Raw genomic sequence first — 54,650 nt, forward strand, 5'->3', positions numbered from 1 at the left:
GCCGAATCCGGCGTCTAGCCAATGAGAGATATTGTGCTTCACCGCCGGCGCATCGGGAAAAATTGTAGTGCAAGCGAAACCAACGTTCTTCATGACGGATCCCGAGTGATATTTAGGCGAGCAATACTAGCAAATTTCGCTTTCGGATGTTTCTAGCCTTGGCACTACCGCGTTATAAACAACGGCTACTTCCCTGCCTTTCTAATTGCTAGTACATCGTGTCCTTCTTTGAATAGCTGATAGCTGGCTTCAAGATGGTTCCGCAGGGATGACCACCGTCGATTGCCGAGAAGCTTCTGCTCAAAATAGATCAGCGAGGGTCTGGTAGCATCTAGATTGCTTGAATAAATAACTTCGTCGTCAAAGCCTTCGGCATCGACCTGAAGGACATCGATACCTCCTTTCCAATTGGCCTGCTGGAGTACCTCACTAAGTGTCTGAGACTTGACCTCAATGCATTCGACCATTGGCTCTATGTCAGCATTCGTATCTGAGCAGTTCTCCTTTGCCCAGGCGGTGACGTTTTCTCGATAAATGCTCGTGACGCCCAAAGGCGCTCTATAGATAGGCCAGCCCTTTGAATAGGCCGGGGTGAACTGGTCCCAGTAATCTGGTTGAATAGCATGTAGCGTTAGCGTTTCGCCTTCACCGATCGCGCAGTTGAGTATCTGTGCATCTGGGTGAAACTTGTAGTTCTCTTCGAGTATGGGTAGTAGGTAAGGCTGAGGTTCGACCAAGACCAATTGCGAATTGTCGCGAAGATGGTTTCTGATTGTGTTGAATATTGGATCGTTGTTGACTCCATCGTTAGCACCGACGATGCAGATCCTTAATTGACCTTTTTGTGACGCCAGTGCCAGCACGGCAGAAAGGTATTTTGAGATACTTTTTCCAGATGCTGCGCTTATGCTTATGCCGTTTGTCGCATTGGTTTTCTCTCTAGGCAGGATATTTTTCCAAACGGAGTGGAGTTTTCTTTTCAGGCCGGCATCTTTCCTCGTCGTGGTCTCGATGTTCTTCACTCGGTTTCTTAGATTGACTATAGGTGGATTCGGCTTCAGTTGTTTTTCAGGTTCAAGTTCCGATGCAAGAAGGTTCTCGACATGAGCTCTTCTTGAGCCACCCAGTACCTCGTCGAGTGTAATCGGTTCTTCGGGATTCCCTGCCGGACGTGTATGCAGTTCCCTGACATGCAGAATTCTTGGTGCCCCTCGCTCGAAACGCCAGACATCCAGAGACTCCATCAAGATAACGTTGTACTCCATCCCGAGTGGGTAGTACTTAAGATCGCTTCTGTACAAAAGCTCACGGAAGGCGATCTGATCAATATTCGCGTTGCTGTTTCTTACTTCTTTCTCCCAGTCGAGACAGAATTGGTTGAGTCTCCCTGACTGCCTGGCCGCTATCACGCCGCTGTTTACGGGAGGCAGGCTACGCGGTAGGGAGCTGCCCTCCAGTATCTTCCTTCGTCCGATTGCCTCTACAGCTGCTATGTCGCAGTAATCTAAAACGTCAAAGAGTTCGTAGAGGGGAGCCAGTACAACGATGTCCGCATCGAGAACCACAGTACGATCAAAGCGGCTATTGCCAAGAGCATGCATTTTTGGTCGAAACCAGTCGTTGTCTAGTCGATGGATGCGCTCGAATACGGGGTCGCTGACTTCTTCGCTGGTAAACAAATCGATGCTGGCGTCTGGCATGTGGCTAAGCAGTGTGCGCGCAGCTCTCCGCGCTAGAGTCGTGTATTCCATCCCGCTGGTTGCGAAAACGAACCCTTCAGAAGGTAGCTGATTTTCGTGTCGATTCTCGGTCATTGATTTCCCGGTTTTCTTGAGTTTAACGAATCCATTTTTTTGGCTCATGTTCGGGTTTTGCATGCGATGGCCTTGATTCTATCCAGGAATCGATGACTCGCCGGCCGAGTAGTAATGGGTTCTGGTTGCCGTGCTGATTGATTGAAATGAAATCTTCGTAGTTCTACGAGAGCGCTAGCGACCTCTTTCGCCATTTCCTCAATATTCTCTTCTTGGTGCTTGATCGGAGCTTGTAGCATATCGTCGTACTGGTAAAGTTTGCGACTGTCACCTCCCATATAGCGTTTGACGATCTCTTGATGCTCCGCATAGAAAGCGGAATGAACTGATTCAATTTGATTGCGGTTCAGCTGGGCTGGTTCTCCGGGAAATTTCTGCGAGGCTATGCGTCGAAAAACTTCGGGCCGGCCACCTTCTTCGTAGGCGCAGTTGATGTTGCGTAGAATCTCGCATCCAAAAGCAGACAGGCTAGTGTTGCGCAATTCTGACGTGGCGGTTCCGAGAGTACAAGCCGCTGCTTCAGCGAAATCGGCAACGATATCATGCCCAGAGCGCCCTGCAGGGATATAGGGGCGGACACTTAAACTTTCTTTGCTGAAGGCAGTGGCAATGGTGTCCAGTTTCACTAAGCGCTGGTTCCCTTCGTCGCACGCTTGCGTCGTGAAATCGCCAAGAGGCATCTTCTCGCCCATCTTTACACATTGTGAATACCATGACGTGATATATTCGTCAGGTCTTCGAAGATAGACGATGACCAGTATTTCATCGAAGCGAGATTCGAAAAATTCACGGATGCTTTTCCAGAGCTGAGGTTCCGAGAATCTGAATAGGGCCTCGTCTGACACAATGACTATTTCCGGATTGGTGAGCGCTATCTCTGAATCAAATTCTCTGATGAATTCTTCTCGATAATTTTTCCTCGCTACTGGGCCGTCAATTCCTACATCTGTTTCGAGTCCATCTGGATCCGCTTCTGGGTCGCGGAAAGCAAAGCGCAAGCCGACGTGCCTGTCGAATGATTCGTTGGCGAAATTTCTCCCTGCATTTGGATAGAGTGTTCGATTCGATTCCAGAAGTTCAGTTCGCGTCTCCGAGAGGTGCTGTTGAAGTTTACTGGTGCCTGTTTTAGGTGACCCGGCGTGAATGATCAGGCGCATGTATTTCCTCGTTGCTCTAGATATGAGAAGAGCGTTGTTCTTATGGAACTATTGAAATGACTTATGTACAAAAATCGACGTATCGTAGCAATGAGACACGCGCGAATAGCCCTGGAGTCCAGGAATAGAAATATCTTGCTTTCCGAGTTTTCTCGGAAGCCGAAGTCCTCTATACATATGACGTTGAATTGCCTCTTCGACCAGTCGAGCGATCGGAGTACTTTGAAGTCAAATCCTTCTATATCTATATCTATATCCAGATCCAGGAGATTTATTTCCTTGTCTCCACAATGTTCTTCAATGAGCTCGTCCAGGGTCAGACTCTTAAGCTTTTCTTTGCGAAGAATTCTTCCTCGCCAGGAGGGACTGATTCTTGACTCGTTGATCCCTGTTGATCCTAATCCGCCCTGGAAATGTTTGAATTCGATTTCCTCTCCCGCATGTTCGCTGAGAAACACAGCTATGTTGATGTCTCTAGGCCTTTGCTGATTGAAAATTTCAATATTCTCTGGGCTTGCGTCGATGTTTAGTCCCTGCCATCCAAAGTCTCTATCGAGAATGCTCGTATTTGAGAACTTGTTTGGGTGATGAGCTCCAGCATCGATATAGAAGCCGTTTCTTTTCCCTTTGAATATTCGTTGGAGAATGATGTCTTCGCCATTCTGGCTGTAGTGGTGTCGTTGATAGGGTGTAATAGGGTATACAACACGGCTGACCTTGCGTCTCAGTCTGTTAACTAATCCATTCACGCAACTGAACTCTCCGGTACTGATAAGGTATTTTCGGTCACTGCACGTTGCCTGATCAAATGGTAAATCTGCTGCGATCAAGCTCACCTTCGAGATGGAAAGCAAGTACACAAAATGCATGAAAGCACTCGAAAATACTCTGGCGATAGTACATAACAGCTTAGTGTTCCTTTGCTTGTTCAGGCAATTTTTATTGGGGATCTATTCAAATATTCCAGTCAGATTGTAGATTCTGAATGAACGTTCTCAGCTCTTTGGATTTATAGCTGTGTTTCATCTGCCCCAGTAGCGCGGTCTTCGCTGTTTGATCAGCTAGCTGCTCCGGTGTCTCCTGGATTTCAAGTGCTTCATCAATATCAGCAAAAAATGAATCTTTTCCGGTGATCTCGCAAAGGTAGTCGTGTATGTGCTGAAATCTGGAAAAGAGCATTCCCCGGTTTTTCGGGCCGAGCAGTTCGACATTTGACGGTAAAGAAATACTCGCTTTCTCTAGCTGTAGAATCGCTCTTTTGAGCTTTATCCTGTTTGGTTCGGAAAGATCGTGATTGCCCCTGCGTAGTATTTCGTAACAGGAGTGCGGGATGCTTATATTGGCTTGGTAGTTGCGTTCCTTAGGTGCGGCTATGCCCAGATCATTCTGTTTGATGAAGTGGGATATAGCGCCGCCACTGTTCAATACACTCTTGTAGCTGTTGATCTGAAAGTTTGCGTCGGGTAGTTCCGAGAGCCAGCTGCTTAGGAGTAGTTTGTAATTGAAATGAATTGTGCGGAAAAAGTGCGACTGCAGCGCTCTCTTTCGCAAAGGTTTAAGCCGGTGGCCAAACTTGAGCCGCTGACCATACCAGGAAACGATATATTCATCTGGCCTGCGCAGCGTGCAGTTTATAGTGACTTCATGGTCTGGAAAGTGGTTTGAAAGGCGCTGAATGAGGTCGCTTCTATTTGGAGAGAAATTGCTGAAAACCTCTCCGCATAAGATGGTGGTTTTGGGGGAATGTTCTTCTTGCTGCTGTTTTATGAATCTGAAAATGCCTTCACTGCCTACCGCTTTTCCGTGATACGGGATGCGTCCGAGCGGCACATCTCTCGCTTCGTCTAGCATTTCATAGGCGAGAGCATTGTGCGGTTCTCTCATCCAGATTGGCAGAAGGCCGTGAATTGTGCTGGTGCCGGTACTCGTTGCTCCACTATCAATCGCTGCGCGGCAATTATCCAATATCGTGGGCTCGTAGGCGAGTGGATATAAAATCCCGCGCTTAACCAAGCTTTTCCTGTGGCGTGCCAGGAAGAGCTGTAGCGAGCTGCTACCGGTTTTGTGGTGCCCGATGAAAACTATAAGCCTAGGTTTCATTGGTCTTTGGGCTTGGCTTGCCGAGAATAAGTCCGACTATAAAGACCATGGGAATCGTCGCATAAATCAATGCCCGATTCACCTGAGTGTAGTCCAGTGCAAACTCGTATCTGTTCGTGAAATAGTACACAGATACTATGAATCCGAGGGTGGCCAAAAGCGTTAAGGCTAGATAGAACAGTGGAATGTCCGAGCGGTTCTTATATGCGCCTACAACTATGATCGGAATGGCAAGATACCAAAGTAGATGCCAATTGATCATTTCAAACAGTGTTTCCATTAGTGCTGGAGTCACATTGTGGAACAACAGTTCGTGACGGCCTATGTAGGGGAGTATGATTTCCCCATTGGCTAAAGCGAGCCGCCCAATTCCAGGTATGTTGACGTCTGGTCTGATTGCGGCGAGCAGTACCATCAACGCGGCGCTCGCCCCTAACATCCAGATAAGGGCTTTTGGGCTCAACTTGACGGAGCTAATAGCTAGCATGCTGATGGTGATGGTGGCCAGTATCAGTCCGGGCATCTTTAGTTGAATACAAAAAATGGAGTATATGAGGGTCAGGATTGCCCATTGCACGTGGCCGCTACGTGCAAATTGGTACAAAGAAAGAACAGCGGCACCGTATACCAGGGTCACCCACAAATCAGCATAGCCAGCCAGAGCCGCGTGGACATTGACGAAAGGCAAACTCAGGAAAGCGTAGCAGGCGACTAAGCAGGCGACGATGTGGACAAGCGCAAGTCTTAGATGCCCAAAAATAAGTAGCCCCGAGGCGAGAGCTGCCAGCCCCCATGAGAGATAGATTAGAGTGGAGTCTGCGGTACCCTGAGCCAGCATATGCCACAATTGTATCAGTGGAACTCCGACCGGGTACCGCCACGCATTCTTGGCACCCTCGATATAGGTAGTCGCGTCGGCCGGCGCTGCCAGCCATGTGGCTTGGTCGGCAAACGGGACCATTTCTCTATAGTGATCCCAAACGATTGCTTTCGGTGCCCAGTTCATCCATGCATCCCATGGGAACAGCGGGCGTAACAGAATCTCTTCAAAAATCGTTGCGTATCTGCAACAAAGCAAAGCGACAAAAAGAGCGATGACAGCGTACTGCCACCTGGCAAGTGATGGATACTGCAGCTTTTCTGTGTTGCGATAGTCTCGATAGTAGAGCGATGCACCAAGGGTAGCCAGAAGGACAAGCGGAAGCGCAATTTTCCAGAGTGCCAGTGGCGTCCCTAGCAAGTCGGTAAGCCTGAGCAGGATAGTGGTCAAGAATGTGCCCAGAACGAAACCGTGTCCCAAAACTAGCGATATCGGTAGTGTAGAGCTTCGCGCAAAAGCGAAGCGAATCCAGAGACAGCCCACTAGCCACGGCAATAGGGTGGCACCTAGGAGTGCAGCGGCCCCCATTTCTATTCTCCCACCTGGTAGAGCTGCCCCAGCTCTTGTTTATCGATGAGGCTGGCAGGAACTTTGCTATTACCCCATGAAAGGATGCCTGTTGGCTGATAGCCAATTTCTGGTATTGAATCAAGTACTAGAATGTAATCGCCAGACCTGAGAGAACGAATCGGTGGGGTCTTGCCAAAGTTGTAGACGTTGTGCGGTAACAGGTATTGCTGTGCGCGTAAACGACGGTAGCCCCTGCGTTCCGAATCATGCATGAGGTAGATCTTGACGCCCGGCGCAGGGAGTACGCTCCCTTTCAAGTATTGGATATAGCGATATAGCTCACTCTCTCGATCAGATAGATGTTTCTCGTGCTGGTCTTTCCCTGCGAACAGGTAGCGAGTCTCTTTGATCTGGGTATTCAGGTTTCCCTGCCAGAGCAGGTCGAGAGAAATCCATGGAATTGCTACGACTATTGTCAGCGCGATCCGGCTTTGTCTGCCTCGGATGACGCCGAGCAGCAATATCAGTAGTAGCGACACACCCACCCAGGCGGCTGTAGCGACCGTAGGTGACAAAATGGGGATGGAGGGCGTTCCGCGCAGGTGGTGCGCTGATTTTTGGGTCCAGTTTCTGAAGGCGGTCCACTCAGTCACAATCGCTGAAAGAAAATTCGTGCGAGAGGATGGATTTAGAATCAATTCTCGCACTAGAGGTCCTTGCTCGCGCAAGTCACCGTAGACATCGATACCTATCTCGGTGATGGTGCCTCTCCACTCTTTATGACTTGCGAGTAGGCTTAGCTGGGGGCCATCGTTTGCCCACTGGATAGGAACATAGAACACCTCCTCCGGCGCTCGTTCGGTGCGCCAGATAAAATAGATGTGGGCGCCTGGGTGGCGGTCTTCAATAGTGCTTTCCAGAAAAGGATAGTCTGCCGCTTTGAGTCGGGTGCGGCGGCTGAAAATGGCGCGCTCATCCTGGCCGCTCTGCAGGCCAGTAATGCGTAACGAGCCGTTCTCTGTTTTCCCTGTTCCTATTCGCGCGGTTAGATCTGAGCCGTCAAATTTCCATGCACGGGCGTCCTTAAGGGTAGAGGCGGATTCAAGCCTGGTGAGCATTGGAGAAAAACTGACGTACAGGCCGATGACTATTAATGCGCCCATTGCCAAGGCTATCAAGGACCAGGCGAGAGCGACCACAAACTGTCGATTGGACACTGCTGGCGGCGGTGACGCGTCGAGAGCTGCCTCGGTGGCGCTATCAGTTGTCATTCGCGAAGGCCTAATCTGCGTTCAACGAGATGTCGCCAATCTCGGCAGCGGCCTCTCGAATCGCCTGCCACCCGTGGAGTGCCAGTGCAAAGCCAGCGCAGTATTCGCGCAAGCGATTCAGTAGTTGGTCGGTCGAAATGTTCTCACTGAAGTCAGCCAGCGAAGCCGGTGTCTGCATCGCAGTGGCAATGTTGTTTGCACTTTGCTGAAGCCAGTCCTGCCATGCCGGATCCCGGATCGTGCCATCCTGAAGAATGCCCGCTAGCCGGGCGAGTTCGCTCCCCTGGCCTTCAGCGACTTCCTTGCGATAAAGAGTGAGCAGGCTGCGATCGTCGGTGCTGGCCAGTTCATCCGCGAGTGCGGCGAGGGTGGCGAGTCGCGTTTCGGCGGAGATACCCGACTCATAGTGGGTTCTGTCGGTGATGTACTTGTTGATGTTGACCTTGCCTTTGCCACTGAGGGCCGGGGGCGCGGTATTTCCAGTGCGGGCCTCGAGTGGTAGGTGGGGAACGCTCCAGTCGTAGTCGAGAACGGCAGCGCCAGGGTGCAGGTATTCGGTCATGGCGCCGAAGAGATAGTCCTCACCACGGTGAACAGGAAAATAAGGCGGCAGTAGTTGTGTATTGTCCAGACCTGTCATCTGCGAGATCACCGACATCTTGGTAAAGAGCGGCCTGGGCTGTCCCATCCAATAGTGGCGCGAAGCATGCGCTCCTTCAGTGCCTCCGGCGTAATTCTGTAGGCGTTTGGTTGACACCGGATCGAGGGTATATATCCAGTTCGTATCGCTGGTGCCGGGGTCCCCCATGCTGCCGGTCTGGGTTACCAGGACTGGCGATTCGGAAGACCAGAGGCTGAGATAAGCTGAATTTGCGCCCGCCAGGTCGGAGGGGGTGACCGGTTTGCCGTTGAGTTTTTGGATCGCCTGGCCAATGTTCAGGCCTAGACACTGAGCGTGGCCGCTGAGTGGGTCAAAATCAGCCCGGCTGGTCCGGCCGAGCATCTCCTGCTGATTGGCGTAGAAGTCGACTTGCCGAGGGGTGTGACCGAATTGGATGCCATCAGTCTTGTATGGCGCCTGGACCGCGGCACAGATTACATCATCGTCCATGATGATGGCTCTGCGCCCGCTGGAGAGCAGCAGGCATAGATTGCGAGCCAGGCCATAGGACTTTTCGGTGGCCCATTTATCCCGGCCGATCAGAAACCGAATAGCTTCCTCATGCTGGGGCTGGGCATTGATGAGAGTAGTCATCAGTTGCCGGGCCTCATCTTGGCCGACATAGTGCATGTCTCGAGGGCAGGTGAAATTGAAATTTTCTACCGCTTCGCGGTTTTGTCTTGCGTTCTCCGGGTCGCGGGAGTCGTCAATCAGGTAGAGGGCTTCGTGGCGCGCCAGATTGCCCGCGTGAAGCATGGACTCCAGCAGCCTCTTTACCGCGGCGGGACGATCGCATGTGATCACGAACGCACGAACGGGTGGCAAATCTACCGCTGGTGCGGCAGGAGCGTTGAGGCGTTCGCATACTGCTTCAGCACTAATCAGGAGTCCGGCATTTTGCAGCATGCTGAATACGTTCATTACGTCGGCTTGCTGGCCCTGCAATTCGGGTATTGCCTGAGTCATTATTTCAGCATGCTGCTCAAGGGTGCGAAATTCACGGCACATCAGCATGGACTGGGCGACCGGCGGCGCCACCATCAATTGGCCATCCCCGTGTCGGTCTATCAGCAGTACGGCGCCGTTTTGCATGTCCACAGCTTCACATTCAGCGAAAGCATATAGGCCGGAGGCGGACGGTGATTGGTCGGTCATGAGGGGCTCATTACTGGGTGCTGGAAAAGCACAATTTTAGGGGGGCTGACCGGGGGTGTAAACCGCGGGTCTAGCTCTGATGGGTTGTGGCTGCAAGCATATTCGCGGCCATATGTATGGCTGCCTGCAGGCTGCCTGGGTCTGCTTTGCCGGTGCCTGCGAGGTCGAGTGCCGTGCCGTGGTCTACCGAAGTGCGGGTGACTGGCAATCCCAGGGTGATATTTACTGCCTGGCCGAATCCGGCATACTTGAGCGTGGGTAGGCCCTGATCGTGGTACATCGCCAGCACAGCGTCGCAATTCTCCAGTACTTTGGGATTGAAGGCGGTATCCGCCGGCAGGGGGCCGAGCAGCTGCATACCGCCGCTGCGCAACTTTTCCAGCTCTGGAATGATCACATCGATCTCCTCTCGGCCCATATGCCCGCCTTCGCCAGCGTGTGGATTCAGTCCGAGCACCGCTATTCTTGGCTCGGCAATAGAGAATTTCTGTTTCAGGTCTGTATCTAGAATCCTGAGCGTTTCCTCCAGCAGAGGCCCTGTAATCGCTTCCGGCACATCCCGCAGCGGCAAATGAGTTGTCGCCAGCGCCACCCGCAGCTCTCGACTGGCCAGCATCATCACAACTCGATCCGTACCCGTGGTTTCAGCTAGTAGTTCTGTATGGCCGGAGAAAGCGACCCCGGCATCATTAATTACAGACTTCTGTACCGGCGCGGTCACCATGGCGTTGCAGTCGCCCGCGAGGCAGGCATCCACCGCTTGATGCAGTGTTTCCAGTACATAGTGTGCGTTGGCAGGGTTGAGTTCGCCCGCAACCGCGGGGCAGGCCATGGCGATGGGGTGTACCATGAGCGAGCCCGGGGTCGAGGCCCGGGCAGGGCGATCGGGGTCGAAGTTCTCAAGCTGGATATCCAGCCCTAGCACTGCGGCGCGCGCGATCAGTAACTCAGGGTCACAAAACGCCACCAATTCCGCGTCCCAGGCCTGCTGAGCAATGGCCAGGGTAATGTCCGGGCCAATGCCGGCAGGTTCGCCGGGGGTGATGGCAATCCGCGGAATCGTCACTTGATATCGACAAAAGCCTCGTCGCGAATCTGGCGCAACCAGGCATCCAGTTCTTCCTGGTACTTGCGGTTGTGCAGGAAATTCGTCGCGCGATTGCGAACGGCCTTGCTGGTCATGTCTTCATCTCGGCGATCTTCAACCTCGATGATGTGCCAGCCAAACTGGCTGCGCACGGGGCTGGAGATGTCGCCGATGGCGGTGATATTCATTTCATTCTCGAATTCCGCCACCATCTGGCCGGGGCTGGTCCAGCCGAGTTCGCCGCCTTCCTGTGCTGAACCGATGTCCTCGGAGTATTCTTTTGCCAACTCGGCGAAATCTTCGCCGGATTCGGCGCGTGATTTGAGGTCGCTGACGAGTTCGCGGGCCTCGTCGTCGGTCATGATTTCAGAAGGTTTAACCAGAATATGGCGGGCTTTGGTCTGGGCTACCATCATCTGATCGGCGCCGCGATTGTCGGCCATGTAGATCAGGTGGAAACCGCTGTCAGAGCGAATGGGCTCCGATGTCTCGCCTTTCGCCAGACCGGGCGCGGTATCGGCAAAGAGCGAGGGCAAGTCTTCCAGCGATCGCCAACCGAGGTTGCCGCCGCTGAACTTATAGGGCCCCGGGGCGCTGACAGCCTTATCAAAGGCAGTACCGGCGCGGATGCTCGCCAGGACCTTTTCGACATAGGCTTCCACTTTGGCCGTTTCTTCAGCAGAAGCGTCGGGGGATATCGCTAATAGTGCGTGCAGAATCTGGTACTCGGGCTGGGTCAGTTTCTGACCTTCCTCCGTCTCCAGGAAATTATCGACCTCCTGGTCCGTGATCTCGATGCGCTGATTCACATTGCCCTGTTGGACCCGGGAAATAATCATCTCTTTGCGCACTTGTTCGCGCAGGGCGGCATAGGACTGGCCCTGTGACTCCAGCACTCCCAGGAATTGCTCGATGGAAAGGCCGTTCTGGGAGGCGATCCGCTGCACTGCGGCATTGAGCTGGGCGTCAGAAATACGCACACCTACGCGTGCGCCCTTCTGCACCTGAATGCTCTCGAGAATCAATCGGTCCAGGGTATCACGGACGAGAACATCCTCAGGTGGTGCTTCGATGCCCTGGGCTGCCATACCGTTCTTCGTATCGGCGATACGCTCGCGCAACTCGCTGGCCATGATGACATCGTCATCGACAATGGCGACCACTTGATCCAGCATCTGTGTCTCTGCCTGTAGGGACGCCGCGCCCAGGGTAAGGGCGGCAAAAATTGTGCCCCGCAGGATGTTTCTAATATTCACTGTCGGTAAAACCTCGAATCATATCTTTCATGATGCTACTAGCTCGGCTGCCGAAGCCGCCCATACCCTTGAGTACGATCTGAAATTGGGTGGAATGTTCCCGAGTGAGGGTCGGGTCGTCGAAATCGGTAGTACTCTGGCCGCCGTCTGTGTCGTAGTAGCGCAGATGCAACAAGCGCATCGTCCAGCAGCAGCTATCATATTCCACTCCGAACATATCTTCCACGCTGGTATTGGCCTCCACCGAGTAGTTCACCGCAGCGAAAACCCGCCAGTTGCGGCCGGCGGGCATATAGACGGAGAAGTGCGCCTGCTCGGTAGGGGTTGTATTGGAGGTGGTGGTTAGTGGGCGGCGATAAGAATAGCCGATGTTATAGAGGCCCGCTGCACCGCGATCATAGCTGGTCTGGAAGCTGCCGGAGTTCATTTTGTCGGTGTAGGGGTCCCAGATCAGGCTGGTGCGCAGGCTGAGCCGCTCATTGGGATAGAACGTCAGCTCGCCGGCTAGCTCTGAACCGCCGGTTTCCAGTGGCTCTTCAGTCGGGTCCAGCCGCACCTCGCGATCGCGGAAGTAGAATATCTGGCCAATGCTGGCGCTGAACTCCTCGCGGCCGTCGTTTTCATCAATGAAGCGGGTGGTCAGGCCCATGGAGAGCTGGTTGGCGTCGTCGATACGGTCGCGGCCCGAGAAGCGTGTGCCGCGGAATAGTTGGTTGTAGCTGAAGGTCAGCTCGGCGCTGTCAAAGTCGGGCTGGTCGGTCTGATCGTCGTAGCCGCTATAGAGGTAGTAGAGCCTGGGTTCCAGGGTTTGCAGCAGGCCGCGGCCGGCGAACGAGGTACTGCGGTCGAAATACAGGCCACCGTCAATCGTGGTGGTCGCCGCACCGGCGGTCGGGTTGTTGTCCTCGTACTCAAAGTGCTCGTTAAGATCGTAGTGCAGATAGCGATATTTGGCGCTGGTGTTGAGAAAACCGTACTGCCATTGCATGGGGTAGCTCGCACCCGCTTCGGTATACAGGCGATTGCCGGTAACCCGGTCGTCGTCAGTATCGAAGGTTGAGTACTGGGCCAGCAGGATAGGGTCGAATTTGAATGGCTCGCCGCTGGGGCGGTAGCGGCCGGTAATCTGGGGCAGCTTTTTGTAGTCGTTGTTCAGGTCGTCCGCCAGGCTCTGGAACTGCTGCAATTCGAGGTTCGCCATCCATTTGTCACCCAGGTAGTCCAGGGTGCCAAGTTGTAACAGGGCGGTGCGGCGCTTGGAGTCCAGGCTGGATGTCTCCAGGTCCTTCATGTAGTTGACGTCGCTGGCGCGGCTGTAGTCCACCCGCGAGCGCCAGCGCTGGTCGAACAGGCCGTTGTGTTTGACCACGCCCAGCCAGCGGTCGTGATTGCGCTCTTCCGGGTATTCGTCTTCATAGCGCTTGTCGTCGTTCATCCACGCGCCGCCCACGGTCCAGGCACCGATCAAGGGGTTCAGATAGCGCGCCTTTGCCTCGTGATTGATACCGCGCTCCTGGATAAAACGCGGGGAGTACAGCAGGTCGTAGTCTGGTGCGAGATTGAAGTAGACGGGTACCGACACGTCGAGGCCGCCCTTGGTGTCGCTGCCAATATCGGGCCACATAAAACCGGTCCTGCGGCGATCATCCAGCGGGAACTGCATCCATGGACTGTAGAAGATGGGTACCCCGGCAACGTCTATACGCGCTCCGTGAGCCACGCCCAGTCCTTCCTCGGTATCGAGTTCGAGATTCTCGGCGCGGATTTTCCAGTCTTCTTCCCCCGGGGGGCAAAATGACAGTTGGCCGTTGTGGACGTGAAGGATGCCGTCCGCATCGCGTTCGATTTCTTCTGCCTGTCCTTGCAGCCGCTGCTGGTGCAGGACGTAGTCGCTGTACTGGAGTTTGGCTTCGCCCGTATCTGAATCTACCCACGCTTGCTGTGCGCGTAGCAGGAGCCCCGGTTCGCGCAGTGTGATGCCGCCCTGCAATTCGGCGGTGTTCTCTCCACGGTTCAGAATAGCGCTCTCCGCGCTCAAGTGGCGATACCCCTGCTTCACATTGACCCCGTCTGACAGGGTGATCGTGTTGCCTTGCAGTTGGGTACTTCCGGCGGTGGCGTGAATATCTTCGAGGTCGGGCGATTTGCTGCGGTCCAGGTGTCCCAATGGGTCGACGTAACTGCCGTCACAGCGAAGACACTGGTCGTCGACCTGTTCCTTGGGTACCTGGCGGCGGTGCAGCCAGTCGAGTCGGGCGGGGCTCGCTTCGGGATCGAGCTTGCACTCGGCCAGTTCACCCTCGGTATTGGCCTCACAGACCCAGCCGCTGTTATCCTGTGCACTGGAAGACGCGCTGTGGCCGAGAGCAAATAGCAGCACAGCCAGGCTGATCGGTCGTTTTCGTGTGTTGGGCCGGGCGGGGCTGTTGGTCATTTGTTATCGGTCTGGGTCGGACGTTGAATCAAGGGCGAATTCTAAAGCATCCCCTGCCGCTTGTCCGGCAAAAATATATGTGTGGAGACATCCTTAATATGCGGCCAACGCCGACCGATCTGGAACCCTGGGCCCGCAATGTCCTCACTCAGCGTGAAACTGGCAGCACCCTGTCGCCACTGACCGGCGATGCGAGTTCGCGCCGGTATTTTCGGCTGAGTATAGCGGGCGACACCTACATTCTTGTGGACGCACCGCCAGCCACCGAGAAAAACCGGGAATTTGTCCAGGTGCAGCGGTTGTTGGCCGAGGCTGGCATCCGCGTCCCTGCCATCCTGGGGGTGGATTTTGAGCGCGGGTATATGCTGCTCGATGACCTCGGGGATCGTCTGCTGCTGCCGGAGCTCGACGACGCGAGCGTCGAAGTTTGCTATGCGAGGGCGTTTGGTTTGCTGCACAAGCTGGCGGCTATCTCGCCCCTGGATGCCGCCTGGCCGCGCTATGACCTTGCCTTGTTGACGGAGGAGCTGAGCCGCTTCCCTGCATGGTTTGTCGACAAACTGCTCGGTATCGCGGAGCCGCCTGCGAGTTGGCGCGCACTGGAATCCCTGTTGTTGGAAAGTGCTCTGGAGCAGCCTGAGGTGTTGGTCCATCGCGATTTTCACAGCCGAAACCTCATGCCCCAGACCGATGGCGAACTGGCTTTGATCGATTTCCAGGATGCCGTGACAGGGCCGGTCAGTTACGACCTGGTCTCCCTGCTGCGCGATTGTTACATACGCTGGCCCAGCGAGAGGGTGGAGGCCTGGGCGCTGCGCTACCTCGGCGAGGCGCAGGCGCTCGGCAGCCTCACAGACGTCAGCGATGCGCAGTTCATGCGCTGGTTTGACCTGATGGGCCTCGAGCGCCATATCAAGGTTCTGGGCACCTTTGCCCGCCTCTACCTGCGTGATGGCAAGCAGGCCTATCTGGCTGACATGCCTCTGGTGCTCAACTATGTGACGGAGATGTTGGCGAAATACAGCGCAGAGTCCACAGCGGTCGCCGCGGCAGCCGAGTGGTTTGAGAGTGAGCTGATGACGGCTGTTCGGCGTCAGCCCTGGGGGGGCTCGGTATGAAGGCGATGATTCTGGCTGCAGGGTTTGGCGAGCGCATGAGGCCTCTTACCGAGCACACGCCCAAGCCCCTGTTACAGGTCGCGGGGGTGCCGTTGATGGAGTATCACCTGCGGCGGCTGGCGGCGGCCGGATGTAACGAAATAGTGGTGAACGTCTCGCACCTCGCTGATCAGATCGAAACGTATTTTGGCGATGGTGACCGTTGGGGCGTCAACATAGCTTACTCCCATGAAGACGAGCCGCTGGAAACCGCAGGCGGAATTCAGCGCGCACTGCCCCTGCTGGGGGATGAAGCCTTCCTCGTGGTCAATGGCGATGTCTGGATCGACTATCCATTTGAGCAGCTTATCGACTACCAGCTCAAACCCTGGGAGCAGGCTCACCTGGTGATGGTGGACAACCCGCCGCAACATCCCCTGGGTGACTTTTGTCTCGATGTCGAGGGCCGTGTCAGCGAGCGCCCAGAGCCGCTCGCCGGATATACCTACGCGGGCCTGGCGATGTTTTCACCGGTATTTTTCGCCCACCTTCGCCCCGGCAAACTGGCGCTGCGACCGCTGCTGGACCAGGCCATTGCCGACGGCAGCCTTGGCGCACAATACTACGGCGGCGAGTGGGCGGATGTTGGCACACCGGAGCGCCTGAAAGAGCTCGATAAACAGGTGTCGAGCGGGGTGCGTTCCGTGCAGGAACAGGTAGAATAGCGCCACCAAAACGAGGACCCATTGCCATGGCCGACTACCTGATCGCACCCTCCATTCTCTCTGCCGACTTTGCCCGCCTGGGCGAAGAGGTCGACAATGTGCTCGCCGCCGGCGCGGATGTCGTGCACTTCGACGTGATGGACAATCATTATGTGCCTAATCTCACGATCGGCCCGATGGTGTGCAAGGCCCTGCGCAACCACGGTGTCACGGCGCCTGTCGACGTCCACCTGATGGTGCAGCCTGTGGATCGCCTGATCGGCGATTTCGCCGAGGCTGGCGCCAGCTACATCACATTCCATCCGGATGCCTCCACCCACGTCGATCGCTCGCTGCAAATGATCCGCGACGCGGGCTGCAAATCCGGCCTGGTGTTCAATCCTGCTATGGGCCTGGACGCACTGAAGTACGTGATGGATAAGGTGGACATGATCCTGTTGATGTCAGTCAATCCGGGGTTTGGGGGCCAGTCTTTCATTCCTGGCACCCTCGACAAGCTGCGTGAGGCACGCGCCATGATCGACGCCTCAGGTTACGACATTCGGCTGGAGATCGACGGCGGTGTGTCGGCGAAGAATATTCGAGAGATCGCGGCCGCGGGTGCGGATACCTTTGTGGCAGGATCTGCCATTTTTAACCAGCCTGATTACGCTGCGGTGATTGCCGAAATGCGAGCCGAACTGGCCAAGGCTTGATACTGGGGCTTGTCGGCCGGGCGGTTGCGATCAATAAACGGCCATGTACAATAGCCTCACCACTTATCCGGAGATAGCTGTGCAAACAGCAATGCGTAAAAGCATCGACCTGCTGTCGATGCGCGAGGTCACCTGCTGGCGATGGTAGCCAGGGCCTCCGTTCGACCCCTTTACGCACACTAATTCTCCGAGGAATCCCCATGAATCCGCAGGACTTTGCCGCGCTAGCGGCACAAGACTACAACCGAATCCCGGTCAGTATCGAAGTACTGGCCGATCTCGAAACCCCTATCAGCGCCTATCGCAAACTGGCGGAAGGGCCGTATTCCTTTCTCTTTGAATCGGTACAGGGCGGTGAAAAGTGGGGGCGTTACTCCATTATTGGCCTGCCTTGTCGCACGATACTGAAAGTGTTCGGCTATCGCGCTGAGACCTGGATCGATGGCGAGCTGACCGAAAGTCAGGAAGTTGAAGATCCGTTGGCCTATGCGGAGGCCTTTCAGGCGCGGTATCGCACAGCGCCCCGCGATGATCTGCCCGTTTTCCACGGTGGTCTTGTAGGCTATTTCGGCTATGACACTGTCCGCTATGTCGAGCCGCGCCTGCGCGCGGGTATGCCGGAGGACGACCTTGGCAACCCGGACATCCTGTTGATGGTGGCTGAGGAAGTTCTGGTTTTTGACAACCTGGCCGGCACCATTCGCCTGATAGTGAACGCCGATCCAGCCGCTCCTGATGCCCTGGAAACAGCCCAGCAGCGTCTGCGCGAGTTGGTGCAGCGCCTGCCTCAGCAGACACCAGCATTGCCGCCCGTTGTGCTCGGTGCTGCAGATAGTGCTGACCTGGAACAACAGGCCGAATCGCATTTTACCGAGGAGGCCTATTACGAGGCTGTCGACAAGGTAAAGGAATACGTTCTCGCCGGTGATGTCATGCAGGTCGTTCCCTCGCAGCGCATGAGTGTGCCTTTTGACGCTCCGCCATTGAATCTTTACCGCGCCTTGCGCAATCTCAATCCCTCTCCCTATATGTATTACCTGGATCTGGAGGACTTCCACATCGTGGGTTCCTCGCCTGAGATTCTGGCGCGTCTGGAGAAAGGCCTGGTCACAGTGCGCCCGATTGCCGGCACCCGCCGCCGCGGTTACACCGAGGATGAGGACCAGGCACTCGAAGACGAGTTGCTGGCCGATCCCAAGGAAATAGCAGAGCATTTGATGCTCATCGACCTGGGCCGCAATGATGTGGGCCGGATCGCTGAGACAGGTTCGGTTGAGCTGACCGACAAAATGGTGGTTGAGCGCTATTCCCACGTGATGCATATCGTCTCGAACGTAACCGGCGAATTGAAGGGGGAGAAATCGGCGATCGATGTGCTTCGCGCGACCCTGCCGGCAGGTACGCTCAGTGGTGCACCGAAAATTCGCGCCATGGAAATCATTGACGAGCTGGAACCGGTGAAACGCGGTGTCTACGGGGGTGCAGTGGGATATATCTCCTGGGCCGGCGATATGGACACAGCGATTGCGATCCGTACCGCAGTCATTAAGGATGGCTCACTGCATGTGCAGGCGGGCGGCGGCGTGGTGGCTGATTCTGTGCCACGGCTGGAATGGAAGGAAACTCACAACAAGGCTCGCGCAATGTTCCGCGCAGCCTCCATGGTGCTGGCGGGAGAGGAGAACTGATATGTTGCTGATGATCGACAATTACGACTCCTTCACCTACAACGTGGTGCAGTATCTGGGAGAACTGGGTGCCGATGTGCATGTCGTGCGCAACGACGAAATCGCGGTGATGGATATCGCGGCTCTGGCTCCTGAGAAAATCGTTATATCGCCCGGGCCCTGTACACCGAACGAAGCCGGTATTTCCATGGATGTCATACGTGAGTACGCCGGCAAGCTCCCGATACTCGGCATTTGTCTCGGGCACCAGAGCATTGGTCAGGTGTTCGGCGGCGACGTGGTGCGCGCGCGACAGGTTATGCACGGCAAGACCTCGCCGGTGCATCACCGCGGTGAGGGTGTGTTTCGTGGCCTGAGTCAGCCTTTCGAGGCCACGCGTTATCACAGCCTCGTTGTGGCCAGAAATACGCTCCCCGATTGTCTGGAGGTGACAGCCTGGACCGAGACCGAATCGGGAGAGATCGATGAGATTATGGGCCTGCGTCACCGCGAACTCGCGGTTGAAGGCGTGCAGTTTCATCCAGAATCAATACTGACAGCGCACGGGCACGACCTGCTGCGCAACTTCCTGGAGCAATAATATGGATATTCAACAGGCAGTGGGCGCCCTGGTGGGCGGAGAGAGCTTGAGTCGCGATGAGATGGCCGGCGTAATGCGCCAGGTGATGTCGGGCGATGCCACCGACGCCCAGATCGGAGGCCTGCTGGTGGCGCTGCGAATCAAAGGTGAAACCATCGATGAGATCGCCGGTGCTGCCCAGGTCATGCGTGAGTTGGCAACGCCCGTGAAGGTCGCGTGTGAGCATCTGGTGGATCTCGTAGGTACCGGCGGTGACGGCGCCAACCTGTTCAATGTTTCCACGGCGTCCACCTTCGTGGTCGCAGCGGCCGGCGCCCACGTCGCCAAGCACGGCAATCGGGGCGTATCGAGCAGCAGTGGCAGTTCCGATGTGTTACAAACCCTGGGCATGCCGCTCGATCTCAGCCCCGACCAGACAGCGCGAGCTGTCGAGGAAGTCGGTGTTGGCTTTATGTTCGCCCCCGCCCACCACAGCGCGATGCGCTATGCGGTGGGCCCGCGTCGCGAATTGGGCATGCGTACCATTTTTAACGTGCTCGGTCCCCTGACAAACCCCGCTGGTGTCAAACACCTGGTGATAGGCGTCTTCTCTGAAGAGCTGTGCTCCACGATGGCGGAGGTGTCCCGGACCCTGGGTTCGGAAGGCGTGATGATAGTGCACTCTGATGACGGCCTGGATGAAATTTCTATCGCTGCGCCCACCACGGTTTCCGAACTTCGCGCCGGCAGTGTAGAAACCTACAAAATCCAACCGGAAGATTTCGGCATTGAGCGTCGTGATCTCGAGGGCCTGTCCGTGGTTGATTCGCGCGCATCTGCCGAGTTGATCCGAGCGGCGCTGAACGGCGACCAGAGCGAGGCTGCTGACAAGGCGCGCGATATTATCGCCCTGAATGCAGGTGCTACCATCTATGTTGCTGGCGTTGCTGCCACCCTCGCCGATGGCGTGGCTATGGCGCAGGACCTGCTGGCCTCCGGCCAGGCCGGTGAAAAACTGAAGTCGTTCATCGATTTCACCCAGCTGATGCGGGGGGCAGGGTAACTGATATGGCGGTAAAAACTCCCACTATTTTGCGCAAGATCCTCGAGCGCAAGGCGGAAGAAGTTGCGCATCGTCGCGCCCGGCGTTCTCTCTCTGACCTCGAAAGCCAGATCAGTGACCAGGAAGCACCACGCGGGTTTGCCGGCTCACTGGCGGCAAAAGTTGCCCAGAGCCAGCCTGCAGTGATCGCCGAGGTGAAAAAGGCATCGCCGAGCAAGGGTGTCATTCGCGAGAATTTCCAGCCGGCTCAAATCGCCGCGAGCTACCAGGCCGGTGGTGCTACTTGCCTGTCGGTGCTGACGGATATCGATTTTTTCCAGGGCGCTGACGAGTACCTCCAACAAGCCCGCGCTGCCTGTGACCTGCCGGTGATTCGCAAGGACTTTACGGTCGACCCCTATCAGGTGGTTGAAGCGCGCGCGATCGGCGCCGATGCAGTGCTGTTGATTGTGGCTGCACTGGAGGACGCCCAGATGGAAGAGCTGGCTGCGACGGCAGTGGAAGTAGGTCTCGATGTGCTGGTGGAGGTGCATGACCGCGCAGAACTCGATCGTGCGCTGGAGCTTGGTATGCCGCTGGTGGGTATCAACAATCGCGATCTGCACACCTTCGATATGCGCCTGGAGACAACGTTGGAGCTATTGCCCCATATTCCCGACGACCGGGTGGTGGTGACAGAAAGCGGTATTCACGGGCCGGCAGACGTTGCCCTGATGCGCGAGCAGAATGTCCACGCGTTCCTCGTCGGTGAAGCATTTATGCGGGCCGAGGAGCCCGGAGAGAAGTTACGCGAGCTGTTTTTCTAACGGGCGCCGAAAACCACCATGGTCTTGCCGGAAACGGAAACAAGACCATCCTGTTCCAGAGCCTTGAGCACGCGCCCGGCCATTTCGCGGGAGCATCCCACAATCTTGCCGAGTTCCTGCCGGGTAACCTTGATCTGCATCCCGTCCGGGTGGGTCATGGCGTCCGGCTCCTGGCACAGATCCATCAGGGTGTGTGCGATGCGGCCGGATACGTCGACAAAGGCAAGATCTGAAAGCTTGCGGGTGGTCTGACGCAGGCGCCTGCCGAGCTGACGTGAGATGGCGTACAGCACTTCAGGGTGCTGAGCACTCACCTGGTGAAACTTTTCATAGGAAATTTCAGCGACTTCACAGGCAGTCTTGGCCGCGACCATTGCACTGCGCGGCTGGACGTCACCCTCGAACAAACCCATCTCGCCGACGAAATCGCCGGTGTTGAGATAGCTGACCACCATCATATGGCCAGGCTGGGACTCATCCTCGACCATGACGGATACAGATCCGTCGAGGATCAAGTAAAGCGTATCCCCGGCTTCTCCCTGCTTCATGACCGTTGCTTTGGCCTTATAGGTCGTGCGCTGGCAGTGACGAAGAAAACCTTCGATATTGTCTATTGAATTCACGAGCTGAGGTTTAAGCACGCTATCCCTCTTTATTTCCTACATATAGACGTGGATTCTAGCCCACTCCGGGGCCAAGTAAAACGGTACTTGTTGTGCTAAGCTGCGGCGCGTTTTGGACTACTGCGAGTAAAAATGCCATGAAAGCGACAGTAAAGTGGACCGACGGTGCGATGTTTGTCGGTGAATCCGGCAGCGGTCATGCGGTTATTATGGATGGCTCCGAGGACCTCGGCGGCCGCAATATGGGCCCACGCCCCATGGAAATGTTGCTCATTGGTACTGGTGGCTGCTCCACCTACGACGTAATGAGTATGCTCAAAAAGTCCCGTCAGCAGGTGATTGACTGCCGGGTAGAGATAGAGGCCGAGCGCGCCGACGCCGTGCCCGCCGTATTTACCCGGATCAACATGCATTTTATTGTGACGGGAGTAGGCCTGAAAGAGAATCACGTCAAACGTGCGGTGGAACTTTCAGCTGAGAAGTATTGCAGTGCGTCCATCATGCTGGGCGCAGCCGGTGTCGAAGTTGGTCACAGCTACGAGATGGTCGAATTTGATCCGGCCGCCTGAGGCCTGTCCTCGCGCCAGAATAGTACCGCTCCCAGAGCGGTTCCCAGCAGCCCGGCGGCGCTGTTAAAGGCGACGTCGCGCCAGTCACCCACACGGTTTGGCAGCCACCATTGAATCAATTCATCCAGCGCGCCGACGGCGGCGACAAAAACCAGCATCGCCAGCCATAGGCCCCACGTTCTAGCGCGTCCTGTGGCGACGACCAGTACCCCCAGTAAACCGTACTGCAGGAAATGCATACGCTCTTCGGCAATGCTGAGCTGGCTTGCGATCGCCGCAATAGTCAGCAGCGGCAGGAGAGCCAGTACCGTTGTTGTCACGCCTTTGCGCAGCGCCAGTAACACCAGGCCCAAGGCTGCCAGCAGCAACGAGGCGTTCACCAGGATCGCCAGTGATTCCAGGCCGACATTCGTCTTGAGCGCGCGCAAGAGGGGGCGCATGACGGGAAGGGTGGCATAGGTCAGGAAAATGTAGGACCAGATCAAGGCCCAGAGACGAGAGCGATAGAACAGCAGGAAACCCGAGTGAGGGGCAGGGTCCGGCACGGTGTCAGACCCGGTAAGCAGTCTCGGTCATAACCTTGGCAACGCGGGTCATGCCGTCTTTCACCGGGGTGGAAAATTCCTTGCCGCCCGCTTCCATGGCCTTGTGGCCGTGGCGTTCCTCGTCTTCCAGCATCTGCTGCAGAATAAGGGCCGACTTGCGGTCTTCTTCCGGCAACTGTTTGAGGTGGTCTCGCAGGTGGTTGCAAACCCGTTCTTCAGTGGCTGCGACAAAACCTAGGCTCACATCGTCGCCAATGGCGCCGGCGATGGCGCCCAGAGCAAAAGAACTGCCATACCAGAGTGGGTTGAGTATGCTGGGACGGCTGTCGAGGTCGCGCAAGCGTTCCTCGCACCATACCAGGTGATCGATTTCCTCGTCGGCCGCTTCCTGCATTTCCTTGCGAACCGTGGGCATGCGTGCGGTGAGTGCCTGTCCCTGATACAGCGCCTGGGCGCAGACTTCACCGGTGTGGTTTACCCGCATGAGCCCGGCCACATGTTTGCGTTCTTTGGCGGACATCTCGCCGTCACTGTGGCCTTCGGCCGGCGAGGTGCGTGCCGCTGAATGGCCCCTGTTGGTGATGGTGCGCATCACTGAATCCACTTCAGAAATGGCGCGGTCCAGCAGTGAAAAACGACGATTGCGCATAGGGCTTACTCCCCTGAAAGAGCTCTGGTTCAGCCCTGACTATAGCGTGCGATGGCGCGCCAGCCAATGTCGCGGCGCAGGGTCACACCGTCCCAGTTGATGAGGTCGGCCCCCTTGTAACAGGCCTTCTGCGCAGCGGCGATATCGTCGCCCAGCGCGGTAACACACAACACTCGGCCGCCGCTGGTGACGATGTTGTCGCCATCCTGTGCAGTACCGGCGTGGAATACCTTGGTGTCGCTGCCGAAATCTGCATCCAGGCCATTGATGACGGCCCCCTTGGCATAGCTGGCGGGGTAGCCGCCGGCGGCGAGCACCACACCCATGGCGGGGCGTTCGTCCCAGTCGGCACTGGCGCTGTCCAGAGTCTTGTCCAGGGCTTGTTCACACAGGGCGACCAGATCGGACTTCAGTCGCACCATGATGGGCTGTGTTTCGGGGTCGCCGAAACGACAGTTGTATTCAATGACCTTGGGCTCGCCCTCGGGGGAAATCATCAGGCCAGCGTAGAGAAAGCCGGTGTAGTCGTTGCCCTCGTCGGCCATGCCGCGCACCGTAGGCATGATCACCTCATCCATCACGCGCTGATAGACAGCATCGTCGACGACGGGCGCCGGTGAGTACGCACCCATGCCGCCAGTGTTGGGGCCAGTGTCGCCCTCGCCAATGCGCTTGTGGTCCTGGCTGGTTGCCATCGGCAGCACATTTGCGCCGTCGACCATGACGATGAAGCTTGCCTCTTCGCCGCCGAGGAATTCTTCGATCACCACGCGGCATCCGGCGTCACCAAAGGCATTTCCAGAGAGCATATCGGTGACGGCGTCCTCGGCCTGGGCCAGGGTCTCAGCAACGATAACGCCCTTGCCGGCTGCAAGGCCATCGGCCTTGACCACAATAGGTGCGCCTTGCTCGCGCAGGTAGGCAAGGGCAGGTTCGACCTCAGTGAAATTCGCGTAGGCTGCGGTGGGTATGTCGTGTCGAGCGAGGAAGTCCTTGGTGAAGGCTTTGGAACCCTCCAGCTGGGCTGCGCCTTTGCTCGGGCCAAAACAACGCAGGTCGCGGCCTGCAAAGTAGTCGACGACACCGTCGACCAGTGGCTGTTCCGGGCCAACGATGGTCAGCCCAACGCCGTTGTTCTGGGCAAAATTTGCCAGCGCTTCGAAATCTTCCACAGCGATGGCGACATTTTCAAGACTCGCCTCGGTGGCGGTGCCCGCATTGCCGGGAGCGACGTAGACCGTCTCCACGTTTGCCGATTGAGCGGCTTTCCATGCCAGGGCGTGTTCGCGGCCGCCCGAGCCGATGACCAGTACGTTCATTAGTGTCTGAAGTGCCTCATACCAGTGAATACCATCGCCATGCCGTGTTCATCGGCGGCGGCGATCACTTCCTCGTCGCGGATCGAGCCGCCGGGCTGGATCACCGCGGCAATGCCGCGCTCGCCAGCGGCGTCTATGCCGTCACGGAACGGGAAGAAGGCATCCGATGCCATGACAGAACCAGTCACTTCGAGGCCGGCGTGCTCCGCCTTGATCGCAGCGATGCGGGCCGAGTTAACGCGGCTCATCTGGCCGGCGCCAACGCCGACAGTCTGGCCGTTGTTGGCATAGATAATGGCATTGGACTTGACGTATTTGGCAACCTTCCACGCAAACAACAAGTCGGCCATCTGGGTGGGCGTCGGTTGTACTTTGGATACGATGGTCAGGTCGCCCTCGGTCACCATGCCCAGGTCGCGGTCCTGAACCAATAAGCCACCGTTAACGCGCTTGTAGTCGAGAGCGGGCAATGGAGCACCCCATTCGCCGCACTCCAGCAGGCGGACGTTTTTCTTTGCGGCGACAGCCGCCGCCGCTTCCTGGCTGATGCTGGGGGCGATGATCACTTCTACAAACTGGCGCTCGCAGATGGCAGCGGCTGTCGCGCCGTCCAGCTCGCGGTTGAATGCGATGATGCCGCCGAAGGCAGATTCAGTGTCTGTAGCAAAAGCCAGGTCATAGGCCTTGCCGATAGTGTCTGCAACGGCCACGCCGCAGGGGTTGGCGTGTTTGACGATTACGCAGGCCGGCTCGCTGAAGTTTTTCACGCACTCCAGGGCGGCATCAGTATCGGCGACATTGTTGTAGGAGAGCTCCTTGCCCTGAATCTGCTTCGCGGTGGCGATGCCGGCCTCAGCGGGATTTTGCTCAACATAAAACGCCGCGTTCTGGTGCGGGTTCTCGCCGTAGCGCATCTCCTGCACCTTGTGGAACTGGCTGTTGAAGGTGCGTGCGAATGTCTCGGAGCCGCCGGGAACCATTTTGCCAAAGTGATTGGCAATGGCGCCGTCGTAGGCAGCGGTGTGCTCGTAGGCCTTGATCGCGAGATTGAATCGGGTGGCCATGCTGGTCGCACCGCCGTTCGCCTTCATCTCTTCGATAATGGTCGCGTAGTCGGCCGCATTGACCACAATGTTGACGAAACGGTGGTTTTTGGCTGCAGCCCGCACCATGGTAGGGCCGCCGATGTCGATGTTCTCAACCGCGTCCTCGAGCGAACAGTGAGGTTTGGCAACGGTGGCTTCAAAGGGGTACAGGTTCACGATTACCATGTCGATGGCGTCGATGCCGTGCTCGGCCATAACCGAGTCGTCCTGACCGCGGCGGGCCAGAATGCCACCGTGTACTTTTGGATGCAGGGTCTTTACCCGGCCGTCCATCATCTCCGGGAAGCCGGTGTATTCGGACACCTCGGTGACGTCCAGGCCGTTTTCCTGCAGCAGGCGATAGGTGCCGCCGGTGGAGAGCAGTTCCACCCCCTGCTCGCGCAGGGCAGCGGCAAACTCAACGATGCCGGTTTTATCGGAGACGCTGATCAGAGCGCGTTTGACGCTGACGAGTTCACTCATGGATTCAATCCTTGCTGCCGATCAGGTTGTACTGTTTCAATTTTTTGCGCAGGGTGCCGCGGTTCAGGCCCAGCATCACCGATGCCTTGGTCTGGTTGTTGCGGGTGTAAGCCATGATCTCTTCCAGCAGAGGTGCTTCCATTTCCGCCAGCACCATCTGGTACACGTCGGTGGAAAGCTGACCGTCCAGCTCGGAAAGATATTGGCGTACGCTGGCGGTCACTGCATCGCGCAGATTCTGCTCATTAGTACCCTGGGATTGGTTGTCGTTGGCCGCGATATCCTCGGCGGGGGCGTGGAGTGGTTCAGCCCTTGTCATGCTGCGAGTTCCTCATTAGATAAATTGGATGTTCTGGATAGAAAGTGAAAATAGGTCTGGAGTTGGTCCCGCTGCGCTTCAGCGGAATCCAGGGCATTGAACGCCTGGCGCTGGCTGCGGTAACCGGCTTGGTGCTCCAGGTACCAACTCACGTGTTTGCGTGCGATGCGTACCCCCATGAATTCGCCGTAAAAGTCATGGAGATCGGCGAGATGGGTCAGCAGGATGTCCCGCTGTTGCTCAAGTGTCGGGTCAGCGGGTGTTTCGCCGTTGGCCAGATGGTGGGCGATCTGGCCGCAGAGCCAGGGCCGGCCCTGTGCGGCGCGACCGATCATGACCCCGGCGGCGCCAGTGTGTTCGAGCACCTTGGCGGCCTTCGCTGCCGACGTGATATCGCCATTGGCAAAAATCGGGATCTCGGTAGCGGCTACAATCTGGGCGATTGTGTCGTATTCTGCCGCGCCTCCGAATTTGCAGGCGCGGGTGCGGCCATGCACAGCGAGGGCGGCAATACCTGCATCCTCGGCGATGCGGGCAATGCTTACGCCATTGCGCGCCTCCGGGTTGGCGCCGGTGCGAATCTTCAGGGTCACGGGGACATCTACGGCGGCGACGACGGCCTGCAGGATGGCCTGCACCAGCGCTTCATCGGCCAGCAGTGCTGAGCCAGCAGCCTTCTTGCACACTTTCTTGGCGGGGCACCCCATATTGATATCGATGATCTGGGCGCCGAGGCCGACATTGTATTGCGCCGCCTGGGCCAGCTGCTCCGGGTCGCTTCCGGCGATCTGAACAGAGCGTGGTTCGACTTCGGTGTCGTGCACCGTGCGCAGCGTGGTTTTGCGTGAATCCCTCAGCGTGGGATCACTGGTGACCATTTCCGAAACGACAAGGCCGGCACCCATGCGGGCGCAAAGACGCCTGAATGGCAGGTCGGTCACGCCGGCCATAGGGGCCAATGCGACGGGGTTTGCCAGCTTGTAGGGTCCGATCTGGGGCATTGTGTTTGCTGTTCAGGAAAGGCTGCGAAAAAGAGGCGGTATCATACTCCTCAGGCCCGGTGCGGGGAAGAATTTCTGCACAAAAAACACCCAACAATTTTGCTGGGGCCGGTTGACAGGGTGGTCAGCCCGGTCGCTGCCCGCGCAGGCAAACCCAGCCCTCGTGCTCCGAGGCGACTGCTAGCTGGATGTGGTCCGAGTAGTGAGCAATAACACCCTCGGCCTGTGTATTGAGCAGGCCCGACAGCATCAGGGTGCCACCGGGTTTCAGCAGGTGCAGCAGGGTGGGTGACAGTTCCATGAGCGGGCCGGCCAGGATGTTGGCAATCACCGTCTCTGCGCGCTCCTGCCAGTCGGCAGCGTTGTAACCCCCAGGGAGGGTGACCGGAAAGCGCTCGGCGGCCAGACCGTTGCGATTCGCGTTATCGCGGCTCGCGGTTAGGGCTTGGGGGTCGTTATCTACCCCAAGCGCTTCGCGGGCGCCGAGCTTGAGCGCCGCGACTGCCAGGATGCCGGTACCGCAGCCATAGTCGACGACGACCTGACCGTCGAGATCCAGGGAGTCCAGTTCTGCCAGGCACAGGGCGGTGGTGGAGTGCGTGCCTGTGCCAAAGGCCAGGCCAGGGTCCAGTAACAGGTTGACGGCGTCGGGTTCTGGCGGCTCCAGCCAACTGGGGCAGACCCACAGGCGGCGGCCGAACTGCATCGGTTGGTAGTGCTGCATCCACTCCCGCTCCCAGTCCTTGTCCTCGAGAATTTCGGTGCGCGAACTGCACTGGCTCAGGAGCTCGGTGGGGAATTGAGCTAATACGGCGTCCATGTCGGTATCGGCGGGATAGAGCCCGGTGAGGCGGGTCTGGCGCCACAGGGGCGTTTCGCCGACGGCCGGTTCAAGCACGGGTTGGTCGGCGTTGTCTTCCAGGGTTACCGCAACAGAACCGCTGGCGAGCATCAGGTTTTCCAGTTGCTCCACCTGCTCCGGGTCTGTGTCGAGGCGCAGTTGTATCCAGGTCATTGCATGAGGCCTTGCCCCGAGCGGGGCGCGCTGCGGTCTCGAATGGAGACCACAGATGGGTGCTAGCAGAGGTTGAGCAGCCGAAAAGTATCAGTCTTCCAGCTTGCTCTCGAGGTAGTGAATGCTCACACCACCCGCTTCGAAGGCCGCATCGCGACACAGCTCACGGTGTAAAGGTGTATTGGTGCGAATGCCCTCAACTACCAACTCATCCAGCGCCTGACGCATTCTGGCCAGCGCTACCTCGCGGCTCTCGCCAAAGGTAATGATCTTGGCAATCAGCGAGTCGTAGAAGGGCGGCACTGTATAGCCGTCATACAGATGTGAATCGCAGCGCACACCCAGACCACCGGGTGCGTGGAAGGTGTTCACCTTGCCCGGAGACGGCAGGAAGTTCTGCGGATCCTCGGCATTGATGCGGCACTCGAAGGAGTGCCCATGGAAGCGAACTTCGTCCTGGGTGGCAGACAGCGGCAGGCCGGCGGCGATCCGCAACTGCTCCTTGACGATGTCGAAACTGGTGATCATCTCAGTGACAGGGTGCTCGACCTGTACCCGGGTGTTCATCTCGATGAAATAGAAACCGCCGTCTTCAAACAGAAACTCGAAAGTGCCCGCTCCGCGGTAGTCAATTTCGAGACAGGCGTTCACACAGGCCTCGTAAACCTGGTTGCGCAGATCTTCGGGGATGTCCGGCGCCGGTGCTTCTTCAATGACTTTCTGGTGCCGCCGTTGCAGTGAACAGTCGCGGTCGCCCAGGTGAATAGCGTTGCCCTGACCGTCGGCCAGTACCTGAACTTCCACGTGACGCGGCTTCTGTAGAAATTTCTCCAGATACACCACGTCGGAGCCAAAGGCCGCGGCGGCCTCAGACTTGGTCACTTCTATGGAGGAAATCAGTACTTCTTCATTATGCACCACTCGCATGCCGCGGCCACCGCCGCCGGCAGCAGCCTTGATAATCACCGGATAGCCCACCCGCTGGGCGATTTGCCGGGTGCGATCGTGATCGTCGGTGAGAGGGCCGTCAGAGCCGGGCACGGTGGGTACGCCAGCGCGCTTCATCGCTTCAATCGCTGATACCTTGTCGCCCATCAGGCGGATGGTGTCAGCGCGGGGGCCGACAAAGGTGAAGCCGCTTTTTTCGACCTGGTCGGCGAAGTCTGCATTCTCCGCCAGAAAGCCATATCCCGGGTGAATGGCTGTTGCATCAGTGACTTCTGCGGCACTGATCAGTGCAGGGACGTTCAGATAACTCTCGGTGGAGGGAGCCGGGCCGATACAAACGGATTCGTCTGCGAGGCGAACATGCATGAGTTCTGCATCTGCCTTGGAGTGAACCGCGACCGTGCGGATTCCGAGTTCCTTGCAGGCGCGCAGCACGCGCAGGGCAATCTCTCCCCGGTTGGCGATAAGAACCTTGTCCAGAATGGGCATTTCGATTATTCCTCAGGTGCGCGCGGGCACTTACACGATCGAGAACAGGGGCTGGTCGAATTCCACCGGCTCACCGTTCTCTACCAGGATGGCCTCAATGGTGCCGGCGCGATCCGCTTCAATCTGGTTCATCATTTTCATGGCTTCAACAATGCAGATCACATCGCCGACCTTCACCGTTTGGCCGACTTCGGCGAATGATGGCGAAGAGGGCGAGGGTGCGCGGTAGAAAGTGCCCACCATCGGGGATTTCACCACGTGGCCATTGGTGGCCGGCGCAGCGGGTTCGGAAGCAGCGGGCGCCGCTTCTGGCGCCACCGGCGCGGCTGCAGGAGCAGGGGCCGGAACCGGCGCAGGAGCGGCATACATGGGCGCGGCGGCGGCCATGTACGGCTGTGCGCTATTGCGGCTGATGCGAACCGATTCCTCGCCCTCCTTGATTTCGATTTCGTCGATATTCGACTCTTCCAGCAACTCGATCAGCTTTTTTACTTTGCGAATGTCCATGGTGTGTTTCTCTTCAGCAAGTTGAAGTTCAGGATTGTTCTATGTGTTTGATAGCTGCCTGCAGGCCCAGTTCATAGCCCTGGGGCCCCAGTCCGCAGATCACGCCTTTGGCCAGGTCGGAAAAATAAGAGTGCTGGCGGAACTCCTCCCGGGCGTGAACGTTCGAGAGATGAATCTCGATAAAGGGTATCTGTACCGCTGCCAGCGCATCGCGCAGCGCCACGCTGGTGTGGGTGAAGGCTGCGGGGTTGATCAGGATAAAGTTGACGCCTTCATGGCGAGCATCCTGCACGCGTTCGACCAGTTCATATTCGGCATTGCTCTGAACGTAGAGCAGGTGGTGACCTTTGTCGCGTGCCTGTTGTTGCAGGGTCTGGTTGATGTCAGACAGGGTGGTGCTGCCATAGATTTCAGGCTCGCGCTCTCCCAGCAGGTTCAGGTTGGGGCCGTGGAGAACGAGTATTGTGGCCATGTGCTGGTCTCACGCGCGAATTGAATTATTCGCCCAAGTTTGGCGCAATATCGTGAGTCTGTCCACGGCTTTGGTAAAAATTAGCATTTTGTCTGCATTTAGCAGCGCGATTGCGGAAGTTAGCAATATTTTCGAAGTTGTGGACTTCTACGGGGTCAATACAGGGTGCTTCGCCGAAGAAGTGCGATAAGCCGCAAAATTGGTGCTAACTAACGCCAAGGTGCGGCTAACTTCCGGTTATTTTCCTGAAACGACCTCCAGAGCCTCCATAACGATGTCTGCAGTGACGATCTGCGGCAGGAGAAAAGGCTGGCCGGCGCCAGCAGGGGGGTACATCACGTACAGTGGGATCCCGGTGCGGCCGTGGCTGGCGATAAATTCGGCGATATCGGCATCGTAGTTGGTCCAGTCCGCGACCATATAGGTGACGCCGTGGTCGGCAAACGCGGCGGTGATGTCCTCGGTAAACAGAACGGCTGTCTCATTGGCAAGGCATGTGATGCACCAGTCGGCGGTCACATCGACAAACACCGGGGTGCCGGACGTTCGAAGTTGTTCTATGGCCTCATTGGACCAGGCCACCCTGCCATCAGTGAGTTGCTTTTCTGCGCCACCGGCAGGGTCCAGATTGTCCATGCTGGCCAGGCCCAATGCACCTGCCGCGCAGATCGCGGCGAGCCAGCGGCGAGCGCCGCCTTTTTCCCATAGCCACAGGCCCAGGGTCAGCAACAGCGCGCCACAGAGCACTGCGGCCATGGTGTTCACTCCAGTCTGCCGGCCCGCCACCCACAGCAGCCAGATCGCCGCCGCGTAGAGCGGAAATGCCAATAGCTCTTTCAGGGTTTCCATCCAGGGGCCGGGTCGCGGCATGAGTTTTCTGGCCGCACCGCTGTAACTGAACAGCAGCAGTGGCGCCGCCATGCCCAGCCCGAGGGCGGCGAACACTGTCAGTCCGGTGAGCGGTGGCTGGGTGACAGCAAATCCGAGCGCAGTGCCCATAAATGGAGCGGTGCAGGGGCTGGCGACGACAACGGCCAGTACCCCGGTGAAGAAACTGCCACTCAGGCCGCCGCGGTCAGCCAGTGCACTGCCGGTATTCATCAGATTACCGCCCAGATGGACCAGCCCCGAGAGTGACAGCCCCATCACCAGAAACAGGTAGGCGAGGGCGATCACGAACCCGGGCGACTGTAATTGGAAGCCCCAGCCTACGGCGCTGCCAGCCTGTTGTAGCGCGATCAGCACAGCGGCCACGGCGACAAAGCTCACGACAACGCCCGCCGTGTAAATCCAGCTGTGCAGGTGGCGGTCGTGGTCACTGCTCTGGGCAAAGCTCAGTACTTTAAGTGACAGTATGGGGAAAACGCAGGGCATCAGGTTGAGAATGGCACCGCCCAGGAAGGCCAGTAAAAGCATGTAGGCCAGTGAGCTTCCATTGCCTTCTGTTGCTGTAGCCGGCGCGGCCGTCACCTGCGGTTTGCGCTTTGGCGGGGTAGTTTCGGTGACCTCGGCCGCCCCGGGTGCCCAGCTGAAATACTGCTTGCGTGGGGGGTAGCAGAGCCCGGCATCAGCGCAACCCTGCGACGTGACAGTCAGTTGCAGCGAACCGTCGCGCTGGCGCTCGGTGTCCACCGTGATGTCCGCGCTGTTGTAATAGACCGATACGTCGCCGAAAAATTCGTCAGTGCGGTCGAGGCCCTCGGGCAGATTTTCGCGCAGTGGCAGCGCGCCGCGGTGATCTTCTCCCTGGAACTTGAATGCGTGCTGATACAGATAGTAGCCATCTGCTATCTGCCAATAGAGCCGCAAGCCCTCTCCGGCTGGCTCCACCTCCAGTTTGTAGGCCTCCTCTACTGGCAGAAAGTCTGGCTGCTCGATGCCGAAAGGGTTGCTTCCGCTAGAGCCGGGCATCTGGGCATAGGCCTGGGCCTGCAGCAGAACGGCGCTAAGAGTGAGTAGTGTGGCCAGTATCAGGCGCATAGTGTGTCCATGGTTGGTTGCCCCGCCTGCTCCGTGGTAGGAGCGGTTTAAGCGGGTTGATTCAGCGGCAGATTCTATCAGCCCTTGGCTCTGGGCCCAATTTGCTGGCTGATTGCGGTCGCGGTGGTGTAGTCTAGGACGTCATAGAACGCGATTAGTTTCCCCCTGGAGTGCGAGTGTTTTCCCGAATCCTGACTTTCGCCGGTGCAATGATGCTGGCGCCCGCATTGGTGGCCGAATCAAGCGGTGTAAGCATCGAAAACGCCTGGGTGAGGGCGCTCCCGCCTGTGCAGCAGACGACGGCTGCGTACCTAACCCTGAGAAACTCCGGGGACGCCCCTGCGAAGGTGGTCGGAGCCACTGTTGCCGGTGCTGGCAAGGTGGAAATCCATACCAGTCGCGAGGTCGATGGGCTGGTGAGGATGGAGCAATTGACTACACTGGAGGTGGCGCCTCAGGGCACCTATGCGTTGGCCCCCGGTGGCACTCATTTGATGCTGTTTGAGCTGGAGGCGATGCCCCAGCCGGGCGAGACTCGGGCCTTATGTATCGAGTTTGCCTCCGTGGATAACGTCTGCGTCGAGGCCGAGGTGCGCAAGGGCGCGCCGACACAGGCCGATCACCACCACCATCACTGACACAAGCGATACGGAATAAAGCATGAATGCAGTAAAAGATACCTGGGATGACTGGCGCGACCGGATGCTGGACTGGGTTCCGGAAAAAGGTCCCGGCAAGTGGATATTGTCGGCATTCATCCTCTATGTCTTGACGATACTCGTGCTGGGTATTTACTGGAGTTCGACGCCCGAGCACTTCGATCCGGCAGAGAAGGCCGCGGACTACGCCGCAGCTGACGGCGGAGAGGTTGTTACTGGTTCAGTGACTACCGCTGCGCTGATGGGCGTGATGGAAACCCTGCTCGACAAACCTGGCGGCTATCTGCATAACGACCGCTTCCCCCCTGGTGTGCTGCTCGATAACACGCCGAACTGGGAATACGGCGTCCTGATTCAAGTGCGTGATTTGTCGCGAGCCATGCGCGAAGTGTTCAGTCGCTCGCAGTCCCAGTCCACCGAGGACAAGGACCTGGCGATGGCTGAGCCCCGCTACCACTTTGATTCTGACAGCTGGGTGCTGCCATCCACGGAGTCGGAGTATCGCGAGGCACTGTCCTACACGCGGAATTATTTCCAGCGGCTGTCGGATGCGAACCAGCCCGGCGCCCAGTTCTACACGCGCTCTGACAACCTTCGTTATTGGCTATCGACGGTCAATACCCGGCTCGGCAGCTTGTCCCAGCGCCTGTCTGCCAGTGTGGGCCAGCGCCGCCTGAATACTGATCTTGCGGGCGACAGTGCCGCTGGCCAATCTACCAGTGGCCCCGGTGAGGTGCTGGTGAAAACGCCGTGGCTGGAAATTGACGATGTGTTCTATGAGGCACGCGGTACTACCTGGGCGTTGATTCATTTCCTCAAGGCAGTAGAAGTGGATTTCGCCGATGTGCTGCGCAAGAAAAACGCCCTGGTCAGCCTGCAGCAGATCATCCGTGAGCTTGAGGGAGCACAGGAGCCGCTGTGGAGCCCAATGGTGCTCAACGGCACCGGCTTTGGCCTTTTCGCGAATCACTCGCTGGTGATGGCCTCGTATATCAGCCGCGCCAATGCGGCGATTATCGACCTGCGCGACCTGCTGCTACAGGGCTAGCTAGTCCGGCGCGTTGTAGCGCAGGCGGGTGCCTGTGTTGAGCGAGAGCCTGATCTCGGTGGCGCTGAGCTCTTTCGGAAAGTAGGTGCCCGACAGCTTGGCGTCGAGCAGGCTGGCGCCTTCCAGATTGGTGTTGCGGAAATCGATGCCGCTGAGGTCGGCATTGCGGAAATAGGAGTTGCTGAAGTCCAGCCCATCCGCATTCATGTTGCGTAAGTCCCTGCCGCGGTAGTCACCGCTTTTCAGTTCGCTGTTGTCCAGTGCGTCCCGCTGCTCGTTGAAGCTCTTGATGTCCTCATTGCGCAGGAGCTGGTATAAGGGATCGGGTTTGATCACAGGTTTATTCATTAGATGTCCTTTTCTGCGAGTGCCTGCGCGTTCAGCGGGCACATAGCTTAATCGCCGATTGCGGTGTAATACAAGAGAACTGTTGTGACCGCTGTCAGCCTCAAGGGTTTCCTGCTTAGTCGAAATTGGCGCGATACGCCCGGCGGGGTTGAGCTGGAGCTGTGGTTTGTCACCGACGAAGGCCCGCTGTGCGCGCTGATCCATGGCGAAAAAAGTACTTTTTTCCTTTCTCATGAAGATCTCGACACCGCGCAGGGCCTGCTGTCGGGTCAACCCGGGGTGGAGGTTCGGCCACTGGCACTGCGGGATTTCCAGCACCGCGAGGTCGCCGGGGTGTATTGCGAGAGTTACCGCAGGGGGCGGCAGCTTGCCGATGCGCTGGTCACTGCTGGCTGTGAGCCGCTTGAAGCGGACATCAATCCGGCAGACCGCTACCTGATGGAACGTTTTGTCGCCGGCGGTGCTGAGCTGCGCGGCACAGTGAGCCAGCGCAGCGGGCATTTGTGGATGGAGAACCCGGCCATACGTGGCGCGGATTACCGACCGCAGCTGAAAGTTGTCTCCTACGACATCGAAACTGCGATGGAGGGTGTGCAGCTTTTCTCCATTGGCGCCCATGGTGTTGATGCCAATGGTGAAGAGCAGCGCCATGTATTCATGCTGGGCGAGGGCGCAAGTCAGGATTTCGTGCAGGCCTGCCCCACCCAGGATGCGGTTTTACAGGCGTTCCTCGATTGGTTGGAGGACTATGACCCTGACGTGTTGATTGGCTGGAATGTCGTAAACTTCGACACCTGGTACCTGCAGCGGATTGCCGAGCACACGGGCCGTCGATTATTGCTGGGCCGCGGTCGCCGGCCGTTGCATTGGCGCGAGCTGGATGATGAGGGCGTGCGCCGCACGGTGCAGTGTCCCGGGCGGGTAATCCTCGACGGCATCGAGTTGCTGCGGGCAGCGTTCTACCGTTTTGAGAGCTTCTCCCTGCAGAACGTCGCCCAGGAGTTGCTGGGGGAAGGCAAGCTGATTCACAGCCCGGATCGGGGTGAGGAGATCGGTCGGCTGTTTCAGGGGGACAAGACTGCGCTCGCCGAATACAACCTGAAGGATTGTGAGCTGGTCTCGCGTATTTTCGACCACACCCATTTGCTCGATTTTGCCATCGCGCGCTCTCGCATGACCGGCCTGAACATGGACCGGCTCGGTGGTTCGGTGGCGTCATTCGACAATCTTTACCTTCCCAGTCTGCACCGTGCCGGATATGTGGCCCCGAATGCCAGCAAGGACCTCACCGCCAGCCCCGGTGGTTTCGTGCTCGAATCAATGCCCGGGATCTACGACCATGTGCTGGTGCTGGATTTCAAAAGCCTCTACCCCAGCATTATTCGCACTTTCCATATCGACCCGCTGGGTCTCGCGCTCGGCACGAGGCACGGGTCCGAAGGCGATGAAGAGACAGACGAGCAGGCAACCGTACCCGGCTTTCTCGGGGCGCGATTTATCCGCGAGGGCCATATCCTGCCAGGCTTGATTGCGGACCTCTGGGAGCGCCGCGACGAGGCGCGCGCCGCGCAGGATGCGCCGCTGTCGCAGGCGATCAAGATTATTATGAATTCCTTCTACGGCGTGCTCGGCTCAACCGGGTGTCGGTTCTTCGATGCGCGATTGGCGAGTTCTATTACGCGCCGTGGTCACGAGATCATTCAGCGCACCCAGGAGTACATTGAGGCGGCCGGCCATCGGGTGATCTACGGCGACACCGACTCGGTATTCGTGTGGATTCACGAGGCTCAAAGCGATGAGGACGCCGAGCGCGCGGGCAAGGCGCTGGAGCAGGCGCTGAACCAGTGGTGGAGTGAAGAGCTAGAGCGCGAATTTGGCCTCGAAAGTGTGCTGGAATTAGAGTTTGAAACCCACTACCGGCGCTTTCTGATGCCGACTATCCGCGGATCCGACAAAGGCAGCAAGAAGCGTTATGCCGGGGTCATCCGCTCTGGGGGTGAGGATCATCTCGTCTTCAAGGGGCTGGAGAACGTGCGTACCGACTGGACTCGCCTGGCCAGGGATTTTCAGGAGGAGCTGTATCGCAGGGTTTTCTTCGGTGAACCGTTTGCCGAATATGTGCGGGAAACGGCAGCCAGGCTGCGCGCGGGTGAGCTTGACGACCAGCTCGTCTACCGCAAACGCCTGCGCAGGAAATTGGATGAGTACCAGCGCAATGTGCCGCCGCATGTGCAGGCCGCTCGCCTCTATCCGGAACGCGGTATGACCCCGCCGAGGCGGGGAGACTGGGTCGAGTACCTACTGACGACGGCAGGTGCGGAACCGGCTGAGGCCGCGCTGGCGCCCGTGGATCACGAGCAGTACCTGGAGCGCCAGTTGCAGCCTGTGGCCGATGGTATTCTCGGCTTCGTCGGAACGTCCTTTGACGAGCTCGTGAATAGTCAGATCGGGTTGTTCTAACTGCTGATAGATTAGCCGCCGAAGAACTCGTTCCGCAGGGCAGGATATTCCTCGGCCTTGAGACGCGGCCCGTAGTTGGCGACAATTTTGCCCGCCGCCAGGCTAGCGAAGCGCCCAGCTGTGGGGAAATCCTCGCCGCGGGTAATCGCATACAGGAACGCGCCGGCGAACATGTCGCCTGCACCGTTGCTGTCGACAGCGTGCACCTTGTGTGGAGGGATCTCGGCCAGGTGTTCGCCGTCAAAGGTGATTGCGCCCTCGGCACCGCGGGTAATCACAAAGGTGTCTGCCACCTGCTTGATTTTTTCCATCGCGACCTCGAGGTTGTCAGTCTCGCCCCAGCCCAGGGCCTCGGCTTCGTTGCAGAACACCAGGTTCACACGCTCGCCAATCATCTCCTGCAGGCCGTCGCGGAAGAACTCAACCATGCCGGGATCGGAGAAGCTCAACGAGGTTTTTACACCAGCGGCCTCGGCGATCTCGCGACCGCGGATCGCGGCAGCGCGGCCAGTGGGAGACGTCACCACGTAGCCTTCCATATAGAAGTATTCAGACTGCTCGATCGCCTCAGGCACCAGTTGCTCTACCGACAGGGTCTCGCTGATGGACAGATTGGTGTTCATGCTGCGCTCGGCATCGGGTGAAATCAGCACCAGGCATTTTCCGGTGGTGCCCTCTGCCCGCTCACCGGTGAGGCAGTGTTCTACGCCGGCGGTTTCGAGGTCGGCGATATAGATGTCGCCGTCAGCGTCGTTGGCCACTTTGCAGGACATAAACGTCGGATTACCGAACTGGGCGGTGGCAATCATGGAGTTGCCGGCGCTGCCACCACTGGCGTGGCTGGCTTTCACCAGATGGCCCGCCAGATGGCCCAGCAGTTCACTCTGGCGCTCTGCGTCTACCAGCGTCATCATGCCTTTGTCGACATTCATCGCGGCCAGTTCGCTGTCTTCTACCTTGATTTCGGTGTCTACCAGCGCAGCGCCTATTCCGTAAGCGGCATACTTCTTCATTGTTCGGTCGTCCTCAGTTGATTCAGCCGGCTATTATCCGGATTCGTTGATCTATTGAAAGAGGCCTGGTGTACACTTCCGACCCATGTTCAAAACTCGCCGTATTCTCGCCAAACTCTTTGTTGTTGCGCTCGTCATCGGGGCCGGCTTTCTTATCTACCTTGACGCCCGGATCACCTCCACATTTACCGACAAAATGTGGGAATTGCCCGCCAAGGTGTACGCCAGGCCGCTGGAGCTCTATGTCGGTGCCGAGCTGAGTCCGGACGACCTCGCCTATGAGCTCGAGGTTTTGGGGTATCGCAAGGTCCGCCATGCGAGTGGCCCGGGGCAGGTGGCCCGGAATCGCAATCGTTTCGAAATTTTCACCCGCGGTTTTAATTTTCCCGGAGAGAGTGAGCCCGCCAGACGGGTGACGCTCGAACTGGGGGCAACGCGCCTGCAGGGAATTACCAGCGGCGGTGCCAATGTCGATCTGATGCGCCTGGACCCAGTGCAGATTGGAGGCATCTATCCGTCCCACGGTGAAGATCGCCTGCTGGTGCAGCTCGCGGATGTCCCCACTACGCTTTGGCAGGGTTTGCTGGCGGTGGAGGACCGAGATTTTTACAGCCACTGGGGGTTCTCGATTACCGGCATAGCGCGCGCGGCGCTCAGTAATGTGCGCTCGGGTCAGGTTGTGGCCGGCGGCAGCACGATTACCCAGCAGTTGGTCAAAAATTACTACCTCACGCCGGAGCGTACCCTGGTGCGCAAACTCACGGAAGTGTTGATGGCTGTCCTGCTGGAGTTGCACTATGAGAAAGATCAAATTCTGGAGAGCTACCTGAACGAAGTTTATCTCGGCCAGGAGGGCCCGCGGGCTATTCACGGTTTTTCACTGGCGGCCCGGCACTACTTCGATACACCTTTGGAACAGCTCGGACTGCATCAGCAGGCTCTGTTGGTGGGCATGATCAAGGGCCCTTCACTTTATAACCCCCTGCGCAATCCGCAGCGGGCGTTGGAGCGACGCAATGTGGTTTTGGACGTCATGGCCGGTGAAGGGGTTATCTCTGACGAACACGCTCTGGTCGCGAAGGCCATGCCGCTGGGGCTCAATAGTGCGCCGCGTATTCGCAATACCTTCCCGGCCTATCTGGACCTGGTGCGGCGCCAGTTGCGACGCGACTACCGCGAGGAAGACCTGACCACGCTAGGCCTGAGTATTTTTACTGCCTTCGACCCGCTCTTGCAGCAGAAGCTGGAGCGCAGTACCACGGACGTGCTCAAGCAGATTGACAGTAGTGGCGAGCTGCAAAGCGCTTCGATTGTGACCCGATTCGACAGCGGTGAAGTGGCCGCATTGGTCGGTGGACGCAAAGTGAGTTACGCCGGTTTTAATCGGGCTCTCGATGCTCGCCGGCCCGCGGGTTCATTGCTCAAGCCCGCGGTCTATCTGGCGGCTCTTGAGCGCCCTCGGGAATACTCGTTGGCCACTATGATCGAGGATAAGCCGATCACTGTTCAGGTGCGTGGCAGCGATGACTGGGAACCGCGTAATTTCGACAGGGAGGCACATGGCGATGTGCCGCTGTATCGCGCACTGGCCAAGTCCTACAATCTGGCAACGGCGCGTCTGGGTATGGACCTTGGGATCGATACTGTGGCGGATATGCTGCGCCGTCTGGGGGTGGAGCGCCCGGTGCCAGAGGTGCCAGCGCTAACGCTCGGTGCGGGTGAGTACTCGCCCATGGATATGGTCGCCATGTACCAGACTATCGCCTCCGGAGGGTTCCGCACGCCGCTGCGCAGTATCCGCGATATCGTCGATGCACACGGCGTGCCCCTGCAGCGCTACGATCTGCAATATGAGCGAGAAGTGAGTTTGCAGGCGGTCTACCTGCTGCAGTACGCCATGCTTGATACCATGAAAGAAGGCACCGGCCGCGGTGCCTATCGCGAGCTGCCTGCCAATCTACTGGTGGCCGGCAAGACCGGTACCACCAATGATGGTCGAGATTCCTGGTTTGCCGGTTTCTCCGGTGACCTGTTGGCGGTGAGCTGGATTGGCCGCGACGACAATGGCAGCACGGGACTTACCGGCAGCAGTGGTGCACTGCGTGTGTGGTCGCGTTTTATGGCCGGTGCCAGCGAGCGCTCGCTGGCTTATCGCATGCCCGAGGGCGTAGAGGTCGACTGGATCGATAGCAGCAACGGCATGGTCACAGGCGAGGGCTGCCCCAATGCGGTGAAAATGCCCTTCATTGCGGGTTCACAGCCGCGGGCGCATACCAACTGCGCGCCCCGCACCTCGCGAATCAAAGGATGGTTCCAGTCCTTATTCGACGACTAGAAGGCGTGATCACCGACTTTTAAGTTACACTGATCGACCACAATAAAAAGCCATCATGTGTTGGTTCGGAGTTGCTTTTGCACGCCCCTGTTTTGTTTTCCCGCCTGGCGCTTGGCGCATCGATTCTGGTGATAGCTGCTTGCGGCACTAATCCTTACTCGTTGCCCACCATCGAGAGCAGCGAGCCCAGCTATGAGGAGCCCTCGGCACCGAGCGAGCCTGCGCAGGATCGCGAACCTGCGCCAGACAAGGAGGCTGCGACCGGTGGCCACAATGTGCTGATCGACAGGGCAATCGACGTTCGTGCCCAGGGTGATTACGATCGGGCATTGGGCTATTTACAGCGCGCACAGCGCATTGATCCGGACGATGCGGAAATCTATCTTGAGCTGGCGCGGACGCATTCTGCGATGGGCAATGAGCCCCAGGCCAAGGCGGTGGCGGAGCGAGGTTTGCTGTACTGTTCTGGCAAGTCGCAGTGCAGTGCCCTGAAGGGCTTGGCGAACTGAGCGTTCAGTCCAGGCAGACCACTTCAAAGCCGTCGTCCCGCGGTTCGAAAACCAGCTGCTGATTGATGCAGGCAGGCATTTCGCCCACTGAATGGCTGACGAAGATCACCTGTGTATCTGAGTTCGCCGCAATGTGGTCGATGGCTTGAAGTAGCTGCTTGCGATGAGGGCCGTCCATGCCCAGCGTGGGCTCATCCAGGAGCAAAATTGCGGGTGACTTGACCATGGCGCGAGCCAATAACACGACCCGCTGCATGCCGAAGGAAAGTGCGTCGAAGGATTCCCGTGCGAACTCACTCAGGCCCAGAGCAGCCAGCCACTGTTCCGCCGTGGCCCGTTGGTCGTCCCCCCAGTCGTCGTAGAGGCCGACCGAGTCGAAGAAGCCGGAGATCACGACCTCCAGTGCTTTCATGCCCTGGGCGAAGTTCAGGTGTAGTTGATTGTCCAACTGGCCATACTTCTGCTTGATATCCCAGATGCTCTCGCCCGAGCCGCGCAGAATGCCGAACAGCGTGATGTCCTGGCCATAGGCCTTGTGATTGTCGCCCGTGACGAGGCTTAGCAGGGTGCTTTTACCACAGCCATTGGGCCCGGAGACAGCGCAGTGTTGGCCGCGTCCAAACGTCCAGTGCACATTTTTCAGTACCTGCAGATCGCCATAGCTCACATTAACACCGCGTAATTGCAGTAGTGGCGTGCCCGCATCGATTGTGTAGGGACGGGGTGCCGGCGGCGGGAGCTCTGCCAGCGCCGGCAGTGTCGGGTTCATGAGTTGGTCCACAACGGGGTTGGCCAGCACGGTACTTTTTTCGCCACAGCTCGCCACCTTGCCGCCATCGAGGACGAGAACATGTGAGGTGGCAGGAGGCAGGTCTGCCAGCTGGCGGCAGAGCACCAGGACCTGCAGTTGCGAGCCTGGCGAGTGCATGAGCTCGTCCAGCACGGCCCGCAGTTCCCGCTGGGTTGCGCGATCCAGGCCATCCAGTGGGCTGTCGAGAATCAGTAGCGCCGGTTCGCTCAGAATCGCGGCAACCAACAGGCTCTTGCGCATTTCGCCGGTGGAAATGTAGCGCAGACCGCGGTCGAGAATATGGGTGATTCCCAGGCGCTCCACCCAGTCATGGAAACCCGGTGATTCCGCTCTGCCAGCGAGAATCAGGTTTCTGACCAGGGTGCCTGGGTCGCTAGCATCGGCACGGGTCTCTGAGTCGTCGAGTTTTTTGTCGCGCTCGATCAGGGCCCGGGTTTGCTCAAAGCACACATAGGCCACACCTTGCTGCAGTAGCGCCGGAGATCGTTCAAATTGTCCCGAGTAGTGTTTGGCCTGGCCGCTCAGAATCCTGGCGAGACTGGTCTTGCCGCTGCCGTTGGGGCCCAGCACTGCCCACTGTTCGCCGGGCAATAGCTGCCAATTGATATCTTGCAGGGCAGGAAGGGCGCGGTACACCAGTTGAACCTGGTGAAGCGACAAGATGGGCGTTGCAGACATCGATGTTCCTTATTGGCCGGCCTTGTGTCTAACGGTTGGGGCTGGCTTAATCCGTGCGGGAATAGCTGGAGTTAACAGTGTCTGTACCACTGCTGCAAATAATTGAGACGGGGCTTGCGGGCCACCGGCCTTCTCGCCCCTGGCTGCGACGCCTGCGCAAGCGCTCCGCCGTTGCCCTGGTTCTCCAGGTGCGCGAGGGCGAGCTGCACATTTTAATGATCAAGCGGGCGGAAAGGGAAGGGGATCCCTGGTCGGGTCACATGGCTTTCCCCGGCGGGCGGATGGACAAAGCTGACGCCCACGGTTTCGCCGTCGCAGTGCGTGAGACAGAAGAAGAAGTCGGGCTGCAGCTGGAGCCTACGGACCGCTGTATTGGTCGGCTCTCGGATATCAACACCCGCCCTGGCAGGGGAGCTCTGGGCATGATCGTCAGCGCCTTTGTGTTCCGCCTGGAGCGGGAAGTTGAATTGAGGCCCAATTACGAGGTCGCCGAAGTTGTGTGGGTGCCGCTGGAATTTCTGCTCGATCCTGACAACCGCGAGAAAATGGTTTGGCCGTACAAGGGCATGGAAATCCCTATGCCCTGCTACATGTATGAGGGCCGGCGTATCTGGGGCCTGTCGCTGATGATGTTGGATGAATTGATGGATTTGGTGGAGGGCGATAACCCCAGGCGCGAGCGCTGGCGCAGGCGCTAGCGCTATTCTTCGTCGCCTCGCAGGAAGGCGCGAGTGTTGAGCCTGAGCTCACGCAGGGCGGGGTCCTCCCGGCTCGCGGCGAGCAGCGCATCACTGCTCACGTCACCCGCGACATAGGCCGCGATTAACTCAAGCAACACCGGCGTCATTTTCGGCTCGTGATCCCAACGCGGTGCGTCTACCAGGTTGCCGGTCACTGCATCGCCTTCCCATTTTAGCCAGTAGCCACCGCAGTTTGAAATTGCGTAGTCATCAATGCGGCCATAGCTGTAGTTGGGGGTGTTGGGGTTGAAGCCGCCCGACACTTTGGATTCGATTTTATCCAGGGCCATGACCCAGCGGCTGCCCAGCGGGAAGGTACCCAGCTCAGGACGGCAATATTCCTCGTACTCCAGCCACACTCTGAGCTCTACTGGAGGCAGTGTGCCTCGCAGCAACTGGAGAGCGTCAAGGTCGATGGAGTTGCCCTTGATGGCAATGACCTCTGCTGCGACCACCAGGTCGGTCTCCGCCTGGACATCATCGAAGGAACCCTGCCACAGACACTCGCACTCGGCGTGACTGACGCCAGGCGCCAGCGCCAGCGCGACGCTGAGTAGAATCCGCCAGATCACTGCAGTGCCCGAGCAGCTTCCAGTGCGAAGTAGGTGAGAATGCCGTCGCAGCCGGCGCGTTTGAAGGCCAGCAGAGATTCCAGCATGACCGGTTCGCGCGCCAGCCAGCCCTGGGTAAAGGCGGCCTGGTGCATCGCGTATTCGCCGCTCACCTGGTAGGCAAATGTGGGGGCCTTGAGTTCGTCTTTGACTCTGCGGGCAATGTCCAGATACGGCATACCCGGCTTGACCATGATCATGTCGGCGCCTTCGCGCAGGTCCAGCGCGCATTCGTGCAGGGCCTCGTCTGAATTCGCTGGGTCCATCTGGTAGCTGAACTTGTTGCCACCCTTAATGTTGCCGGCTGAGCCAACGGCGTCGCGGAAGGGGCCATAGTAGCTCGACGCGTACTTCGCGGCGTAGGCCATGATCAGCGTGTTGGGATGGGATGCCTCCTCCAGCGCAGAGCGGATGGCGCCGATGCGCCCGTCCATCATGTCGGAAGGAGCGACGACATCCGCGCCTGCTGCCGCGTGGGACAGGGCCTGCTGTACCAGTACTTCGCTGGTCACGTCGTTGAGCACGTAGGCGGCTTCGTCGATGATGCCGTCCTGGCCGTGGGTGGTGTAGGGGTCCAGCGCCACATCGGTGATGATGCCCATATCGGGCAGGGCATCTTTCAGCGATTTCACTGTGCGCTGCACGAGGCCGTCAGGGTTGTAGGCCTCTTCGGCCATCAGCGATTTTTGCTCTGGCCCTACCACCGGGAACAGGGCGAGCGCCGGTACGCCCAGGCTGTGTAGTTCTTTCGCCTGCGCCAGCAGTAGATCCGCGCTGAGTCGCTCGATACCGGGCATGGAGGGGATGGCTTCGCGCTCGCCGCTGCCTTCGAGCACAAATACCGGGAAAATCAGGTCCGCCGGGGTGAGCAGGTTTTCCCGCACCAGCTCGCGCGAAAAGGCGTTGGCGCGCAGTCGGCGCAGTCGGGTCTGGGGAAAGGGGCCGCGTTGGCTTGTGAATGACATGGGTTGCTCCGGTGTGGGTCGGCGCCGTTACAGGGCCGCAAAGGCGCCGCGAGCGGCGTCTACGGTGGCGTCGATGTCGGCGTCGGTATGAGCGCTGGACATAAAGCCTGCTTCGTACGATGCCGGTGCCAGATAAACGCCGGCCTCAAGCATCAGGTGGAAGAAGCGGTTGAAGGCTTCTGTGTCACAGGCCATGACCTGGCGGTAGTTCTCAATCTGGCTGGCGTTGGTGAAAAAGCCGCCGAACATCGTGCCGCGATGGTTGGTGGTGAAGGCGACGCCCGCGCGGTCGGCCGCGTCCTGCAGGCCCGCACAGAGATTTTCCGTGCGCGCAAACAGGGGCTCATAAAAGCCATCGGCAGAAATAATGTCGAGCGTGGCGAGTCCCGCTGCCATGGCGATCGGGTTACCGGACAAGGTGCCGGCCTGGTAAACCGGTCCCAGCGGCGCTATCTGTTCCATGATTTCCCGCTTGCCGCCAAAGGCACCCACCGGCATGCCGCCACCGATGACCTTGCCGAGTGTAGTGAGGTCGGCCTCCACGCCGAAATAGCCCTGCGCGCCCTCAAGGCCGAAGCGGAAACCGGTCATTACCTCATCCAGGATCAGGACGGCGCCACTGGCATCACAACATTCGCGCAGTGTCTCCAGGAAGCCGGGGGCGGGCGGTATGCAGTTCATATTGCCGGCCACCGGTTCAACGATGACGCAGGCGATGCTGTCGCCGTGTTCTGCGAAGGCAGCCCGAACGCCCTCAGGGTCGTTGTAATTCAGGGTCATGGTGTGGTCGGCGAGAGCGGCGGGTACCCCGGGGGAGCTGGGTACGCCCATGGTGAGAGCGCCGGAGCCGGCTTTAACCAGCAGTGAATCCGAGTGGCCGTGGTAGCAGCCCTCAAACTTCACGATCGTATCGCGCCCGGTATAGCCCCGTGCCAGTCGAATTGCGCTCATGGTGGCTTCGGTGCCGGAGTTCACCATGCGCACCATGTCCATGCCGGGCATGATGGCGCAAATACGGTCGGCGAGTTCTATCTCCAGCTCGGTGGGGGCTCCAAAGCTCAGGCCCTTTTCACTTTGCTTGATAACGGCCTCGCGCACAGCCGGGTGATTGTGGCCCATCAGCATGGGCCCCCAGGACAGTACGTAATCGATGTAGGCCTTGCCCTCACAGTCGTAGACCCTGGCGCCATCACTTCGCTCGATGAAAATCGGGGTGCCACCGACAGCCTTGAAGGCGCGCACCGGGGAGTTCACGCCCCCGGGGATGTGCTGGCAGGCGCGATCGAAAAGTTCTGTTGAGCTGCTCATTTGGCGGTGGTTCCTTGGTCGTATCTGGCTGGGAGGGGAATTATCCGGTGTTGGGGGGATAATATCCACCAGGCTCAGAAGGGTTTTAGTACAGCGAGGATAATCATGATGAACAAGAATATGACCGGTATTTCGTTGAACCAGCGGTAGAACACATGACTGTGTTCGTCACTGTGATTCATGATCGCTTTCAGGTAGCGGCCACACTGGAAATGGTAGAGCACCAGCGCCACCATGCAGGCCAATTTTAGCCACATCCAACCCGCCTGCAGATAGTAGCCGGGGTTAGTGGCGAGCAGGCCGACCCCCAGCAGGATGACCAGCACCATAAACGGAGTGACGAATCGGTACAGGCGGTGCGCCATGCCCGCGAGTATTTCCCGGCTTTCCGGGCTTTGAGCGGCGGCATAGTTCACAAAAATCCGCGGCAGGTAGAACAGGCCGGCAAACCAGCAGACCACAAAAATCAGGTGTAAGGCTTTCATCCACAACACGGCGTCATTCTCCTTTTCCTAGAGCCGGCCCAGGGTAAATTTTTCGATCGCTTCACGGGTGACGACACCGTGCAGAATACGCTTACCCGAGGCGCGGCTGCGTTCATAAATGCAGGCGATCTCTGCGGTGTCGGCAGTGATACTGTCCAGGGCCTGGCGCAAGCTCGCCTGCACCGGAACGGCCGAGGTTGTCCAGCGGCGGATATCGGCGTCAGTGATGTCAACCGGGTCTGCGGAGGCGTTTTGCTCCAGCCACGTCAGCAATTCGGCACCCTGCACCAGGTAAAGATCCTCGCCTTCGCGGTTCACCAGGCACCAGGCTGGGCTGAACTCGAGCAGTGGCACTTTATCCTCGTCGGTCAATACGGCTGGTACGCGCACTGCGCGGTTGTCCATGATGGCGGCAACGTGGGTACTGTGCAGCAATTGATTGAGGGGGTCATCAGGCACGTTGCGGCGCAGTTGCTTGAGCACGGTCTGGTGAATCGAGCGCTGGCGAAACAGGCCGGTGCTGGTGAGGGTGGCGGTGACAATCGCCAGCATAGCCGGCATCCCGATGCCAATGGAGTGGGTGAGCTCAATGACTGCGAGCAGGGCTGCCAGTGGCGCATTCAGCGCCGCCGCCATGCATGCGCCCATACCGAGCACGATGTAGAGCACTGGATCGGAGGCGTGCTCTGGGATGAACTGCACCCCGATCATACCCAGGGTGCCGCCAATGCAGGCGCCGATTAGCAGGTTGGGGCCGATGATGCCCAGAGGCATCCCCGCGCCGGCGCTGACGGCCGTGGCGACCAGCTTGGCAATGGCGACAAGCGCCAGGGTAATCAGTGCCAGTTCGCTGTGGAGGGCATCGTCGAGAGTGTCGTAGCCGATGCCGAGGATCTGGGGCATGAACAGGGCCAGGCAACCCGTAACCAGCCCCGCCAGGGCAAAGCGGACGATCACATTCCAGTGCGCGAGTCTGGCGGTCGCCCGCGATATCTGGATGAATGCCACAACGGCCAGCCCGCAGCAGAAACCGAGGAAAATGACGTAGGGGATTTCCAGCAGCGAGTTTAGCTGGAGTTCGGGGATGGCAAACACCGCCCCACCGGTGAGCAGGGTCCGGCTGACGGCGGAAGCCGACACTGCGGCGAGTATGACCGGGATAAAGCCCACCACCGTGTACTCTGCAATGATGACTTCCATGGCGAAGATGATGCCCGCCAGCGGGGTATTGAACGCGGCGGCGATGCCCCCGGCGGCGCCGCAGGCAATGAGCACGCGCAGGCTGTTGTTGGGCAGCCCCAGCCGCTGGCCCAGCACGCTGTTGATGGCACCACCGAGATGTACGCCGGGGCCCTCGCGGCCGCCAGACTGACCACTGGCCAGAGCGAAGGCGCCGGCAAAAAACTGGACCAGGGCGTTGCGCAAGGGCAGTACGCCGTAGTGGGTGTGCATTCTGCTGAGCACGTGGACGATCCCGGTCTCGCGGTCTTCGGGCTTCAGGAAGTGGTAGCAGATGCCCAGGATGAGCGCGCCCGCCACAGGCAGGGCAAAGTGCATATAGCGCGGCAGCGCCTCGAAACCGTCGCCGCTCTCACCCACGCCCCAGAGGGCTGCCAACTGGCCTATCGCCAGTTCAAAGGCCAGCACCACGAGCCCCGACGCAAGACCGCCGACGATGCCGAGCACCGAGTAGGCGAGTACCGACTCATAATTGGACAAATGATGGCGATATTCACCGATGAGTTTACGCACAGTCTCGAGACAATCCGGTTTCAAAAAAACGAATATTACCAGTTAATAGCGTCGGCATTGCTTCTATAATGATCGGCCGTCCAGCCAGGGCCGCCTGGCGTGGCTGGATTAGCGGTGTTTTTGAGAAATAGAGGAATCTGGGAAATGGTCAGGGTAGGCATTGTAGGTGGTACCGGTTATACGGGCGTTGAGTTACTGCGTCTGTTGGCAACGCATCCGGAGGCGGAGGTAGTGTGCATTACCTCTCGCGCCGAGAGCGGCCGCCGCGTGGACGACCTCTATCCCAATTTGCGTGGTCACTATGACCTTGCCTTCTCTGAACCGGATGTCGCGACTCTGGCCGCCTGTGATGTCGTATTTTTTGCGACGCCCCACAATGTGGCCATGAATATGGTGCCTGAGCTGCTCGCAGCGGGGGCCCGCATTGTCGACCTGTCTGCCGACTACCGTATTCACGACGCGGCGCTCTGGTCCCAGTGGTATGGCGAACCCCACGCCAGCCCGGAGGTTCTGCCGCAAGCCGTTTATGGCCTGCCCGAGGTCAATCGCGAGGCAATCGCCTCGGCGACCCTGGTAGCTTGCCCTGGCTGCTACCCCACCTCGGTCCAACTCGGCCTGATTCCGCTGCTCGCCAAGGGGCTGGTGGACCCGCAGCACCTGATCGCCAGTTCGGCGTCCGGAGTCAGCGGTGCCGGCCGGCAGGGCAAGGTGGATAATATATTCCCCGAAGTCGCCGACAGCTTTAAGGCTTACGGCGTCGCTGGTCACCGCCACTTGCCTGAAATTGAGCAGGGGCTGGGCGATGCGGCCGGCGAGGCGGTGCGGCTGACGTTTGTGCCGCACCTCCTGCCCATGATTCGCGGAATTCACTCGACCCTGTTTGCCACGTTGCGCGCACCAGCGGGCGACCTGCAGGCGCTGTACGAGGAGTGGTATGCCGACGAACCCTTTGTCGATGTGCTGCCCCAGGGTGTTTTCCCCCAGACCCGGACGGTCAAAGGTGCCAATCGCTGCCAGTTGGGTATTCAGATCCCGCAGGACAGGGACACCGTGGTAGTAATGGCCGCCATTGATAACCTGGTCAAAGGTGCCTCCGGTCAGGCCGTGCAAAATATGAACATCATGCTCGGCCTGCCCGAGGAGATGGGCTTGCAGCAGGTTGGGCTGCTGCCCTGATAACGCTGTGAGCATTTCGAAAGATAGCCGACGCCGCTATCGCCGCTTGCAGGTGGTGGTGGCTACGTTGCTGGTGGGGGTGGTGCTCCTGGCTGGGTTTTATCTGGGACAGCGCGCGGCCTACAGCGGTATGGGCCTTGATCCAGCGCTGTATCAGGCCCTGAAGAAGGAAGTCCCGGCCCTGCAGGGCGAGCTTGCACAAGTACAGGGAGAGCTCGATGTGCAGGCAGCTCGCCATGAGATGGACCAGCAGGCGCTGGAGCTTGTCCGTCAGGAACTGGCCGCCCAGAAAGAGCATATAGCGACCCTCGAAGAGGGGCTGCGTTTTTACAAGAGCCTGATGGCGCCCGGGGAGATCGCCCAGGGCCTGAGTTTGCGCTCGCCTGAATTGGTCGCAATGGAAAAGGAGCGTCAATATACCTTTCGCATTGTTGCCCAGCAGGAGGCGCGCAAGCACTCGCTGCTAAAAGGCCACTTATCGGTGGAGCTCGATGGTCTCCTCGAGGGTGAAGATGTAAGCTATCCGCTATCGGAATTGAGTGCCGATGTAGACGCAGGCAAGATTGCTCTGCGTTTCCGGTACTTTCAGTCAATCGAAGGACAGCTGACCCTGCCCGAGGGCTTTGAACCCTCCCAATTGCGCCTGGTGGCAACCGCCACATCGCCGCGCAAGGCAGAGGTAAGGGAAGCGTTTCCCTGGCAGGTTCAAGCGAGGTTTACCCATGTGGGGAAATAAAAGAACGAAATTTAGCGCATCAGCGGGCACGACGCTGGTGGCCAGGGATACGACAGTCGTTGGCGATATGCACTTCAGCGGCTGCCTTGAAATCGAGGGCGTTGTCCAGGGTAACCTGGTGGCGGATGAGGGCAGTAAGGCCGAGGTCAGTATCGCGGACGGCGGGCGAGTGGAAGGTGAAATCCGGGCCCCGATCGTGGTGATCAACGGTGTCATTGAGGGCGACGTCTACTCTACAGAACGCCTTGAGCTTGCGCCTCGCGGGCGCGTGCACGGTAATGTCCACTACGCGCTGCTGGAAATGGAGGCAGGTTCAGAGGTCAATGGCAGCCTGACCCATAAGGCGGCGGACGAGCAGCAGGCACCCGCGCAGCTGGATCACTCTGTAGAAGTCACCGAGCTGGGTGAGAGCCCCGCGGCGAAGGCTGAATCACCCTCCATGGCTAAAGTTGACTGATTTAGTCGGATTTACGATAATAGCGGTCGTTTTTTAACCCCCGGCGGGTCCCACAAGCAATGTCTGTAGCAGCTGCATTTAATCCCTCGAGCATCAACCTCACTGCCAATGCCGTGCGTAAAGTACAGCAACTGGTGACCGAGGAAGAAAACTCCGCGCTCAAACTGCGGGTGTATATCACCGGCGGTGGCTGCTCGGGTTTCCAGTACGGATTTTCCTTCGATGAGGATGCAGCTGAAGATGACACTGCCATTACCGAGGAAGGCGTCACCCTGCTGGTCGATCCTATGAGCTTCCAGTATCTGGTCGGCTCCACCGTCGACTACACCGAGGGCCTTGAGGGCTCGCGCTTCATTATCGAAAACCCCAATGCGTCAACCACCTGTGGTTGCGGCGCGTCCTTCTCGATTTAGGGGGCGGCAGTTTGATTAAAGCCCGGCAGTGCCTGATTGTGCTGCTGGGCTTTTTTATGGCCGGTGCATTAGCCGCAGTAGCGAGCGCCGAAGAGCGCGAGGTGGTGCGCTATGTCTCCGAGATCGAACTCGAGACCGAGGCTGACCTGGGCGAGTTGCTGGGGCGCGCTGAAAACCTGTTTACCGCCGGTGAGTTACCGCAGGAGGAGGGCGCAGCCCTGACATTGGTGCTGCACGGCCCGGTGTTGCGCAGTCTGATGCGCGAAAACTATGCGGGAAGCAAACCGGTGGTGGACCAGGCTGCCAGTCTGAGTGCCCTGGGTGTGGTTCAGTTCAAGGCCTGCCGGTCCTGGATGGGTAGCAATGGGGTCGACGAAGAGAGCCTGCAACCTTTCGTGACAACCGTGTCCTATGGGCCGGGCGAGGTACAGCGCCTGGTTCGCGAACAGGGCTACATCTACTTCTAGGGTTCAAGCCGCCGGGAAAATACCGCCGAGAATCCTCGGTCCGGCCGCGCCGGTCACGCGGGTGGCGTTGCCACTCATGTTGTTCATGGTGCGGTAGGCCAGCCATGCAAACAGAGCGGCCTCGACCCAGTCCGGATCAATGCCCAGTGCAGTCGTGTCGGCAATCGCCGCACCCGGAAGCGCGCACCCCAGTCTGCGTAACAGCTCCCGGTTGTGGGCGCCGCCACCGCAGACAAACACCTCCGCAGTGTCCGCTTGTTCAGCGCTGATGGCGCCGGCAATCGTCCGAGCGGTCAACTCACACAGGGTCGCCTGTACATCTGCCGCTGGCACATCGGCCCCGGGCAGCAGTTGCTCCAGCCAGGCAAGGTTGAAGGTTTCTTTGCCTGTGCTACGAGCGCCGCGCAGGTTGAAATAGTCATCGCTCATCAGTGCACTGAGCAGTGCATCATTCACTGAGCCGCTTGCCGCCCAGGCGCCGTCGGCGTCGTAGTGCCCGCCGCAGTGCCTGGCGTGCCAGTGATCCATCAGGGTGTTACCCGGCCCGGTATCAAAGCCCGCGATCAATTCCCTGCCCTGCAGCAGGCTCACATTGGCGATGCCGCCTATATTGACGATCGCGCGCGTGGTGCCCTCGGCACCAAAGGCCTGGGCGTGGAAAGCGGGCGCCAGGGGTGCGCCCTCGCCGCCGGCAGCCATATCACGGCGCCGAAAATCCGCCACGGTGGTGATGCCGGTGAGTTCTGCAATCGTATTTGGGTCGCCGATCTGCAGCGTAAACGATGTTGCACCGTGGCCCGCCGAGGGCGGCCGGTGGCGCAGGGTCTGACCGTGGCTGCCAATAGCGATGATGTCGCTGGCTGAAAGCTGCGCTTGTTTCAGGGTTTGCATGCTCGCGCGGGCAAAAAGAGCGCCGAGTTCCCGATCGAGGCGGCCGAGGCGCTCAATTTCATTGGCGCCGTCGTGGCTGAGTTCATGAATGCGTTGGCGCAGCTCGGCAGGTATTGCTTCGGCGTGGGTGTGGAGCAGGGACACGCCGCCCTGCTGGCAGCGCACAATGGCTGCGTCGATGGCGTCCATGCTGGTGCCGGACATCAGGCCCAGATACAAGCCCTCGGCCATCGTGTCAGCCCCGGTCAGGATTAGCCCCGGCGAGCGCGAGCTGGGTGTCCGTGTCGGCCTGCAGTTGAGCCAGTTGCTGGGCAGCGGGCTCAATGGCGGCGAGGAAGCGTGGCATCTCCGCGGCTGGCAGTGATTTCGCCTTGGGCAGCTTCTTGTGAATGGTGCGTGGGTTGCGGTGTACGCCGTTCATCAGGAATTCATAGTGCAGGTGTGGGCCCGTGGCGGCACCGGTGGACCCCACGGTGCCGATAACCTGGCCCTGGGATACGCGCTGCCCGGTCTTGGCGCGGCGCTTGTGCAGGTGCAGATACTTGGTTTCGAACTGCTCGCCGTGCTGGATGAAGACATAGTTGCCATTGGCTTTGCTGTAGCCGGCCTTGCGCACCCGGCCGTCACCGGCGGCGTAGACCGGGGTGCCCGTGGGTGCGGCATAGTCCGTGCCGCGGTGTGGTCGCGCGGTCTTGTAGATGGGGTGGATCCGGCGCGGGTTGAAGTTCGAGCTGATGCGGGTGAAATCAACCGGCGCCAGCAGAAAGGCCTTGCGCATGCTGACACCCTTCTCGTTGTAGTAACCGGCGTCGCCATTGCTGTCGACATAGCGGTAGGCGGTATAGAGCTTGCCCTGGTTGTTGTAGGACGCAGCGATGATGTCACCATCGTCGTATTTCACGCCGTCGAGCTGGTGCTCCTGAAACACCAGGTTCATGGTGTCGCCCTTGCGCGGGTCGCCCACGAAATCGATAACACCGCCAAAGATGTTGGCCATTTCCATGATGGTGGTCTGCGACAGGCCTGCTTCCTGTCCCGCCATAAACAAAGAGGAGGTGATCACACCCGAGGCGGTAGATTGCACGATATCTGTCTGGCGCGTCTGGATCTCACTGACGAAGCTGTCGTTCTCAAGCCGATAAACCACCGTCTCAAGCTGTGACTTCACGAACTTGACCGAGGCAAGGCCGCCGTCTTCGCCTGCCTGGAAGGCGATGGTCTGGCCCGGATGGATCCTGGCAAGACCCTTGCCGTGTTCGGGTTCAGTGACCACGCGATGCACGTCTCGTTTGGTATAGCCGGCGCGTTCGAAGATCAGTGACAGGTTGTCGCCGCTGCGCACGGTTTCTTCAATCCAGGGTGGCTGCGCTGGCGCGGTGGGTTCGGCGAAAGTGTCGACTGGGGCGGCGGGGATAGGTTCCGCTGCTACAGCCTCGGTGAGGGTGTCTGTTACGACCGGGGCCTCTGCAACGGTAGCGGCATCATCGCCACTCAGGCCGAGTGCGACCGCAATACAGCCGACAGCGACGAGCCCGATCGCGACATGCCCTCGCTTCACTGCAATAGTAGGCAGTGTCAGCTGGGCAAGCGGTGATTGTTGTCCGCGAATCGCCGTAGCGCCCCGCGGCCGCTTTACTCCTGGCATGGTCGGTCAGAATTTCCAGTTATATAGAGAGGTCAGTATATAAAATAATCAAGCACTTCTATAGGGAAGAGTACCGGAAGCTTGCATTTAAAGGGGGGTGTTGTATGGTTGGCGGCCATTTTTTGTCCACCCTGTTTTTTGCAGCTTTTACGAGATTGAGAACGCCCCATGAGTAGTGCAC

At 58.4% G+C, this 54,650-nt stretch carries 53 protein-coding genes (2 of these 53 running past the window's edge); 20 read left to right on the top strand and 33 right to left on the bottom strand.

The window, feature by feature from the left end:
* The 11 genes from EY643_RS01725 to EY643_RS01775 all read right to left on the bottom strand — a co-directional run.
* Positions 1-93, bottom strand: partial view of an STELLO glycosyltransferase family protein gene (locus tag EY643_RS01725; RefSeq protein WP_152660586.1) — the start only. 924 nt of this gene lie to the left of the window's left edge; only the first 93 of its 1,017 coding nucleotides appear in the window; it begins with the start codon at positions 91-93; the stop codon falls past the left edge of the window.
* A gap of 92 nt (positions 94-185) precedes the next feature.
* A complete protein-coding gene (locus EY643_RS01730; RefSeq protein ID WP_152660587.1) occupies positions 186-1,877 on the bottom strand; it encodes an FkbM family methyltransferase in 1,692 nt (563 codons plus the stop codon).
* Positions 1,859-2,971, bottom strand: a complete 1,113-nt coding sequence (locus tag EY643_RS01735; protein WP_152660588.1) for a hypothetical protein — start codon at positions 2,969-2,971, stop codon at positions 1,859-1,861. Before EY643_RS01735 ends, EY643_RS01730 begins: the two co-directional genes overlap by 19 nt.
* Positions 2,962-3,840, bottom strand: a complete 879-nt coding sequence (locus EY643_RS01740; protein ID WP_152660589.1) for an FkbM family methyltransferase — start codon at positions 3,838-3,840, stop codon at positions 2,962-2,964. The genes EY643_RS01735 and EY643_RS01740 overlap by 10 nt, the downstream gene beginning before the upstream one ends.
* A gap of 85 nt (positions 3,841-3,925) precedes the next feature.
* Positions 3,926-5,071: a hypothetical protein gene (locus tag EY643_RS01745; protein ID WP_170287241.1), complete on the bottom strand. Its 1,146-nt coding sequence runs from the start codon at positions 5,069-5,071 to the stop codon at positions 3,926-3,928.
* Positions 5,061-6,341, bottom strand: a complete 1,281-nt coding sequence (locus EY643_RS01750; protein ID WP_152660591.1) for a hypothetical protein — start codon at positions 6,339-6,341, stop codon at positions 5,061-5,063. Before EY643_RS01750 ends, EY643_RS01745 begins: the two co-directional genes overlap by 11 nt.
* Positions 6,342-6,481: 140 nt before the next feature.
* On the bottom strand, positions 6,482-7,732 hold the full coding sequence (locus tag EY643_RS01755) for a hypothetical protein (protein WP_152660592.1): 1,251 nt from the start codon (positions 7,730-7,732) through the stop codon (positions 6,482-6,484).
* Positions 7,733-7,742: 10 nt separating this feature from the next.
* The gene (locus EY643_RS01760) at positions 7,743-9,548 is read right to left on the bottom strand and encodes a hypothetical protein (protein WP_152660593.1); all 1,806 of its coding nucleotides are present in this window, start codon (positions 9,546-9,548) and stop codon (positions 7,743-7,745) included.
* 70 nt (positions 9,549-9,618) lie between these two features.
* A complete protein-coding gene (gene pdxA, locus EY643_RS01765) occupies positions 9,619-10,614 on the bottom strand; it encodes a 4-hydroxythreonine-4-phosphate dehydrogenase PdxA (RefSeq protein ID WP_152660594.1) in 996 nt (331 codons plus the stop codon).
* Positions 10,611-11,891 carry a peptidylprolyl isomerase gene (locus tag EY643_RS01770; RefSeq protein ID WP_240732794.1) on the bottom strand — a complete coding sequence of 427 codons (1,281 nt, stop codon included), beginning with the start codon at positions 11,889-11,891 and terminating at the stop codon, positions 10,611-10,613. The genes pdxA and EY643_RS01770 overlap by 4 nt, the downstream gene beginning before the upstream one ends.
* Positions 11,881-14,325: an LPS-assembly protein LptD gene (locus EY643_RS01775; RefSeq protein ID WP_152660595.1), complete on the bottom strand. Its 2,445-nt coding sequence runs from the start codon at positions 14,323-14,325 to the stop codon at positions 11,881-11,883. The genes EY643_RS01770 and EY643_RS01775 overlap by 11 nt, the downstream gene beginning before the upstream one ends.
* A gap of 98 nt (positions 14,326-14,423) precedes the next feature.
* Here EY643_RS01775 and EY643_RS01780 point away from each other — a divergent pair, with 98 nt between their 5' ends.
* The 7 genes from EY643_RS01780 (at position 14,424) to trpC (ending at position 20,958) form a co-directional block, all read left to right on the top strand.
* Positions 14,424-15,443, top strand: a complete 1,020-nt coding sequence (locus EY643_RS01780) for an aminoglycoside phosphotransferase family protein (RefSeq protein WP_152660596.1) — start codon at positions 14,424-14,426, stop codon at positions 15,441-15,443.
* Positions 15,440-16,147 carry an N-acetylmuramate alpha-1-phosphate uridylyltransferase MurU gene (gene murU / locus EY643_RS01785; protein ID WP_152660597.1) on the top strand — a complete coding sequence of 236 codons (708 nt, stop codon included), beginning with the start codon at positions 15,440-15,442 and terminating at the stop codon, positions 16,145-16,147. Before EY643_RS01780 ends, murU begins: the two co-directional genes overlap by 4 nt.
* 26 nt (positions 16,148-16,173) lie before the next feature.
* The gene (rpe, locus tag EY643_RS01790) at positions 16,174-16,842 is read left to right on the top strand and encodes a ribulose-phosphate 3-epimerase (protein WP_152660598.1); all 669 of its coding nucleotides are present in this window, start codon (positions 16,174-16,176) and stop codon (positions 16,840-16,842) included.
* Between the two features lie 200 nt (positions 16,843-17,042).
* Entirely contained in the window at positions 17,043-18,530 is a 1,488-nt protein-coding gene (trpE, locus tag EY643_RS01795; protein ID WP_152660599.1) for an anthranilate synthase component I, read from the top strand.
* A gap of 1 nt (position 18,531) precedes the next feature.
* Positions 18,532-19,110 carry an anthranilate synthase component II gene (locus EY643_RS01800; RefSeq protein WP_152660600.1) on the top strand — a complete coding sequence of 193 codons (579 nt, stop codon included), beginning with the start codon at positions 18,532-18,534 and terminating at the stop codon, positions 19,108-19,110.
* Between the two features lies 1 nt (position 19,111).
* Positions 19,112-20,152 (top strand): anthranilate phosphoribosyltransferase, encoded by a 1,041-nt coding sequence (gene trpD / locus EY643_RS01805; RefSeq protein ID WP_152660601.1) that lies wholly within the window; start codon positions 19,112-19,114, stop codon positions 20,150-20,152.
* A gap of 5 nt (positions 20,153-20,157) precedes the next feature.
* The gene (trpC, locus tag EY643_RS01810; protein ID WP_152660602.1) at positions 20,158-20,958 is read left to right on the top strand and encodes an indole-3-glycerol phosphate synthase TrpC; all 801 of its coding nucleotides are present in this window, start codon (positions 20,158-20,160) and stop codon (positions 20,956-20,958) included.
* On the opposite strand, the gene crp is transcribed toward trpC, so the two are convergent.
* Positions 20,955-21,599, bottom strand: a complete 645-nt coding sequence (crp, locus tag EY643_RS01815) for a cAMP-activated global transcriptional regulator CRP (RefSeq protein WP_152660603.1) — start codon at positions 21,597-21,599, stop codon at positions 20,955-20,957. The two genes, trpC and crp, sit on opposite strands and share 4 nt — an antisense overlap.
* 119 nt (positions 21,600-21,718) lie before the next feature.
* On the opposite strand from crp, the gene EY643_RS01820 reads away from it, so the two are divergent.
* Positions 21,719-22,150 (top strand): OsmC family protein, encoded by a 432-nt coding sequence (locus EY643_RS01820; protein ID WP_152660604.1) that lies wholly within the window; start codon positions 21,719-21,721, stop codon positions 22,148-22,150.
* Here the strand turns inward: EY643_RS01820 and EY643_RS01825 are convergent.
* The 11 genes from EY643_RS01825 to EY643_RS01875 all read right to left on the bottom strand — a co-directional run bounded on the left by EY643_RS01825 (position 22,117) and on the right by EY643_RS01875 (position 32,962).
* Positions 22,117-22,695 carry a VanZ family protein gene (locus tag EY643_RS01825; RefSeq protein WP_152660605.1) on the bottom strand — a complete coding sequence of 193 codons (579 nt, stop codon included), beginning with the start codon at positions 22,693-22,695 and terminating at the stop codon, positions 22,117-22,119. The two genes, EY643_RS01820 and EY643_RS01825, sit on opposite strands and share 34 nt — an antisense overlap.
* 4 nt (positions 22,696-22,699) lie before the next feature.
* The gene (gene coq7, locus EY643_RS01830; RefSeq protein ID WP_152660606.1) at positions 22,700-23,344 is read right to left on the bottom strand and encodes a 2-polyprenyl-3-methyl-6-methoxy-1,4-benzoquinone monooxygenase; all 645 of its coding nucleotides are present in this window, start codon (positions 23,342-23,344) and stop codon (positions 22,700-22,702) included.
* Positions 23,345-23,373: 29 nt separating this feature from the next.
* Complete coding sequence (gene purD / locus EY643_RS01835) at positions 23,374-24,663, bottom strand: phosphoribosylamine--glycine ligase (protein WP_152660607.1); 1,290 nt, start codon at positions 24,661-24,663, stop codon at positions 23,374-23,376.
* Positions 24,663-26,231 carry a bifunctional phosphoribosylaminoimidazolecarboxamide formyltransferase/IMP cyclohydrolase gene (gene purH / locus EY643_RS01840; protein WP_152660608.1) on the bottom strand — a complete coding sequence of 523 codons (1,569 nt, stop codon included), beginning with the start codon at positions 26,229-26,231 and terminating at the stop codon, positions 24,663-24,665. The genes purD and purH overlap by 1 nt, the downstream gene beginning before the upstream one ends.
* Before the next feature lie 4 nt (positions 26,232-26,235).
* Positions 26,236-26,550, bottom strand: coding sequence for a DNA-binding transcriptional regulator Fis (gene fis, locus EY643_RS01845; RefSeq protein ID WP_152660609.1), 315 nt, complete (start codon positions 26,548-26,550; stop codon positions 26,236-26,238).
* A complete protein-coding gene (dusB, locus tag EY643_RS01850; protein ID WP_152660610.1) occupies positions 26,547-27,551 on the bottom strand; it encodes a tRNA dihydrouridine synthase DusB in 1,005 nt (334 codons plus the stop codon). The genes fis and dusB overlap by 4 nt, the downstream gene beginning before the upstream one ends.
* Positions 27,552-27,675: 124 nt before the next feature.
* On the bottom strand, positions 27,676-28,566 hold the full coding sequence (gene prmA / locus EY643_RS01855; protein ID WP_152660611.1) for a 50S ribosomal protein L11 methyltransferase: 891 nt from the start codon (positions 28,564-28,566) through the stop codon (positions 27,676-27,678).
* Positions 28,567-28,656: 90 nt separating this feature from the next.
* Entirely contained in the window at positions 28,657-29,997 is a 1,341-nt protein-coding gene (gene accC, locus EY643_RS01860; protein WP_153240861.1) for an acetyl-CoA carboxylase biotin carboxylase subunit, read from the bottom strand.
* Between the two features lie 36 nt (positions 29,998-30,033).
* Complete coding sequence (accB, locus tag EY643_RS01865) at positions 30,034-30,510, bottom strand: acetyl-CoA carboxylase biotin carboxyl carrier protein (RefSeq protein WP_152660612.1); 477 nt, start codon at positions 30,508-30,510, stop codon at positions 30,034-30,036.
* A 28-nt stretch (positions 30,511-30,538) separates the two neighbouring features.
* The gene (gene aroQ / locus EY643_RS01870; RefSeq protein ID WP_152660613.1) at positions 30,539-30,982 is read right to left on the bottom strand and encodes a type II 3-dehydroquinate dehydratase; all 444 of its coding nucleotides are present in this window, start codon (positions 30,980-30,982) and stop codon (positions 30,539-30,541) included.
* Between the two features lie 237 nt (positions 30,983-31,219).
* Entirely contained in the window at positions 31,220-32,962 is a 1,743-nt protein-coding gene (locus tag EY643_RS01875; protein WP_152660614.1) for a protein-disulfide reductase DsbD family protein, read from the bottom strand.
* A 176-nt stretch (positions 32,963-33,138) separates the two neighbouring features.
* Here EY643_RS01875 and EY643_RS01880 point away from each other — a divergent pair, with 176 nt between their 5' ends.
* Entirely contained in the window at positions 33,139-33,600 is a 462-nt protein-coding gene (locus EY643_RS01880; protein ID WP_152660615.1) for a copper chaperone PCu(A)C, read from the top strand.
* A gap of 22 nt (positions 33,601-33,622) precedes the next feature.
* Positions 33,623-34,669: a DUF2333 family protein gene (locus EY643_RS01885; RefSeq protein WP_152660616.1), complete on the top strand. Its 1,047-nt coding sequence runs from the start codon at positions 33,623-33,625 to the stop codon at positions 34,667-34,669.
* Here the strand turns inward: EY643_RS01885 and EY643_RS01890 are convergent, their stop codons facing one another.
* Positions 34,670-35,017, bottom strand: coding sequence for a pentapeptide repeat-containing protein (locus EY643_RS01890; protein ID WP_152660617.1), 348 nt, complete (start codon positions 35,015-35,017; stop codon positions 34,670-34,672).
* An 84-nt stretch (positions 35,018-35,101) separates the two neighbouring features.
* Between EY643_RS01890 and EY643_RS01895 the strand changes: the two genes are divergently transcribed.
* The gene (locus EY643_RS01895) at positions 35,102-37,477 is read left to right on the top strand and encodes a DNA polymerase II (RefSeq protein ID WP_152660618.1); all 2,376 of its coding nucleotides are present in this window, start codon (positions 35,102-35,104) and stop codon (positions 37,475-37,477) included.
* A gap of 11 nt (positions 37,478-37,488) precedes the next feature.
* Here the strand turns inward: EY643_RS01895 and EY643_RS01900 are convergent, their stop codons facing one another.
* Positions 37,489-38,490 (bottom strand): adenosine kinase, encoded by a 1,002-nt coding sequence (locus tag EY643_RS01900; RefSeq protein WP_152660619.1) that lies wholly within the window; start codon positions 38,488-38,490, stop codon positions 37,489-37,491.
* An 85-nt stretch (positions 38,491-38,575) separates the two neighbouring features.
* Between EY643_RS01900 and mrcB the strand changes: the two genes are divergently transcribed.
* Together mrcB and EY643_RS01910 are read left to right on the top strand one after the other, a co-directional pair.
* Positions 38,576-40,825, top strand: a complete 2,250-nt coding sequence (gene mrcB, locus EY643_RS01905) for a penicillin-binding protein 1B (RefSeq protein ID WP_152660620.1) — start codon at positions 38,576-38,578, stop codon at positions 40,823-40,825.
* Between the two features lie 77 nt (positions 40,826-40,902).
* Complete coding sequence (locus EY643_RS01910) at positions 40,903-41,334, top strand: tetratricopeptide repeat protein (protein ID WP_170287242.1); 432 nt, start codon at positions 40,903-40,905, stop codon at positions 41,332-41,334.
* A 4-nt stretch (positions 41,335-41,338) separates the two neighbouring features.
* Here EY643_RS01910 and EY643_RS01915 read toward each other — a convergent pair whose 3' ends face one another.
* A complete protein-coding gene (locus EY643_RS01915; RefSeq protein WP_152660622.1) occupies positions 41,339-42,823 on the bottom strand; it encodes an ATP-binding cassette domain-containing protein in 1,485 nt (494 codons plus the stop codon).
* A 77-nt stretch (positions 42,824-42,900) separates the two neighbouring features.
* Here EY643_RS01915 and EY643_RS01920 point away from each other — a divergent pair, with 77 nt between their 5' ends.
* A complete protein-coding gene (locus EY643_RS01920; protein ID WP_240732795.1) occupies positions 42,901-43,521 on the top strand; it encodes an NUDIX hydrolase in 621 nt (206 codons plus the stop codon).
* 2 nt (positions 43,522-43,523) lie between these two features.
* On the opposite strand, the gene EY643_RS01925 is transcribed toward EY643_RS01920, so the two are convergent.
* From EY643_RS01925 to EY643_RS01945, 5 genes are all read right to left on the bottom strand, one after another.
* On the bottom strand, positions 43,524-44,135 hold the full coding sequence (locus EY643_RS01925) for a delta-aminolevulinic acid dehydratase (protein ID WP_152660623.1): 612 nt from the start codon (positions 44,133-44,135) through the stop codon (positions 43,524-43,526).
* Positions 44,132-45,139 (bottom strand): porphobilinogen synthase, encoded by a 1,008-nt coding sequence (gene hemB, locus EY643_RS01930; protein WP_152660624.1) that lies wholly within the window; start codon positions 45,137-45,139, stop codon positions 44,132-44,134. Before hemB ends, EY643_RS01925 begins: the two co-directional genes overlap by 4 nt.
* 27 nt (positions 45,140-45,166) lie before the next feature.
* Complete coding sequence (gene hemL, locus EY643_RS01935; RefSeq protein ID WP_152660625.1) at positions 45,167-46,447, bottom strand: glutamate-1-semialdehyde 2,1-aminomutase; 1,281 nt, start codon at positions 46,445-46,447, stop codon at positions 45,167-45,169.
* Positions 46,448-46,521: 74 nt separating this feature from the next.
* On the bottom strand, positions 46,522-46,941 hold the full coding sequence (locus EY643_RS01940) for a CopD family protein (RefSeq protein WP_152660626.1): 420 nt from the start codon (positions 46,939-46,941) through the stop codon (positions 46,522-46,524).
* Positions 46,942-46,959: 18 nt separating this feature from the next.
* Complete coding sequence (locus EY643_RS01945; RefSeq protein WP_152660627.1) at positions 46,960-48,684, bottom strand: chloride channel protein; 1,725 nt, start codon at positions 48,682-48,684, stop codon at positions 46,960-46,962.
* A gap of 144 nt (positions 48,685-48,828) precedes the next feature.
* Between EY643_RS01945 and argC the strand changes: the two genes are divergently transcribed.
* The 5 genes from argC to EY643_RS01970 are packed head-to-tail and all read left to right on the top strand — an operon-like array spanning position 48,829 to position 51,933.
* The gene (gene argC, locus EY643_RS01950) at positions 48,829-49,860 is read left to right on the top strand and encodes an N-acetyl-gamma-glutamyl-phosphate reductase (protein WP_152660628.1); all 1,032 of its coding nucleotides are present in this window, start codon (positions 48,829-48,831) and stop codon (positions 49,858-49,860) included.
* A gap of 7 nt (positions 49,861-49,867) precedes the next feature.
* Positions 49,868-50,596, top strand: a complete 729-nt coding sequence (locus tag EY643_RS01955) for a DUF6776 family protein (protein WP_152660629.1) — start codon at positions 49,868-49,870, stop codon at positions 50,594-50,596.
* On the top strand, positions 50,583-51,053 hold the full coding sequence (locus EY643_RS01960) for a bactofilin family protein (protein ID WP_152660630.1): 471 nt from the start codon (positions 50,583-50,585) through the stop codon (positions 51,051-51,053). Before EY643_RS01955 ends, EY643_RS01960 begins: the two co-directional genes overlap by 14 nt.
* Positions 51,054-51,112: 59 nt before the next feature.
* Positions 51,113-51,466, top strand: a complete 354-nt coding sequence (gene erpA / locus EY643_RS01965) for an iron-sulfur cluster insertion protein ErpA (protein ID WP_152660631.1) — start codon at positions 51,113-51,115, stop codon at positions 51,464-51,466.
* A gap of 11 nt (positions 51,467-51,477) precedes the next feature.
* Positions 51,478-51,933, top strand: coding sequence for a DsrE family protein (locus EY643_RS01970; RefSeq protein ID WP_152660632.1), 456 nt, complete (start codon positions 51,478-51,480; stop codon positions 51,931-51,933).
* Positions 51,934-51,936: 3 nt separating this feature from the next.
* Here the strand turns inward: EY643_RS01970 and EY643_RS01975 are convergent, their stop codons facing one another.
* Together EY643_RS01975 and EY643_RS01980 are read right to left on the bottom strand one after the other, a co-directional pair.
* On the bottom strand, positions 51,937-53,055 hold the full coding sequence (locus EY643_RS01975; protein WP_152660633.1) for an anhydro-N-acetylmuramic acid kinase: 1,119 nt from the start codon (positions 53,053-53,055) through the stop codon (positions 51,937-51,939).
* Positions 53,056-53,059: 4 nt separating this feature from the next.
* Positions 53,060-54,469 carry a peptidoglycan DD-metalloendopeptidase family protein gene (locus EY643_RS01980; protein WP_152660634.1) on the bottom strand — a complete coding sequence of 470 codons (1,410 nt, stop codon included), beginning with the start codon at positions 54,467-54,469 and terminating at the stop codon, positions 53,060-53,062.
* Positions 54,470-54,637: 168 nt separating this feature from the next.
* Here EY643_RS01980 and tyrS point away from each other — a divergent pair, with 168 nt between their 5' ends.
* Positions 54,638-54,650, top strand: the start of a protein-coding gene (gene tyrS, locus EY643_RS01985; protein ID WP_152660635.1) for a tyrosine--tRNA ligase. Its footprint extends 1,283 nt past the window's final position; only the first 13 of its 1,296 coding nucleotides appear in the window; its start codon is at positions 54,638-54,640; its stop codon lies off the right edge, out of view.

Origin of the sequence: Halioglobus maricola (genome assembly GCF_009388985.1) — a bacterium.
In the GTDB taxonomy this organism is placed as follows: domain Bacteria; phylum Pseudomonadota; class Gammaproteobacteria; order Pseudomonadales; family Halieaceae; genus Halioglobus; species Halioglobus maricola.

Bases quoted from the DNA above. Each gene is read 5' to 3' on its own strand.
- EY643_RS01730 (WP_152660587.1), bottom strand. From the start codon at position 1,877: ATGCAAAACCCGAACATGAGCCAAAAAAATGGATTCGTTAAACTCAAG.
- EY643_RS01735 (WP_152660588.1), bottom strand. From the start codon at position 2,971: ATGCGCCTGATCATTCACGCCGGGTCACCTAAAACAGGCACCAGTAAA.
- EY643_RS01740 (WP_152660589.1), bottom strand. From the start codon at position 3,840: ATGCATTTTGTGTACTTGCTTTCCATCTCGAAGGTGAGCTTGATCGCA.
- EY643_RS01745 (WP_170287241.1), bottom strand. From the start codon at position 5,071: ATGAAACCTAGGCTTATAGTTTTCATCGGGCACCACAAAACCGGTAGC.
- EY643_RS01755 (WP_152660592.1), bottom strand. From the start codon at position 7,732: ATGACAACTGATAGCGCCACCGAGGCAGCTCTCGACGCGTCACCGCCG.
- EY643_RS01760 (WP_152660593.1), bottom strand. From the start codon at position 9,548: ATGACCGACCAATCACCGTCCGCCTCCGGCCTATATGCTTTCGCTGAA.
- EY643_RS01775 (WP_152660595.1), bottom strand. From the start codon at position 14,325: ATGACCAACAGCCCCGCCCGGCCCAACACACGAAAACGACCGATCAGC.
- EY643_RS01780 (WP_152660596.1), top strand. From the start codon at position 14,424: ATGCGGCCAACGCCGACCGATCTGGAACCCTGGGCCCGCAATGTCCTC.
- murU (WP_152660597.1), top strand. From the start codon at position 15,440: ATGAAGGCGATGATTCTGGCTGCAGGGTTTGGCGAGCGCATGAGGCCT.
- rpe (WP_152660598.1), top strand. From the start codon at position 16,174: ATGGCCGACTACCTGATCGCACCCTCCATTCTCTCTGCCGACTTTGCC.
- trpE (WP_152660599.1), top strand. From the start codon at position 17,043: ATGAATCCGCAGGACTTTGCCGCGCTAGCGGCACAAGACTACAACCGA.
- EY643_RS01800 (WP_152660600.1), top strand. From the start codon at position 18,532: ATGTTGCTGATGATCGACAATTACGACTCCTTCACCTACAACGTGGTG.
- trpD (WP_152660601.1), top strand. From the start codon at position 19,112: ATGGATATTCAACAGGCAGTGGGCGCCCTGGTGGGCGGAGAGAGCTTG.
- trpC (WP_152660602.1), top strand. From the start codon at position 20,158: ATGGCGGTAAAAACTCCCACTATTTTGCGCAAGATCCTCGAGCGCAAG.
- EY643_RS01820 (WP_152660604.1), top strand. From the start codon at position 21,719: ATGAAAGCGACAGTAAAGTGGACCGACGGTGCGATGTTTGTCGGTGAA.
- coq7 (WP_152660606.1), bottom strand. From the start codon at position 23,344: ATGCGCAATCGTCGTTTTTCACTGCTGGACCGCGCCATTTCTGAAGTG.
- purD (WP_152660607.1), bottom strand. From the start codon at position 24,663: ATGAACGTACTGGTCATCGGCTCGGGCGGCCGCGAACACGCCCTGGCA.
- purH (WP_152660608.1), bottom strand. From the start codon at position 26,231: ATGAGTGAACTCGTCAGCGTCAAACGCGCTCTGATCAGCGTCTCCGAT.
- fis (WP_152660609.1), bottom strand. From the start codon at position 26,550: ATGACAAGGGCTGAACCACTCCACGCCCCCGCCGAGGATATCGCGGCC.
- dusB (WP_152660610.1), bottom strand. From the start codon at position 27,551: ATGCCCCAGATCGGACCCTACAAGCTGGCAAACCCCGTCGCATTGGCC.
- prmA (WP_152660611.1), bottom strand. From the start codon at position 28,566: ATGACCTGGATACAACTGCGCCTCGACACAGACCCGGAGCAGGTGGAG.
- accB (WP_152660612.1), bottom strand. From the start codon at position 30,510: ATGGACATTCGCAAAGTAAAAAAGCTGATCGAGTTGCTGGAAGAGTCG.
- aroQ (WP_152660613.1), bottom strand. From the start codon at position 30,982: ATGGCCACAATACTCGTTCTCCACGGCCCCAACCTGAACCTGCTGGGA.
- EY643_RS01875 (WP_152660614.1), bottom strand. From the start codon at position 32,962: ATGCGCCTGATACTGGCCACACTACTCACTCTTAGCGCCGTTCTGCTG.
- EY643_RS01885 (WP_152660616.1), top strand. From the start codon at position 33,623: ATGAATGCAGTAAAAGATACCTGGGATGACTGGCGCGACCGGATGCTG.
- EY643_RS01890 (WP_152660617.1), bottom strand. From the start codon at position 35,017: ATGAATAAACCTGTGATCAAACCCGATCCCTTATACCAGCTCCTGCGC.
- EY643_RS01900 (WP_152660619.1), bottom strand. From the start codon at position 38,490: ATGAAGAAGTATGCCGCTTACGGAATAGGCGCTGCGCTGGTAGACACC.
- mrcB (WP_152660620.1), top strand. From the start codon at position 38,576: ATGTTCAAAACTCGCCGTATTCTCGCCAAACTCTTTGTTGTTGCGCTC.
- EY643_RS01915 (WP_152660622.1), bottom strand. From the start codon at position 42,823: ATGTCTGCAACGCCCATCTTGTCGCTTCACCAGGTTCAACTGGTGTAC.
- hemB (WP_152660624.1), bottom strand. From the start codon at position 45,139: ATGTCATTCACAAGCCAACGCGGCCCCTTTCCCCAGACCCGACTGCGC.
- hemL (WP_152660625.1), bottom strand. From the start codon at position 46,447: ATGAGCAGCTCAACAGAACTTTTCGATCGCGCCTGCCAGCACATCCCC.
- argC (WP_152660628.1), top strand. From the start codon at position 48,829: ATGGTCAGGGTAGGCATTGTAGGTGGTACCGGTTATACGGGCGTTGAG.
- EY643_RS01960 (WP_152660630.1), top strand. From the start codon at position 50,583: ATGTGGGGAAATAAAAGAACGAAATTTAGCGCATCAGCGGGCACGACG.
- erpA (WP_152660631.1), top strand. From the start codon at position 51,113: ATGTCTGTAGCAGCTGCATTTAATCCCTCGAGCATCAACCTCACTGCC.
- EY643_RS01975 (WP_152660633.1), bottom strand. From the start codon at position 53,055: ATGGCCGAGGGCTTGTATCTGGGCCTGATGTCCGGCACCAGCATGGAC.
- EY643_RS01980 (WP_152660634.1), bottom strand. From the start codon at position 54,469: ATGCCAGGAGTAAAGCGGCCGCGGGGCGCTACGGCGATTCGCGGACAA.